At 72.7% G+C, this 56,805-nt stretch carries 47 protein-coding genes and 2 tRNA genes (2 of these 49 running past the window's edge); 32 read left to right on the plus strand and 17 right to left on the minus strand.

Features of this window, described 5'->3' with window-relative positions; all coding sequences use genetic code 11:
- Window positions 1–566 carry the start of an MFS transporter gene (locus PYR91_RS22285; protein ID WP_279782427.1) on the minus strand. Its footprint begins 637 nt before the window's first position, so only the first 566 of its 1,203 coding nucleotides appear in the window; the start codon lies at window positions 564–566; the stop codon falls past the left edge of the window.
- Between the two features lie 190 nt (window positions 567–756).
- Between PYR91_RS22285 and sucC the strand changes: the two genes are divergently transcribed.
- The 10 genes from sucC to PYR91_RS22335 all read left to right on the plus strand — a co-directional run bounded on the left by sucC (window position 757) and on the right by PYR91_RS22335 (window position 11,252).
- Entirely contained in the window at window positions 757–1,920 is a 1,164-nt protein-coding gene (gene sucC, locus PYR91_RS22290) for an ADP-forming succinate--CoA ligase subunit beta (RefSeq protein WP_279782428.1), read from the plus strand.
- Window positions 1,921–2,032: 112 nt separating this feature from the next.
- Complete coding sequence (sucD, locus tag PYR91_RS22295; RefSeq protein WP_279782430.1) at window positions 2,033–2,929, plus strand: succinate--CoA ligase subunit alpha; 897 nt, start codon at window positions 2,033–2,035, stop codon at window positions 2,927–2,929.
- Window positions 2,926–3,741, plus strand: a complete 816-nt coding sequence (locus PYR91_RS22300; protein ID WP_279782432.1) for a TIM barrel protein — start codon at window positions 2,926–2,928, stop codon at window positions 3,739–3,741. Before sucD ends, PYR91_RS22300 begins: the two co-directional genes overlap by 4 nt.
- 55 nt (window positions 3,742–3,796) lie before the next feature.
- Complete coding sequence (locus PYR91_RS22305; protein WP_279782433.1) at window positions 3,797–4,669, plus strand: 2-hydroxy-3-oxopropionate reductase; 873 nt, start codon at window positions 3,797–3,799, stop codon at window positions 4,667–4,669.
- Window positions 4,666–6,390, plus strand: a complete 1,725-nt coding sequence (gene gcl, locus PYR91_RS22310) for a glyoxylate carboligase (protein WP_279782434.1) — start codon at window positions 4,666–4,668, stop codon at window positions 6,388–6,390. The genes PYR91_RS22305 and gcl overlap by 4 nt, the downstream gene beginning before the upstream one ends.
- A gap of 10 nt (window positions 6,391–6,400) precedes the next feature.
- Window positions 6,401–7,942: an aldehyde dehydrogenase family protein gene (locus tag PYR91_RS22315; RefSeq protein ID WP_279782435.1), complete on the plus strand. Its 1,542-nt coding sequence runs from the start codon at window positions 6,401–6,403 to the stop codon at window positions 7,940–7,942.
- A 160-nt stretch (window positions 7,943–8,102) separates the two neighbouring features.
- Window positions 8,103–8,465 (plus strand): hypothetical protein, encoded by a 363-nt coding sequence (locus PYR91_RS22320; RefSeq protein WP_279782437.1) that lies wholly within the window; start codon window positions 8,103–8,105, stop codon window positions 8,463–8,465.
- 61 nt (window positions 8,466–8,526) lie between these two features.
- A complete protein-coding gene (locus PYR91_RS22325) occupies window positions 8,527–8,916 on the plus strand; it encodes a hypothetical protein (RefSeq protein ID WP_279782439.1) in 390 nt (129 codons plus the stop codon).
- Window positions 8,917–8,970: 54 nt separating this feature from the next.
- Entirely contained in the window at window positions 8,971–9,747 is a 777-nt protein-coding gene (locus PYR91_RS22330; RefSeq protein ID WP_279782441.1) for an SRPBCC family protein, read from the plus strand.
- 248 nt (window positions 9,748–9,995) lie between these two features.
- Complete coding sequence (locus tag PYR91_RS22335) at window positions 9,996–11,252, plus strand: MFS transporter (RefSeq protein ID WP_279782444.1); 1,257 nt, start codon at window positions 9,996–9,998, stop codon at window positions 11,250–11,252.
- An 88-nt stretch (window positions 11,253–11,340) separates the two neighbouring features.
- Here the strand turns inward: PYR91_RS22335 and PYR91_RS22340 are convergent, their stop codons facing one another.
- A complete protein-coding gene (locus PYR91_RS22340; protein WP_279782446.1) occupies window positions 11,341–12,501 on the minus strand; it encodes an FAD-dependent oxidoreductase in 1,161 nt (386 codons plus the stop codon).
- The gene (gene sigJ / locus PYR91_RS22345) at window positions 12,498–13,412 is read right to left on the minus strand and encodes an RNA polymerase sigma factor SigJ (RefSeq protein ID WP_279782447.1); all 915 of its coding nucleotides are present in this window, start codon (window positions 13,410–13,412) and stop codon (window positions 12,498–12,500) included. Before sigJ ends, PYR91_RS22340 begins: the two co-directional genes overlap by 4 nt.
- Window positions 13,413–13,541: 129 nt before the next feature.
- Here sigJ and PYR91_RS22350 point away from each other — a divergent pair.
- The 4 genes from PYR91_RS22350 (at window position 13,542) to PYR91_RS22365 (ending at window position 16,000) form a co-directional block, all read left to right on the plus strand.
- A tRNA-Ala gene (locus PYR91_RS22350) sits at window positions 13,542–13,614 on the plus strand.
- Window positions 13,615–13,659: 45 nt separating this feature from the next.
- Window positions 13,660–14,244: a UTRA domain-containing protein gene (locus tag PYR91_RS22355; protein ID WP_279782449.1), complete on the plus strand. Its 585-nt coding sequence runs from the start codon at window positions 13,660–13,662 to the stop codon at window positions 14,242–14,244.
- Between the two features lie 131 nt (window positions 14,245–14,375).
- Entirely contained in the window at window positions 14,376–15,194 is an 819-nt protein-coding gene (locus PYR91_RS22360) for a GNAT family N-acetyltransferase (RefSeq protein ID WP_279782450.1), read from the plus strand.
- A gap of 152 nt (window positions 15,195–15,346) precedes the next feature.
- The gene (locus PYR91_RS22365) at window positions 15,347–16,000 is read left to right on the plus strand and encodes a class I SAM-dependent methyltransferase (protein ID WP_279782452.1); all 654 of its coding nucleotides are present in this window, start codon (window positions 15,347–15,349) and stop codon (window positions 15,998–16,000) included.
- A 61-nt stretch (window positions 16,001–16,061) separates the two neighbouring features.
- On the opposite strand, the gene PYR91_RS22370 is transcribed toward PYR91_RS22365, so the two are convergent.
- Entirely contained in the window at window positions 16,062–16,670 is a 609-nt protein-coding gene (locus tag PYR91_RS22370; protein WP_279782454.1) for a hypothetical protein, read from the minus strand.
- A gap of 11 nt (window positions 16,671–16,681) precedes the next feature.
- Window positions 16,682–18,079, minus strand: coding sequence for a selenium-binding protein SBP56-related protein (locus PYR91_RS22375; protein WP_347943387.1), 1,398 nt, complete (start codon window positions 18,077–18,079; stop codon window positions 16,682–16,684).
- Between the two features lie 290 nt (window positions 18,080–18,369).
- Between PYR91_RS22375 and PYR91_RS22380 the strand changes: the two genes are divergently transcribed.
- On the plus strand, window positions 18,370–18,933 hold the full coding sequence (locus PYR91_RS22380; RefSeq protein WP_279782456.1) for a TIGR03086 family metal-binding protein: 564 nt from the start codon (window positions 18,370–18,372) through the stop codon (window positions 18,931–18,933).
- 83 nt (window positions 18,934–19,016) lie between these two features.
- Window positions 19,017–19,089, plus strand: a tRNA-Ala gene (locus PYR91_RS22385).
- A 41-nt stretch (window positions 19,090–19,130) separates the two neighbouring features.
- Here the strand turns inward: PYR91_RS22385 and PYR91_RS22390 are convergent.
- Window positions 19,131–21,011, minus strand: coding sequence for a propionyl-CoA synthetase (locus PYR91_RS22390; protein ID WP_279782858.1), 1,881 nt, complete (start codon window positions 21,009–21,011; stop codon window positions 19,131–19,133).
- Between the two features lie 107 nt (window positions 21,012–21,118).
- Complete coding sequence (locus PYR91_RS22395; RefSeq protein ID WP_279782458.1) at window positions 21,119–22,105, minus strand: helix-turn-helix domain-containing protein; 987 nt, start codon at window positions 22,103–22,105, stop codon at window positions 21,119–21,121.
- 89 nt (window positions 22,106–22,194) lie between these two features.
- Here PYR91_RS22395 and PYR91_RS22400 point away from each other — a divergent pair, with 89 nt between their 5' ends.
- The 5 genes from PYR91_RS22400 (at window position 22,195) to PYR91_RS22420 (ending at window position 27,138) form a co-directional block, all read left to right on the plus strand.
- Window positions 22,195–23,496 carry an MFS transporter gene (locus PYR91_RS22400; protein WP_279782460.1) on the plus strand — a complete coding sequence of 434 codons (1,302 nt, stop codon included), beginning with the start codon at window positions 22,195–22,197 and terminating at the stop codon, window positions 23,494–23,496.
- A gap of 13 nt (window positions 23,497–23,509) precedes the next feature.
- Entirely contained in the window at window positions 23,510–24,217 is a 708-nt protein-coding gene (locus PYR91_RS22405; RefSeq protein ID WP_279782461.1) for an aminoacyl-tRNA hydrolase, read from the plus strand.
- A 243-nt stretch (window positions 24,218–24,460) separates the two neighbouring features.
- Entirely contained in the window at window positions 24,461–25,465 is a 1,005-nt protein-coding gene (locus PYR91_RS22410; RefSeq protein ID WP_279782462.1) for a hypothetical protein, read from the plus strand.
- 45 nt (window positions 25,466–25,510) lie between these two features.
- Entirely contained in the window at window positions 25,511–26,098 is a 588-nt protein-coding gene (locus PYR91_RS22415; protein WP_279782464.1) for a Maf family protein, read from the plus strand.
- Window positions 26,099–26,334: 236 nt separating this feature from the next.
- On the plus strand, window positions 26,335–27,138 hold the full coding sequence (locus PYR91_RS22420) for an EI24 domain-containing protein (RefSeq protein ID WP_279782466.1): 804 nt from the start codon (window positions 26,335–26,337) through the stop codon (window positions 27,136–27,138).
- A 217-nt stretch (window positions 27,139–27,355) separates the two neighbouring features.
- Here PYR91_RS22420 and PYR91_RS22425 read toward each other — a convergent pair whose 3' ends face one another.
- Window positions 27,356–27,814, minus strand: coding sequence for a DUF5990 family protein (locus PYR91_RS22425; RefSeq protein WP_279782468.1), 459 nt, complete (start codon window positions 27,812–27,814; stop codon window positions 27,356–27,358).
- A 379-nt stretch (window positions 27,815–28,193) separates the two neighbouring features.
- Between PYR91_RS22425 and PYR91_RS22430 the strand changes: the two genes are divergently transcribed.
- The gene (locus PYR91_RS22430; protein WP_279782470.1) at window positions 28,194–29,303 is read left to right on the plus strand and encodes a DUF4192 domain-containing protein; all 1,110 of its coding nucleotides are present in this window, start codon (window positions 28,194–28,196) and stop codon (window positions 29,301–29,303) included.
- Between the two features lie 217 nt (window positions 29,304–29,520).
- On the opposite strand, the gene PYR91_RS22435 is transcribed toward PYR91_RS22430, so the two are convergent.
- The gene (locus tag PYR91_RS22435) at window positions 29,521–29,862 is read right to left on the minus strand and encodes a hypothetical protein (protein ID WP_279782471.1); all 342 of its coding nucleotides are present in this window, start codon (window positions 29,860–29,862) and stop codon (window positions 29,521–29,523) included.
- 145 nt (window positions 29,863–30,007) lie between these two features.
- Between PYR91_RS22435 and PYR91_RS22440 the strand changes: the two genes are divergently transcribed.
- Window positions 30,008–30,616 carry a DUF1707 and DUF4870 domain-containing protein gene (locus PYR91_RS22440; protein ID WP_279782473.1) on the plus strand — a complete coding sequence of 203 codons (609 nt, stop codon included), beginning with the start codon at window positions 30,008–30,010 and terminating at the stop codon, window positions 30,614–30,616.
- Window positions 30,617–30,767: 151 nt separating this feature from the next.
- On the opposite strand, the gene PYR91_RS22445 is transcribed toward PYR91_RS22440, so the two are convergent.
- The 4 genes from PYR91_RS22445 to PYR91_RS22460 form a co-directional block, all read right to left on the minus strand.
- The gene (locus PYR91_RS22445; RefSeq protein ID WP_279782474.1) at window positions 30,768–32,294 is read right to left on the minus strand and encodes an ATP-dependent DNA ligase; all 1,527 of its coding nucleotides are present in this window, start codon (window positions 32,292–32,294) and stop codon (window positions 30,768–30,770) included.
- Between the two features lie 249 nt (window positions 32,295–32,543).
- Window positions 32,544–32,918 carry an FKBP-type peptidyl-prolyl cis-trans isomerase gene (locus PYR91_RS22450; protein ID WP_279782476.1) on the minus strand — a complete coding sequence of 125 codons (375 nt, stop codon included), beginning with the start codon at window positions 32,916–32,918 and terminating at the stop codon, window positions 32,544–32,546.
- Window positions 32,919–33,719: 801 nt separating this feature from the next.
- Entirely contained in the window at window positions 33,720–35,270 is a 1,551-nt protein-coding gene (locus tag PYR91_RS22455) for a general stress protein (RefSeq protein ID WP_279782478.1), read from the minus strand.
- Window positions 35,271–35,470: 200 nt separating this feature from the next.
- Window positions 35,471–36,910, minus strand: a complete 1,440-nt coding sequence (locus PYR91_RS22460) for a GuaB1 family IMP dehydrogenase-related protein (protein ID WP_279782479.1) — start codon at window positions 36,908–36,910, stop codon at window positions 35,471–35,473.
- Between the two features lie 193 nt (window positions 36,911–37,103).
- Here PYR91_RS22460 and PYR91_RS22465 point away from each other — a divergent pair, with 193 nt between their 5' ends.
- A complete protein-coding gene (locus tag PYR91_RS22465; RefSeq protein WP_279782481.1) occupies window positions 37,104–37,610 on the plus strand; it encodes an effector binding domain-containing protein in 507 nt (168 codons plus the stop codon).
- Window positions 37,611–37,623: 13 nt separating this feature from the next.
- Here the strand turns inward: PYR91_RS22465 and PYR91_RS22470 are convergent, their stop codons facing one another.
- Entirely contained in the window at window positions 37,624–38,814 is a 1,191-nt protein-coding gene (locus tag PYR91_RS22470; protein WP_279782483.1) for a CaiB/BaiF CoA-transferase family protein, read from the minus strand.
- A 292-nt stretch (window positions 38,815–39,106) separates the two neighbouring features.
- Between PYR91_RS22470 and PYR91_RS22475 the strand changes: the two genes are divergently transcribed.
- Both PYR91_RS22475 and PYR91_RS22480 read left to right on the plus strand, forming a co-directional pair.
- The gene (locus tag PYR91_RS22475; protein WP_279782485.1) at window positions 39,107–40,456 is read left to right on the plus strand and encodes an FAD-binding oxidoreductase; all 1,350 of its coding nucleotides are present in this window, start codon (window positions 39,107–39,109) and stop codon (window positions 40,454–40,456) included.
- 13 nt (window positions 40,457–40,469) lie between these two features.
- Window positions 40,470–41,729 (plus strand): cyclopropane-fatty-acyl-phospholipid synthase, encoded by a 1,260-nt coding sequence (locus PYR91_RS22480; RefSeq protein ID WP_279782486.1) that lies wholly within the window; start codon window positions 40,470–40,472, stop codon window positions 41,727–41,729.
- A 27-nt stretch (window positions 41,730–41,756) separates the two neighbouring features.
- Here PYR91_RS22480 and PYR91_RS22485 read toward each other — a convergent pair whose 3' ends face one another.
- Window positions 41,757–43,064: a M14 family zinc carboxypeptidase gene (locus tag PYR91_RS22485; RefSeq protein WP_279782488.1), complete on the minus strand. Its 1,308-nt coding sequence runs from the start codon at window positions 43,062–43,064 to the stop codon at window positions 41,757–41,759.
- A 250-nt stretch (window positions 43,065–43,314) separates the two neighbouring features.
- On the opposite strand from PYR91_RS22485, the gene PYR91_RS22490 reads away from it, so the two are divergent.
- The 3 genes from PYR91_RS22490 to PYR91_RS22500 are packed head-to-tail and all read left to right on the plus strand — an operon-like array spanning window position 43,315 to window position 47,502.
- Complete coding sequence (locus PYR91_RS22490; RefSeq protein ID WP_279782491.1) at window positions 43,315–44,859, plus strand: GMC family oxidoreductase N-terminal domain-containing protein; 1,545 nt, start codon at window positions 43,315–43,317, stop codon at window positions 44,857–44,859.
- Window positions 44,860–44,906: 47 nt separating this feature from the next.
- Window positions 44,907–46,166 (plus strand): cytochrome P450, encoded by a 1,260-nt coding sequence (locus tag PYR91_RS22495; protein ID WP_279782492.1) that lies wholly within the window; start codon window positions 44,907–44,909, stop codon window positions 46,164–46,166.
- Window positions 46,167–46,221: 55 nt separating this feature from the next.
- Window positions 46,222–47,502: a cytochrome P450 gene (locus tag PYR91_RS22500; protein ID WP_279782493.1), complete on the plus strand. Its 1,281-nt coding sequence runs from the start codon at window positions 46,222–46,224 to the stop codon at window positions 47,500–47,502.
- A 64-nt stretch (window positions 47,503–47,566) separates the two neighbouring features.
- On the opposite strand, the gene PYR91_RS22505 is transcribed toward PYR91_RS22500, so the two are convergent.
- Entirely contained in the window at window positions 47,567–49,243 is a 1,677-nt protein-coding gene (locus tag PYR91_RS22505) for a hypothetical protein (protein WP_279782494.1), read from the minus strand.
- Between the two features lie 473 nt (window positions 49,244–49,716).
- Here PYR91_RS22505 and leuS point away from each other — a divergent pair, with 473 nt between their 5' ends.
- A complete protein-coding gene (gene leuS / locus PYR91_RS22510; RefSeq protein WP_279782495.1) occupies window positions 49,717–52,176 on the plus strand; it encodes a leucine--tRNA ligase in 2,460 nt (819 codons plus the stop codon).
- A 137-nt stretch (window positions 52,177–52,313) separates the two neighbouring features.
- On the opposite strand, the gene lexA is transcribed toward leuS, so the two are convergent.
- Window positions 52,314–53,027, minus strand: coding sequence for a transcriptional repressor LexA (lexA, locus tag PYR91_RS22515; RefSeq protein ID WP_279782497.1), 714 nt, complete (start codon window positions 53,025–53,027; stop codon window positions 52,314–52,316).
- Window positions 53,028–53,689: 662 nt separating this feature from the next.
- Here lexA and nrdR point away from each other — a divergent pair.
- Window positions 53,690–54,202: a transcriptional regulator NrdR gene (nrdR, locus tag PYR91_RS22520; RefSeq protein WP_279782498.1), complete on the plus strand. Its 513-nt coding sequence runs from the start codon at window positions 53,690–53,692 to the stop codon at window positions 54,200–54,202.
- Between the two features lie 111 nt (window positions 54,203–54,313).
- A protein-coding gene (locus PYR91_RS22525; protein ID WP_279782500.1) for a vitamin B12-dependent ribonucleotide reductase crosses the window boundary here: on the plus strand, window positions 54,314–56,805 show its 5' portion. 361 nt of this gene lie beyond the right edge of the window; only the first 2,492 of its 2,853 coding nucleotides appear in the window; its start codon is at window positions 54,314–54,316; its stop codon lies off the right edge, out of view.

The raw sequence follows: 56,805 nt of genomic DNA on the forward strand, positions 1-56,805 counted from the left end.
GGGTCGATCCGCGCGGGCCACCAGTGCGCGGGAGGCAGGCGGACGAACCCGGCGGCCGTGCCGACGACCGCCAGGGCCACCACCGCGGCGACCGCGAACGCCGGCTGGAGCAGGCCGGGGGACAGGCCCGCGACCACCGCGAGCGGCGCGGCGCCGTAGGCGAACGCGCCGGTCACGAAGCTCACCCGGGTGCCGGGGCGCTCGGGGTACCAGCGCGCCACCGCCTCGGCGCACACGCCGTACACCAGGCCGGCGCCCACCCCGCCGAGCACGGCGTAGCCGGCCAGCAGGACGGCCGGGTGGGCGCTGACGGCGAGGGTCAGCAGCGCGGCGCCGCTCAGCGCCGCGCCCGTCCACAGCGCCGCGCGGACGCTGAGCCGCCCGCGTCGGACGAGGCCGACGGCGGGGATGGAGGCGAGCCCTTGGCAGACGATCCACAGGGCCAGCGGGGCCAGTGTGGCGAGCGGGGTGCCGCCGTGCACGCCCATGAGCGCCGGTGCCGCCGCCGCGTAGCCGTACTGCAGCGGCGCGATGGCGACCATGGCGGCCCAGGGCAGCCAGAACATCCACGACCTGGGGCGACCGGTCAGATCGCGGGCGCTCTGGCCGACGAGGTAAGCGCGTCCTCGCCAGTCCCGGACAAGCGGTGAATTCTCCATACTGTATGAGATATACCGCCATACACCATGCTGTCGACCCCTAGACGGCCCACACTCCATACGGTATACCGTCTACAAGAACCGCAAAGGAGCGTCGATGGACCTGTACGAGTACCAGGCGAAGGAGCTCTTCGCGCGGCACGGGGTCCCCGTCCCGCGGGGGCGGGTCGCGTCCACCCCCGAGGAGGCGCGGTCGATAGCGGAGGAACTGCGCGCGCCCGTGGTCGTCAAGGCGCAGGTGAAGACCGGCGGGCGTGGCAAGGCGGGCGGCATCCGCCCGGCGCCCGGCCCGTCGTCCACGGAGGCCGAGGCGCGGCACGTGATCGGCATGGACATCAAACGACACATCGCCCGGACCGTCCTGGTCGAGCAGGCCACGGTCCCGTTCGAGGAGTACTACGCCGCCTACCTCGTCGACCGCGCCGACCGGACGTTCCTGGCCATGGTGTCGGCGCGCGGCGGCATGGACATCGAAGAGGTCGCGGCCACCGACCCCGGCGCGCTGGTGCGCATGCCGATCGACCCGGTCCGCGGGGTCGACCGGGAGATCGCCCTGGAGCTGGCCGCGCGCGCCGCCCTGCCCGAGGACGTCCGCGAGGCCGTCGCCGGCGTCCTGGTGCGCCTGTGGCAGGTCATGGTCGAGGAGGACGCCCTGCTCGTCGAGGTCAACCCGCTGGCGTGCACCGCGGACGGCCGGGTGCTGGCGCTCGACGGCAAGGTCACCCTCGACGCCGGCGCGGGCTTCCGGCACGACCACGAGGCGCTGGCCGACCCCGCCGAAGGTGAGGGGCTGGAGGCCGTGGCCAGGGCCAGGAAGCTCAACTACGTGAAGCTGGACGGCGAGGTCGGCGTCATCGGCAACGGCGCCGGCCTGGTGATGAGCACGCTCGACGTCGTGGCGTACGCCGGCCGCGGCTTCGGCGGGGTGCGCCCGGCCAACTTCCTCGACATCGGGGGAGGGGCCTCGGCCCAGGTGATGGCCGACGCGCTCGACACCGTGCTCGCCGACCCCGGCGTGCGCTCGGTGCTGGTCAACGTGTTCGGCGGCATCACCGCCTGCGACGCGGTGGCCGACGGCGTGGTCGCCGCCCTGCGGATGCTGGGGGAGCGGGGCCTGTCCCGCCCGGTGGTGGTCCGGCTGGACGGCAACAACGCCGAGGCCGGCCGCGCCATCCTCGCCGCCGCCCGGCACCCCCGGGTGCGCGTGGTCACGACCATGGACGACGCCGCCGAGCTCGCGGCCCGGCTGGCCGCGGCGTGAGCGCGCCGCGCGACGCCCTCCCGCTCGTGCCGCGCGGCCCGGACCGCGCGGCGCACGACGACGACCTGGCACACGACGGAGGCCGGGCCGGCCGCCGAGAGGAGCAGCGACGATGGCCGTCTTCCTGACCAAGGACAGCAAGGTGCTGGTCCAGGGCATGACCGGCGCCGAGGGCGCGCGGCACACCGCCCGGATGCTCGCCGCGGGCACCGACGTCGTGGCGGGGGTGACCCCCGGCAAGGGCGGCAGGACGGTCGACTTCGGTGAGCGCCGGCTCCCCGTCTTCGACTCGGTGGCCGCCGCCGTGACCCAGACCGGCGCGGACGTGTCGGTGGTGTTCGTGCCGCCGAGGTTCGCCCGGGCCGCGGTCGAGGAGGCCGTCGACGCCGCCGTCGGGCTGTGCGTGGTGATCACCGAGGGCGTGCCCGTCCACGACACGCTGCGGTTCTGGGCCCGCGCCCAGGCCGCCGGGACCACCCGCCTCATCGGCCCCAACTGCCCGGGCCTGATCAGCCCCGGACAGTCCAGCGCGGGGATCATCCCGGCCGACATCACCTCGGCGGGACCCATCGGCCTGGTGAGCAAGTCGGGCACTTTGACGTACCAGTTGATGTACGAGCTGCGTGACGTCGGGTTCTCCACGGCGGTGGGCATCGGCGGCGACCCGGTGATCGGCACGACGCACATCGACGCGCTGGAGGCGTTCCAGAACGACCCGGACACCGAGGCGATCGTGATGATCGGCGAGATCGGCGGGGACGCCGAGGAGCGCGCGGCGGCCTACATCGACAAGCACGTCACCAAGCCCGTGGTCGGGTACGTCGCCGGGTTCACCGCCCCGGAGGGCAGGACCATGGGGCACGCCGGCGCGATCGTGTCCGGCTCGACCGGCACCGCGCGCGCCAAGAAGGACGCGCTGGAGAAGGCCGGGGTGCGGGTGGGGCAGACCCCGAGCGAGACCGCCCGCCTCATGCGCGAACTGCTCGCCGGCCGCGCGGGCACGGTGTGACCGCCCAGGCGGCCGGCCGGCCGCGGTTCGACGTCAACCTGTCCATCCTGTTCACCGAGCTGCCGCTGCTGGAACGCCCCGCCGCCGCGGCCGGGGCCGGGTTCGACGCCGTCGAGCTGTGGTGGCCCTTCGACCGCCCCGACCCGCCCGAGCCCGAGCTGGACGCGCTGCGCCGGTCCATCCAGGACGCGGGCGTCCGCCTGGTCGCGCTGAACTTCGACGCCGGCGACATGGCCGCCGGCGACCGCGGCCTGCTGTCGCGCCCCGAGGGCGCGTCGCGGTTCCTCGCCAACGTCGACGTCGCGGCCGGCCTGGCCGGGTCGCTCGGCTGCCGGGTGCTGAACGCGCTCTACGGCAACCGCGGGGCCGGCCTGACCGGCGCGGCCCAGCGCGAGCTGGCCCTGTCCAACCTTGAGCGCGCCGCCGCCGCGGCCCGGACCGTCGGCGCCACGGTCGTCGTCGAGGCGCTCAACTCCCACGAGAACCCCGGTTACCCCATCACCTCCTCCGCCGCCGCGTTCGAGCTGATCGAACAGTCCGGGGCGGAGAACGTGGCCTTCCTGGCCGACCTGTACCACCTGCACCGCATGGGCGAGGACGTGCTCGCGCTGGCCGGCGCGCACGCCGAACGGTTCGGCCACGTGCAGATCGCCGACGACCCCGGCCGGGGACGGCCCGGAACCGGCTCCATGCCCTACCACCGGATCCTCGACCGCCTGTGGGCGGCCGGCTACCGAGGCCACGTCGGCCTGGAGTACCGGCCCGCCGGCCCGAGCGCCGAGAGCTTCACCTGGCTGAAGGAGTTTTCATGACCGACGCAGCGCGGGCGCAGGCGCGCCCCGGCCACGCGGGAGGGGAGTGAGCGCGATGACCGACGTGACGTTCATCGGGCTGGGGATCATGGGCGCCCCCATGGCGGCCAACCTGATCCGCGCGGGCTACCGCGTCACCGCCTACGACGTGGACACGGCGAGGGTCGAGCGGGTCGTCGAGCTCGGGGGCGCCGCGGCGGCCTCGGTGCCCGGCGCCGTCGCGGGGGCCGAGGTCGTGATCACCATGCTGCCCGACTCCCCGCAGGTGGAGGAGGTGGCCTTCGGGGACGACGGGCTGCTGAACCACGGCGCGGCCGGCATGTTCCACCTGGACATGAGCACGATCAAGCCCGAGACCGCGTGCCGGGTCGCGCAGGCGGCCACGATCAAGGGCATCAGGCCGCTGGACGCGCCGGTGAGCGGCGGCGAGCGCGGCGCGGCCGACGGCACGCTGTCGATCATGGTGGGCGGCCACCCCGACGACTTCGAGGCGATCCGCCCGCTGCTCGCCGTGCTCGGCACGACGGTCCGCCACGTCGGGCCGTCCGGGTCCGGGCAGATCGTCAAGGCCGCCAACCAGCTCGTGGTCGGCGGCATCTACGGCCTGGTCGCCGAGGCCATCGTCCTGCTGGAGGCCTCCGGGGTGGACCCCGAGGGCGGGCTGGACGTGCTGGCCGGCGGGCTGGCGGGGTCGCGCGTCCTCGAACTGCGCCGCCACTCGATGATCAAGCGGGAGTTCGTCCCGGGTTTCCGCGTCGACCTGCACCACAAGGACATGGGCATCGCGGTCGCCGCCGCCCGGCGCGCCGGCGTCTCCCTTCCCCTCACCGGCATGGTCGCCGAGCTGATGGCGGCGGCCAAGGCGCAGGGACACGGGTCCCTCGACCACTCCGCGCTGCTGAAGGTGATCGAAAGGATCAACGGATGAAGCGGATCCCCTGCATGGAGGCGGCCGTCGCCGTCATGGAGTCCGAGGGCGTCGACACCGTCTTCGGCATCCCGGGCGCGGCGATCCTGCCGCTGTACGCCGCCATGCGCACCAGCTCGATCCGGCACATCACCGTGCGGCACGAGGAGGGCGGCACCCACGCCGCCGACGGATGGGCCCGGGTCACCGGCAACGTCGGCGTCTCCATCGGCACCTCGGGCCCGGCCGGCACCAACATGATCACCGGGCTGTACACCGCCATGGCCGACTCCGTCCCCATCGTGTGCCTCACCGGGCAGGCCGCGCGGAACAAGCTGCACCAGGAGTCCTTCCAGGCGGTCGACATCGTGGAGATCGCCAAGCCGGTCACCAAGTGGGCCGTCCAGCTCAAGGAGCCCGCGCAGGCGCCCTGGGTGTTCCGCGAGGCGTTCCGCGTCGCCCGCTCCGGACGCCCCGGGCCGGTGCTCATCGACCTGCCCATCGACGTGCAGCGCGGCACCTGCCTGTACGACCCGGAGCTGGACGAGCCGTTCCCCGTGGACGTGCCCGAGCCGACGGCCGGGTCCGTGCGGGCGGCCGTCGACCTGCTGGCCGGCGCCCGGCGCCCGATCATCCTGGCCGGCGGCGGCGTCGTCATCGCGGACGCCGCGGCCGAGCTGCGGGCGCTGGCCGAGCACATGCGGATCCCCGTGCAGGTCACGCTCATGGGCAAGGGCGCCTTCCCCGAGGACCACCCCCTGTTCGCCGGCATGGCCGGCATCCAGACCCAGACGCGGTGGGGCAACGCCGCGTTCCTGGAGAGCGACCTGGTGCTCGCGGTCGGCGCGCGGTTCGGCGACCGGCACACCGGCGACCTGGAGACCTACCGGCGCGGGCGCAGGTTCGTCCACGTCGACATCGAGCCCACCCAGATCGGGCGGGTCTTCGAGCCCGAGCTCGGCGTGGTCGGGCACGCCCGGCCCGTGCTCGCCGCGATGACCGAGGAGGCGCGCCGCCGCACCGGGCGGCGTGAGCCGGGCGACTGGACCCGTCGCGTCGGGGAGCTGCGCGGCACGCTGCCCCGGCGCGACGACTTCGACGACGTGCCGATCAAGCCGCCCCGGGTGTTCAGGGAGATCAACGACTTCTTCCCCCGGGACACCACGTTCGTCACCGCCATCGGGCTCTACCAGATCTGGTCGGGCCAGTTCCAGAAGACCTTCCTGCCCCGGCGCTACCTGGTCTGCGGCCAGGCCGGCCCGCTCGGCTGGGAGGTGCCGGCGGCGATCGGCGTCAAGTGCGCCCACCCGGAACGGCAGGTCGTCGCCGTCGTCGGCGACTACTCCTTCCAGTTCCTGATGGAGGAGATCGCGGTGGCCGCCCAGTACCGCATCCCGTTCGTCATCGTCATGGTGAACAACGAGTACCTGGGGCTGATCCGGCAGGCCGAGATCCCCTACGACATGAACTACGCGGTCGACCTGCACTACGGCGAGGGCGGCATCGACCACGTCAAGCTCATGGAGGCCTTCGGCTGCCCCGCCAGGAAGGTGGAGCTGCCCGGCGACATCCGCGGCGCCCTGGAGTGGGCCACCGCCGAGTCCGAGCGCCAGAGGCTTCCCGTGCTGGTCGAGGTCATGGTCGAACGGGAGGCCAACGCCGCGATGGGGCCCTCCCTCGACGCGATCAAGGAGTTCGAGCCGGTGCCCGAGCCGGCTCTCGCCATCGACTGGTCCGACTGAGGAGGCACGAATGCCGCTCGCGCTCAAACCGGCCACGGCCTGGTCCGACGCCTACGACCGGTGCCTGGCCGCCGCGCCGGAGGCCTTCCACGACGACCGCGTGCTCAACCGGTGGGGAGGGTCCTGGCGCCGGGACGGCCGCCCGGCGCCCGACTTCTCCCCGGTGGACGGCACCGTCCTGGCCGGTCCGCCACGGCTCGACCGGTCCGCCGCCTTCCGGGCGGTGCGGGCGAGCGTCGACGAGCACCGGCAGTGGCGGCACGTGCCGCTGCCGGAGCGCGCGGCGCGCGTCACGGCGGCGCTGGACGTGATGGCCGCCCACCGCGACCTGCTGGCGCTGCTGCTGGTGTGGGAGATCGGCAAGCCGTGGAAGACGGCGTGCGCCGACGTCGACCGGTGCGTCGAGGGGGTCCGCTGGTACGTGACCGAGATCGACGGCATGCTGGAGGGCCGCGTCCCGCTGCGCGGCCCGGTGAGCAACATCGCGAGCTGGAACTACCCGATGAGCGTGCTCATGCACGCCATGCTGGTGCAGGCCCTGGCCGGCAACGCCGTCATCGCCAAGGCACCCACCGACGGCGGGCTGTCGTGCCTCACCCTGGCCTGCGCGCTGGCCGCCCACGAGGGCCTGCCGATCACGCTGGTGAGCGGCGGGGGCGGGGAGTTGTCGCCCGCCCTGGTGCGCGGGCCCGACATCGGCTGCGTGTCCTTCGTGGGCGGGCGCGGGGCCGGGTCGCAGGTGGTGACGGCGCTTCAGGGCCTCGACCGCAGGCACGTGCTGGAACAGGAAGGGCTCAACTGCTGGGGCGTGTGGGAGTACGGCGGCTGGGAGCTGCTGTCGTCGCAGCTGCGCAAGACCTTCGACTACGGCAAGCAGCGGTGCACCGCCTACCCCCGGTTCGTGGTGCAGCGCACGCTCTTCCACGAGTTCCTGGACGCCTACCTGTCCGCGGTGCGCTCGGTGCGCTTCGGCCACCCGCTGGCGGTGGAGGACCCCGGCGACCCGCTGCCCGAGCTGGACTTCGGGCCGCTGATCAACAAGTCGAAGGCCAAGGAGCTGGCCGACCAGGTGGACGAGGCCGTCACGCGGGGAGGCGTCCCGCTGTACCGCGGGTCCCTGGACGACGGGGCGTTCATCCCCGGCCAGGACACCTCCGCCTACCTGGCGCCCGTCGCGCTGCTCACCCCGCCCGGCTCCTCGCCGCTGTTCCACGCCGAGCCGTTCGGCCCGGTGGACACGGTCGTGCTGGTCGACACCGAGGCCGAGTTCCTGGCCGCCATGAACGCCAGCAACGGCGCCCTGGTGGCGACGATCTCCTGTGACGAGGAGGAGACCGCGCGGCGGCTGGCCTCGGAGGTGCGCGCCTTCAAGGTCGGCGTCAACAGGCCGCGCTCGCGCGGCGACCGCGAGGAGTTGTTCGGCGGTCTCGGGGCGTCGTGGCACGGCGCCTTCGTGGGCGGCGAGCTGCTCGTGCGGGCGGTCACCCTCGGGCCCGAGGGGGAGCGGCTCCCGGGCAACTTCCCCGGCTACACGCTGCTGCCGCCCCGGTAGCGGGCCCCGCCCCCCGGGCCCCGGCGCGGGGTCGCCCGGGGGGCGGGAGGCGCGAGAGCGCGGGAGGGGTCGCCCGGGGGCGGGAGCCGGGGAGAGCGGGGGAAAGGGCGAGGTGGCGGGCCGATAACCTACCTGCCATGTCCTTGATCTCTCCGGCGCGATGATCGGCGCCCTGGCCGCCGCCCTGATCGCCGGCTCGCTGCTCCTGGCCGTCGTGTGCGTCGTCACGGCCGTCCGCGACCGCCCGATGGGCATGGTGCTGCTCGTCGGGCTCGGGGTGCTGGAGGTGGCGCTGCTCGTCCAGGCGGGCGTCGGCGTCGCCAAGGTGGTCGCCGGGCAGAGCCCCGGCGAGACGGCGACGTTCGTCGGGTACCTCATCGGCACGGTCCTGATCCCGCCGGTCGCGGCCTTGTGGGCGCTCGCCGAGCGCACCCGCTGGGGCCCCGCCGTCGCCGCCGTGGCCTGCTTCGCCATCCCCGTCATGACCGGCAGGCTGCTGCAGATCTGGCAGGGCACGCCGTGAGCGTCCCGGCCGCCGCGACGCGCGCGCACGCCGCGGCGCCGGCGACCCGCCGGGGCGCGTCATGACCGGCGTGCCGGTCAACACCGGGCCCGGCCGCCTGCTCGTGGCCGTGTACGGCCTGTTCGCGCTGGCCGCCGGGGCCCGCGCGACGGTACAGCTCGCCACCCACTACGACGAGGCGCCGCTCGCCTACCTGCTCTCGGCGTTCGCGGCGGCCGTCTACATCGTGCTCACCGTGGCGCTCGCGCGCGGCGCCCGCCGCACCGCCCTGGCCGCCTGCGCCGTCGAGCTCGCCGGGGTCCTGGTGGTGGGCACGCTGAGCGTCGCCGACCCCGAGGCCTTCCCCCGGGCCACGGTCTGGTCTGGATTCGGGAGCGGTTACGGCTTCATCCCCCTGGTGCTTCCCGTGATCGGCCTGTTCTGGATTTTCCGCAGCCGGAAGTCCGAATAGGCCCGGCCGTCGTGGGCAGGCGTCCCCAGTACCGAGACAGAGGGAGGATGCCTGATGAGCACCATCGAACATTCGGTGGACGTGGCCGTCCCGATCCGGACGGCGTACAACCAGTGGACGCAGTTCGAGAGCTTCCCGGAGTTCATGGAAGGCGTGGAGTCGATCAAGCAGCTCGACGACACGCGCCTGGTGTGGAACGTCCAGGTCGCGGGCGTGCACAGGGAGTTCGAGGCCGAGATCACGGAGCAGAAGCCCGACGAGCGGGTCGCGTGGCGTTCGCTGGACGAGCCCCGCCAGGGCGGTGTGGTGACGTTCCATCACCTCACCGACGACACCACGCGCGTCATGCTCCAGATGGAGTTCACGCCGGAGGGCCTCGTCGAGACCGTCGGCGACAAGCTCCAGCTCGTCCGCATGCGCGTGCACGGCGACCTCGAGCGCTTCAAGAAGTTCATCGAGTCCCAGGGTCACGAGACCGGCGGCTGGCGCGGCGAGGTTCCCGCCCCGCACGACAGCGGCGACTACCCCGACTCCACCTCCGCGGCGCGCCGCGAGCCGGACGCCAGCGTGCTGCAGGGCACCGGCACCGGCGCGGGCACCCCGGTCGTCCCCGGCTCACCCGGCGCGCCCGCCGGTGCCGGAACGGCCTACGGCGAGCCCGCGGCGCCGGTCGGCACGGGCGCGGCCTACGGCGAGCCCGAGCCGCCGCGACCGGTGGCGGACTACCCGCGCGAGACCCCGCTTCCGGCTCCGGGCAGCGGCCCCGTCTCGCCTCTGGGCACTCCGCGCCTGGACGACGAGCCGCCGCTGAAGCCCGAGCGTCTGGCCTGACCGGCCACCCGCACGCCGCGCCCTGACCGGCGCGGCGCTCCGCGGCGGGTCTCCGCCGGAGAGCGACCGAGGGGACAGGGATCACCCTGTCCCCTTCGGCTTGCCCGGGGCCTTGCCGGCTCACCGTCCCCATGAGCGCGCTGTCAACCTGTGTGCGGCTCGTGTCGAAGGTCTGTTAGGGTTGCAGTCGTCCATTCATCCCATGACTGGACGATCCTGCATCACCAGCTAGACGGAAGACCTTCGTAATGAGCGTGCTCGCCCCTGACCGGCTCTCCACCACCGCGCCCACGCGGGTCGCCGGCAAAGGCGGATCGATCGCGTGGCTGGTGGTCCTCGGCATCGTGCTCGCCGCGCTCAACCTGCGCACGGCGGTCACCAGCGTAGGCCCCGTCCTCGACCAGGTACGGGCCGGCCTCGGCATGTCCGGCTCGATGGCCGGCCTGCTCACCACCCTGCCCGTGCTGTGCTTCGCGGTGTTCGGCGCGGCGACCCCGCCCCTCGCGAGGCGCGCCGGCGAGCACCGACTGCTGCTCGCCGCGCTCGTCCTGCTGGGCACGGGCCTGCTGGCGCGAGCGCTGGTCGACTCCACCGCCGTCTTCCTCGCCGCCAGCGTGGTGGCGCTGTCGGGAGGCGCGATCGGCAACGTGCTCATCCCGTCGCTGATCAAGCGCCACTTCCCCGGGCGCACCGGGAAGATGACCACCCTGTACGCGACGGCCCTGGCCGTCGGCACCATGCTCGCCGCCGCCGCGACGGTCCCGATCGAACGGGCCGCCGACGGCGACTGGCACGTCGCCCTTGGAGCATGGGCGGCACTCGCCGCTGTAGCCGTCATTCCGTGGCTCGCGCTCGCGCGCGATGAGCCGGAGCGGGACAGCACGCGGGACGCCGCCGGGCTGCGGGCGCTGGTGCGCACCCGCCTGGCGTGGGCGGTCGCCGGGTACTTCGGCACGCAGTCGTTGATCGCGTACGTCCTGTTCGGCTGGCTGCCGCAACTGCTGCAGGACCGGGGGTTCACCGGCGCCGAGGCCGGCGCGGGGGTCGCGCTGCTGACGGCGATCGGCGTCCCGGCGGCCCTGGTGGTCCCGGCGCTGGCGTCGCGCCAGGGGTGGCAGCGTCCGCTGGTCGCCGGGTTCACCCTGCTTTACGCGGCCGGGTTCGCCGGGCTGCTGGCCGCGCCCGCGTCCACGCTGTGGATCTGGGTGCCGCTGGTGGGGCTCGGCATGAGCTCGTTCCCGCTCGGCCTCACGATGCTCACCTCCCGCGCCCGCACGCCCGAGGCCACCGCCGCCCTGTCCGCCTTCGGACAGAGCACCGGCTACCTCATCGCCGGCGCCGGTCCGCTGGTGGTCGGCATGCTGTACACCGCGACCGGCGGGTGGACCGCGCCGTTCACGCTGGTCTTCGCGGTGCTGGCCGCCCACGCCGTCACCGGCTGGTACGCCGCGGGCGACCGCTTCCTGGAGGACCAGCTCGCCGGCCCCGCCGCCGGCCGGCCCTGACGCCCGCCAACGCTGACGCCGGTCGGCGCTGACGCCGGTCGGGCGTCACGCGGGCCCGCGAGCGGCGTCCGGCGCCGGCCGGGCCGGCTCAGGCCGCCCGCACGGTGCTGCGCCGCCCCAGGAAGGCGTGCGCTGCGGTCAGGGCGCTGGCGATCGAGACCTCGCCGAGCAGGCCGGGCGCGGCCACCATGTCCCCGGCCAGCCAGACCCCCTCGCCGCGGTCCACGGCGGGGCGGTCGCGCCAGGTGCGGCCGGGCAGGTCGAGCGCTCCGGTCCTGTGGTGGGCAATGGCGTCGCGGCGCCAGGTCACCCGCTCCCGCCACCCGGGCAGGCCCAGGTCGGCCAGCGCCTCCAGGCGGGCCAGCGTGTCGCGGCCGGGCTCCTCGCGCCGCGCCGGCATCTGCAACTGGAACAGGCGGTGGCCGGCGGGGGCCAGCGACGGGTCAGGCGCCGAGTACTGCTCGGCGAACCCGCCCTCGTCCAGGTCGGAGACGAGGAACGGGTCGCGGCCCTCGGCGCGCAGGCCGAGGTCGAGCAGCGCCGCCCGCCCGCTCTCCCAGCGCAGCCCGTCGTCCCCCAGCAGCCCGCGCGCCGCGTCCAGCGAGGTGGCGACGATCACCGGCCCCTCCGGGAGCCGGTCGACCCGGGCCCCGGTCTCCACCCGCACGCCCAGCTCGCGGGCGCGCGCCGCCATGCGGTCCACCAGCGCGCCCCAGCCGCCGATGACGTAGCGGACCGCGGGGTACCGCGGCGCGGTGACCCGCCGCAGCCGCTCCCAGACGAACGCCGCCGAGAGGCGTCCGGGGTCGGCCTCGTAGGTCACCACCCCCATCAGGCCGGACACCGCGCGCATGGCCTCCTCGCCGAACTCGCGGGTGGCCCAGGTGCCGAAGTCCTGCTCCACGGGGGCGGTGCGGCCCCGCCCCATGATGCCCCTGACCAGGGCCCGGGGCGGCCTGCCGGTCAGCGCGCCGCGGTGGCGGAACCGCGCGGTCGCGAGCTTGCGGAGCGGGATGCCGGCGGACGGCCGTGTCAGGCCCCTGCGGTCGAGCCACCGGTACCGCTCGCCGTCGGAGTAGAACACGTGGGTGCCGTCGTTGGCCACGTACGGCCCGGTAGTCGAGCGGGCCCGGCCGCCCAGCGTGTGGTGCGCCTCGTGCAGCGTGACGCGCGCGCCGCCCTCGGCGCACGCGATGGCGGCGGTCAGACCGGCGAGCCCGCCGCCGACGACGGTGATGGAGAGTGTCATGCGCTCTCGGACGTACCGGGCCCGCCGAGGTGTGACATCTTCTCGGGATTGGCGAGGAGGTACACCGTCCGCACGACGCCGTCGGCCACCACCAGCGAGATCATCGCGATCGCCCGGCCCTCCGCGGTGAGGACGACCGCGGGGCCGCCGTTGACGTCGGCGATCTCGACGGTGTACCCGGCCGACTCCGGCAGGCCGGCGGAGGCCAGGAACCGCCGGGCGCCCCGCTCGGACGCGATCGTGACCAGGAACCGCGCCACCCCGGCCGCGCCCCGCAGGACGCGCAGCGGCGCCCTGACCTTCCCGCCGCCGTCGCCGACCAGCTTCACGTCGTCGGCCAGCAGTCGCAGCAGCCCGTCCAGGTCGCCTTCGGAGCAGGCCTGGATGAACCGCTCGGTGACCTCGCGACGTTCGGCCCGGCCGACGTCGAAGCGCGGCCTGCGCTCGCGCACGTGCTCGCGCGCCCGGCGGGCGAGCTGCCGCGTGGCGGGCTCGGCCCGGCCGATCACCTCGCCGATCTCGGCGAAGGGCATGCCGAACGCCTCGCGCAGGACGAACACCGCCCGTTCCAGCGGCGACAGCGTCTCCAGCACCACCAGCAGGGCCAGGTCGACCGAGTCGGCCAGCTCCACGTGCTCGGACAGGTCGGCCTCGGTGCTGACCGGCTCGGGAAGCCACGGGCCGACGTAGGCCTCGCGGCGCGCCTTCACCGCCCTGAGCCGGTCGATGGCGAGCCGCCCGGTGACGCGCACCAGGAACGCCCTGGGGTCGGCGACCCCCGCGGCGTCCACCCGCGACCAGCGCAGCCACGCCTCCTGGACGACGTCCTCGGCGTCGGCGACGCTGCCCAGGATGCGGTACGCGACCCCGGCGAGCACCCGGCGGTGCTCCTCGAAGATTTCAACGGACATGTCTCCCCAGACGGATCGCCACCGGACCAGCGTGACATCGCCCCGGTGGCCGCCGCACCCGGCTCCCGCGACGGGGTTCGCGGTTTCCGCGCGGCGGCCGGGTTCCTATAGACTGTGCGGGCATCGCAAGGGGCTATAGCGCAGTTGGTAGCGCGCCTCCATGGCATGGAGGAGGTCTGGGGTTCGAATCCCCATAGCTCCACCCCTTCCCTTCCTTGATCGACCACGTGTGAACGCCGGGGAGTTCGTGGAGTCACAGGCCCCGCGGCGAGCCGGGCAGCGGCCGCCCGGCCCGATCGTCCGCCGCACACTGCCCACCGAGCCGTCCGTCCGCGCCTCCGCGTCGCTCTTCGTCGCCGAGGCCGAGCGGCAGGGCCTGCGCGCGGGGCGGCGCATGCTCTTCGTCGGGCCCGAGCCCGCCGCCGCCCACGTGGCCGAGGCGCTCGGCGTCCGGCCGGGGGAGCCGGTGCTGGCGCGGCGCAAGCTGCTGCTCGCCGACGACGTCCCGGTACGCGTGGCCACCAGCTTCTTCCGGCTCGACCTCTTCGAGGGCACCCCGCTCGGCGATCCCGGCTTCGTCCGCCCGAGCCTGCAGGCCGGCATCGAGGCCCTCGGCCACCGCTTCGGGCACGCCGAGGAGTACCTGATCGCCCGCCCGCCCACCGCCCCGGAGGCCGAGACCCTCCTGCTCGACGCGGGGGAGTGGGTGGTGCAGATCGTCCGCACCGGGTACGCGGCCGGCGGCACGCCGATCCACACGCTGGAGACCATCTGTGCCGCCTCCCGCCACGTGTTCCCCGTCACCCAGGTCACCGGCGCCGACGAGTTCTGACCGCCGCCGCCCGGCGCGGCGGCCGGCGGGCTTCCTGACAGGAGTCGTCAACAGGGCGGGACGTGCCCGGTTCCCGTTCCGCCCGGTGAATCGGGTGGCCGCGGGAAACGGCCGTTGGCACACTGACCGGCATGTGGACCTTCACCGGCGACTTCGAGAACCTCCCACGCGCGGCGCAGGCATGGCTGCGCCGCGACCCCGTGCGCAACACGGTGCCGATCACCGTCCTGCGCGGCATGGGCGAGGGGCTGTGGAACCGCGACATCCTGCTCGGCTGGCTCACCGAGGGCGCCGAGGTGACCGGGGTCGTGCTGCACACCCCGCCCTACCCCGTCCTGCTGTCCGACCTGCCGGTCGGCGCGGTGCCGTCGCTCGCCGAGGAGCTGCGCGGACGCGAGGTGCCGGGCGTGAGCGGGCCGCTGGCCCAGGCCGAGGCCTTCCTGACGGCCTCGGGGCGCGAGGAGAAGGGGCGGACGTCCCAGCGTCTCTACCGGCTGGACGGCCTCAGGATCCCCCGGCTGGAGGGCCGCGTGCGCTCCGGCGGCCCCGAGGACACCGAGCCGGCCCTCGAATGGATGACCGCCTTCCAGGCGGAGGCCGTGGCCCACTCCGCGGAGCGAGACCTGGAGCCGCAGGTGAAGCACCGCCTCCACCAGGGCGAGCTGGTGTTCTGGGAGCGGGACGGGCGCGCGGTCGCGATGGCGGGCTTCTCCCGGCCGGTCGGCGGGATGTCGCGCATCGGGCCGGTGTACACCCCGCCTGAGCTGCGCGGTCGCGGCCACGGCACGGCCGTCGCCTACGCGGCCACGCGCGCCGCACAAGAGGCCGGCGCTCACCTCCTGCTGCTGTTCACCGACCTGGCCAACCCGACGTCCAACTCCATCTACCAGGCCCTCGGCTACCGCCCCGTCGGCGACTACGCCGCCATCATGTTCACCCCGGACCGCTGAGGCGTCCTGCCCCGGCCGATCGAAGGGAGTAGCCGGCACCCCCTAAAGTTAGGCCCCGAGTATCAACTGACTTCCTGACTGCAGTTGACTTAGTAGGTAATATTCCCTTTATCTACTGGAGCACCATAACCGCTCAGCGTGGGGTGGATGGAATGTCAGCGGATTGCTCACGTCCGGCACACCGGGTCGCGCAAGCTGAGGCCTTCGACCGGATCGGCGAACGGTACGACGAGGCGTTCCCCTACAAAGGAGGGCAGATCGCCTCTGGCGAGTGGGTGTTGCGGCGGCTCCGCCCAGGCGCACGGGTCCTCGACGTCGGGTGCGGCACCGGCCTGCCCACGGCCAAGCAGTTCACCGACGCCGGGTGCGAGGTCACCGGCATCGACATCTCGCCCGTGATGCTATCGCTCGCGGGCAAGCACGTGCCGGACGCCGACCTCCGCGAGGTCGACATCGTCGAGCTGGACGGGAGCCTCGGCCGGTTCGACGCGATCGTGGCCTTCTTCTCGCTCTCGATGCTGCGCAGGGACGAGATCATGTCCTCGCTCCTGCGGTTCCACGAGCTGCTCGTCCCCGGCGGCTGGCTCGCCGTCGGCATGGTCGAGATGGACGTCGACGAGGCGCCCGTCCGCGTCCTGGACACCGCCATGAGGATCACCGGATACGCCCGCTACGCGCTGCGGGCCGTCGTCGAGGAGGCCGGTTTCAGCGTGCGCGAGCAGATGGACCTCGCGTACATTCCCGCCTCGGACGACGAGCCGATGGAAATGCAGCTCTTTCTCAACTGCCGCAGAAACACCTTCTGACGGTTGATCCCCGGTGACGGCGCGCGGGGCGCCGTGACCGCGGAACGGGCGCGCGCCCGGCTCACGTCAGGGCGGCGAAGGCTCCCGCGCCGATGAGGGCGATCGCCCAGGCGAAGTCCAGGTTGAACCACGCCTTGCGGAGCACCGCGACGCCCAGGCGCTCGTAGACGACAACCGCCAGCACCGTCGTGGCCGCCAGCATGGCGGCGGTGTGCACGGCCGTGAACAGCAACGTCTGCTGGGTGAGCGCGAGCACGGCATGGCCGCCGTGGCCGCCGGACAGCGCGACCGGCAGCAGCATGAGCCCGGCCCCGTGCGCCGTCGCCATGAGGAACGACCAGCCCGCGAGCTGCGGACCGGTGACGCGCATGCCCACCCAGCGGGGATGGCGCCGCCGCACGAGCCGCCACACGCCGAAGCCGCACACCAGCGCCGCCACGCCGTACGACACCGCCCTGGGCGGCGCGGCGACCCGCGCGGCCGACACGAGCGCGAGCGTGACCAGCACCGACGCCGCGTGGCCGAGCACGATCGGCGGCAGCGCCCTCAGCACCGCGCGGCGCGATCTGTCCTGCAGGCCGAGCGCGACGGCGAACAGCCACCCCATGGCCGGGTTCAGGCCGTGGAAGGCGCCGAACCCGGCCAGGATCAGCCACTGCGTCAGGTCCATGAGGCGGCCGGTCAGGGGTAGCAGAAGGAGTCGGAGGAGGAGTCGCCGCCCTGCAGCCTGACCTGGTGCGGGCGGCGGCCGTCCTCGGCGAGGTCCACCAGGAAGTCCGGGTCGAGCGTCAGGGATCCGTCGTCGGCGATGTCCACCTTGGCCAGCCAGCCGGAGACGCCTTCGGGGTAGAAGACGTCGTCCCAGGAGCGGTAGAGGGAGTTGGTGAAGTAGACCCGCCGGCCGTCCCTGCTGACCTCTACCATCTGCGGCCCGCCGTTCCTGGCGACGCCGGCCGTGCCGGGGTGCGGGTCTCGCCGGGCGATGCCCCCGACGCGCACCGAGCCGGTCTGGCGGGGGGCGAGCGGGTCGGACACGTCGTAGGCGAGCAGCTCGCCGGTGCCCCACGCCGAGATGAGCAGGATGCGGTCGTCCAGGGTGAGCGAGATGTCGCCGACCAGCGGCGGCACCGCGCCGAACTGCTTGAGCGGCGCGGGGAGCAGGCCGGGGTCGGCGGGCTCCGCCGGGATGGTGATGGTCTTGCGCGCCTTCCAGGTGCCCTCGTCGAGGTACCAGGTGAAGATGTTCGCGGACAGGTCCTCGACGCTGATCACGGTGTTGACGAACCCGTGCGTCTTGGTCGGGTCGTGGGCCGGGCGCAGCTCCAGGGCCATCTGGTGCTGGTCGCCGAGGTCGATCTCTCGCAGGTGGGTGCGCTTGCGCAGGTCCCACACGTGCAGCCGGTGGCCGTACTTCCGGCCGAGCAGCAGGTCGAGGTCGGGGCCGGCCTCGATCATGTTCGGCGTGCCCCACTCGCTGCTGATCATGGTGTCGTGGCCGAGGTGCCACCAGAAGTCGTAGTGCAGCCGCTGCGGCCCCCGGTCGGCCTCCCAGGGGCCGATCGGCTCGAACGTGTCGTGGTCGAGCATGAACACCCCGCCCGGCGCGTCGCCGTCCACGTTCCCGAGGGCGCTGACGTAGATGGCGTCGGTGCCGCAGTGCACGGTGTGCGGGCGGCTGTAGCCGGTGCGCTCGAAGATCGTCTCCGGCTCGATCGTCTTGACCAGCCGGGGGCGCGCGGGGTCGTCCTTGACGTCGAAGACGTAGACGCGCGAGGAGCGCAGCCCCGGCACCACGAGGTAGCGGCGCTCGACGTGCGGGTGCGGTGCGTACGGGCACAGCGCGGCGCTGCAGACGTTCCACCCGAAATGGTGCAGTTCGTCGCCGGCCACCGGCATGTCCTGGACGTCGACGATGGTGCCGTACGCCGGAGAGCCGGGATCGAGGTCGACCGTCGCCAGCCCGTCGGGCCTGCCGTCGCCCCGCGCGTCGAGCAGCGCGACGTACGCGAGCCGTTCGCGCGGAGCCCGCATGGCCTCCCGCGGCGACGGATAGAAGGTGGGATCCGGCTGGACGAGCATGATGTCCCCTTTCGGCGGTGCCGGCCTGTGGGCGATCTGACAACCCCTATATCTTGTAGGGAATTGGTGCTTTGTCCAGAGTGAGTCGGGCTCGCTTTCGATCGCGTCGCGAACACGTCTCGGCTCTCGCAACCGGCTGCCCCGGCGGGCGGGAACACGCGTAGCCTGACCCGGGCGATCCGTTCCCCCGGGGGGATCACGGACGCCGACCATCATGGGGCACGGGGTCTCGCCGGCGCGGGGGGCGACGCTCCGCAGGCGAAGGGTGCGAGATGGTAGATACGGAACAGATGCCAAGGCTGCTGGCCAAGGCGTCAGTGGGGACGTCCGCGGTGGTACGCGGCATCGAGCCGGCCTCGTTCGGCGAGCCGACGCCGTGCGCCAAGTACGACGTGCGAGCCCTGCTCAACCACCTGTTCGGCGTGATCGTCATGTTCCATTCGCTCGCGCGCAAGGAGGAGGTCCCCGAGGGCCTGCTGCAGGCCGACCACCTCCACGGCGACTGGGCCACCGGATTCGAGAAGGCCACCGAGCGGCTGGTCGAGTTGTGGAGCGATCCCGAGGCGTACGAGGGCGTCACGCCGACGCTCGGCGTGCCCGCCTCCATCGCCGCCCAGATGGCGCTGATCGACCTCGTCGTCCACGGCTGGGACCTCAGCCGCGCCACCGGCCTGCCGTACACGGTTGACGACGAGCTGGTGCGGGCGGTCACCGCGCTGATGGAGCGCATGGGCGACCAGGCCCGGCAGATGGGCGTCTTCGGCGCGGCCGTGCCCGTGCCCGAGACGGCCCCGGCCTTCGACCGGGCGCTCGGCCTGAGCGGCCGCGACCCGCGGTGGTCGCCTCCCGCGTGAGCCGGGCGGTTCCGACCGTCGGGCGAGGTCCGATACACTGGCGTGGCGCGACGCGGCCGAAGGTTCGGTGCGCCACGCGACCAGGGGCTATAGCGCAGTTGGTAGCGCGCCTCCATGGCATGGAGGAGGTCTGGGGTTCGAATCCCCATAGCTCCACCCCCCTCACCCGCCGCGCCGGCGGGCTCGCGTGGCCCCGCTCAGGCGCGGGGGCGCAGCACCGGGCGCAGCGCGTCCAGCACCGAGGCGTCCTCGATGGTCGAGGGCACCGGCTCCTCGTCACCGTCGGCGATGCCGCGCATGGTCTTGCGCAGGATCTTTCCCGATCGGGTCTTCGGCAACGCCGGCACGATGTCGACGTGCTTGAACGACGCGACCGCGCCGACCTCGTCGCGCACGAGACGCACCAGCTCCTGTCGCAGGGTCTCGGGGTCGGCCCGCACGCCGCTCTTGAGCACCACGAGCCCGCGCGGCACCTGGCCCTTCAGCTCGTCGGCCACGCCGATCACGGCGCACTCGGCGACGGCGGCGTGCCCGGCCAGCACGGCCTCCATCGAGCCGGTGGACAGGCGGTGCCCCGCCACGTTGATGACGTCGTCGGTGCGGCCCATGACATACAGGTAGCCGTCCTCGTCGACGTGCCCGCCGTCGCCGCTCAGGTAGTGGCCGGGGTAGGCCGACAGGTAGGAGGCCAGGAAGCGCTCGTCGTCACGCCACAGCGTCGGCAGCGTGCCGGGCGGCAGCGGCAGGCGCACGCAGATCGCGCCCTCCTGGCCGGGCGGGCACAGCTCCCCGTCGGGGTCGAGCACCCGCACGTCGTAGCCGGGCACCGGCACCGTGGGGGAGCCGGGCTTGATCGGCATGGGCTCCAGGCCGCGCAGGTTGGCCGCGACGGGCCAGCCGGTCTCGGTCTGCCACCAGTGGTCCACCACGGGCACGCCCAGCTTCTCGGTGGCCCAGTGGTAGGTGTCCGGGTCGAGCCGCTCCCCGGCCAGAAACAGCGTCCGCAGGCACGAGACGTCGTACTTGGCGAGCAGCCCGGCGTCGGGGTCCTCCTTCCTGATGGCGCGGAAGGCCGTCGGCGCGGTGAACAGCGCCGTCACCCGGTGGTCGGCGATCACCCGCCAGAAGGCGCCGGCGTCCGGGGTGCCCACCGGCTTGCCCTCGTACAGCACCGTCGTGGCGCCCAGCAGCAGCGGCCCGTACACGATGTAGGAGTGGCCGACCACCCAGCCGACGTCGGACGCCGCCCAGAACACCTCGCCGGGTGACACGTCGTAGACGTTGCGCATGCTCCACAGCAGCGCGACCGCGTGCCCGCCGTTGTCGCGCACGACGCCCTTCGGCCGTCCCGTGGTGCCGCTGGTGTACAGGATGTAGAGCGGGTCGGTGGCCGCCACGGGCACGCATCCCACGGGCGCGGCGGCCGCGGTCGCCTCGGCCCAGTCGACGTCGCGGCCCCGCACCATCGTGGCCACGGCCTGGGGCCGCTGCAGGATCACGCAGTGGGCCGGGGCGTGCTCGGCCATCTCAAGGGCGCTGTCGAGCATCGGCTTGTACTCCACGACGCGGCTGCCCTCGATGCCGCAGGACGCCGACACCACGACCTTGGGCCGGGCGTCGTCGACGCGGACGGCCAGCTCGCGCGGGGCGAACCCGCCGAACACCACCGAGTGGACGGCGCCGATGCGGGCGCAGGCCAGCATCGCGATGACGGCCTCGGGCACCATCGGCATGTAGATCACCACCCGGTCGCCGGCGCCGGCCCCCAGCCCCTCCAGCACCCCGGCGAACCGCGCCACCTCGGCCAGCAGCTCGGCGTAGGTGTAGGTGCGCGCCGTGCCGGTGACCGGGCTGTCGTAGACGAGCGCCGCCTGCGCGCCGCGCCCGGCCGCCACATGCCGGTCGAGCGCGTTGTAACAGGTGTTCAGCTCACCGCCGGTGAACCACCGGTAGAACGGCGCCGCGTCCGCGTCCAGCACCTTGCCCGGCGTCCGATCCCAGTTGACGGCCTCGGCGGCGTCCCGCCAGAAACCGTCGGGGTCGGTGATGCTTCTCGCGAAGACCTCCGCGTACGACATGGCCACCGGCTCACCCCCGGGTCGGATCTACGACGCCATCATGACTCAGCCTCACGACGGGCGACAGCCCTCAACCAGACATGACACCGGGAATCGGGGCGCGCCCGTCAGCCGCCGGGGGAGGGGACGGCCGGAGGCGACGGCCGGAACGTGTGCCGGTACGTGAGCGGCGCCACCCCGACGGCGGCGTGCAGGTGCTGACGCAGCGACACCGCGCTGCCGAACCCGCAGCGCACGGCCACCTGGTCGACGGGCAGGTCGGTGGTCTCCAGCAGGTGCCGGGCGAGCTCGACCCGCTGCCTGGTGAGCCACCGCGCGGGGCTCAGGCCGGTCTCCTCGCGGAAGCGCCGCGTGAAGGTGCGCACGCTCATGCGCGCGTGCCCGGCCTGCTCGGAGAGGTCGAGCCGGTCGCCGAGCCGTTCGAGCATCCAGGCCCGCGTCGGCGCGGTGCCGTTGCCGCCGGGCGAGGGCAGCGGCCGCTCGATGAACTGCGCCTGGCCGCCGTCCCGCCAGGGCGGCATCACGCAGCGCCGGGCGACCTGGTTGGCGACCGCGCTGCCGTGGTCGCGCCGCACGACGTGCAGGCACAGGTCGATGCCGGCGGCCACTCCCGCGGAGGTGAGCAGGTCGCCGTCGTCGATGAACAGCACGTCGGGGTTGAGCCGCACCCGGGGGAACAGCGACCGGAACCGGGCGGCGTTGCGCCAGTGGGTCGTCGCGGGGCGCCCGTCGAGCAGGCCCGCCGCGGCCAGCACGAACGCGCCCGTGCAGATGGACATCACGCGCGACCGCCCGGCCGCCTCGCGCAGCGCGTCACGCAGCTCGCCGTCCACCGTGCCCTCGGTGAGCGCCGTGCCGCCGTGTACCCCCGGGACGATCACGGTGTCCGCCGTGGCCAGGACCGACAGGTCGTGGTCGGGCACCACGCTGTACCCCGCCCCGCCGCGTACGGGCCGACCGCCGGGGGAGCAGGTGACCACCTCGTACAGCCGCCGCCTCCGGTCGTCCTCGGCGACCCAGAACACCTGGCCCGGGATGCCGAGGTCGAGCGAGGCGAAGTCGTCGAGCGCGACGACGGCGATGCGATGCGCCATGGCCGGATTCTTGCACATATTGGCTACCAGGCCACTCGCGGGCCGTGGCCTGGGCTTCCATGATGGTCGTCATGGCGAATGCGACGAATATGAGGTCGAGGCGGCGTCCGCACCGGGCGTGGGTCGTGGCGGGCGTGGCCTTCGTCGCGATCGTGGGGGCGGCGGGCTTCCGGGCGACGCCCGGTGTGCTCATCACCCCGCTTGAGGACGAGTTCGGCTGGACGCGCGGGACGATCTCGCTCGCCGTCTCGGTGAACCTGGTGCTGTACGGCCTGACGGCCCCCTTCGCCGCGGCGCTGATGGACCGGCTCGGCATGCGGCGGGTGGTCGCCTCGGCGCTGCTGCTCGTGGCACTCGGCAGCGGCCTCACGGTCTTCATGACGTCGAGCTGGCAGCTCATCCTGTGCTGGGGCGTCCTGGTCGGCCTCGGTACCGGCTCGATGGCGCTGGTCTTCGTCGCCACGGTCACCGACCGCTGGTTCGTCCGGCACAGGGGCGTGGTCGTCGGCGTGCTGACGGCGGGCGGGGCCGCGGGGCAGCTCGTGTTCCTGCCCCTGCTGGCCTGGGTGGCCGAGGGCCCGGGATGGCGCACGGCCGCGATCCTGGTGGCCGGATCCGCGCTGGCGGTCGTCCCTCTCGTCTGGCTCTTCCTGCGCGACCGGCCCGAGGACGTCGGCCTCACGCCCCTCGGCGCCGAGCCCGGCGCCGTCCGCCCGGCGCCGCCCACCGGCGCCTCGGGGATGCGGGCCCTGACCGTGCTGAGGTCGGCGGCGCGCACGCGGTCGTTCTGGTACCTCGCAGGCGGCTTCGCGATCTGCGGTGCGAGCACCAACGGCCTGGTGGGCACCCACTTCATCCCCGCCGCGCACGATCACGGGATGCCGCAGACCATGGCGGCCGGGCTGCTGGCGCTGATCGGCGTCTTCGACGTGGTGGGGACGATCTTCTCGGGCTGGCTCAGCGACCGGGTCGACCCGCGGATCCTGCTCGGCGGGTACTACGCGCTGCGCGGCGCCTCGCTGCTCGTCCTGCCCTCGCTGTTCTCGGCCACGGCCGAACCCAGCATGCTGATCTTCATCATCTTCTACGGCCTCGACTGGGTGGCCACCGTGCCCCCCACCGTGGCGCTCTGCCGGACGGTGTACGGCCGGGACGGCGCGGTGGTGTTCGGCTGGGTGTTCGCCTCCCACCAGGTCGGCGCCGCCATCGCGGCGGTGGTGGCCGGCGTCACCCGCGACCACCTCGGCCACTACGACGCCGCCTGGTACGGAGCCGGCCTGCTCTGCGCCCTCGCCGCCCTGTTGTCCCTCCGAATCGCCCGCGGCCTTCCGGGCCCGCCCGCCGCGTCCGACCGGCCCCGAGCCGCCGTGCCCACGTCCGGCGGGGCCTGACATCCTTGGAGCCGTGAGCGAGCCAGACCGCCAGGTTCTCCCCCTCGTCGTCCGAATCGAGCGGGCCACCCCTCCGCGGCGCACCGACGCTCTGGAGGCGGCGGCGGCCGCGGTGCTCGCCATGCTCGACGACGAGCGGGCCGTGAGCGGCGAGTGGGCGCAGGCCGTCCGGGCGTGGGAGACCGTCGGCATCCGCAAGGTCGTGCGCCGCGCCCGCGGGGGCGAGTGGAGACGCGTGCTCGACCTCCCCGGCATCACGGTGACCGTGCGGTCGGCGGAGGTGCGCGTCCATCCACCCATCCCGGTCGACGCCTGGCCGAAGGAGCTCTCACGGCTGCAGGTCTCGGGCACCGACCTGGACGACGACGAACCACCCGGGCCGCCCCCGCCCGGCGGCGCGGTGCTGTGGCTCAACCCGGCGCTCACCATGTCGGCGGGCAAGGCCATGGCGCAGGCCGGTCACGCGGCGCAGCTCGCCTGGTGGGGCACGAGCCAGCCCGCGCGCGCCGCGTGGGCCGAGGAGGGGCTGCCCGTGGCCGTGCGGACGGCCGACGAGCGCACCTGGGCGCGGCTGGTGGACAGCGGGCTGCCCGTGGTGCGCGACGCCGGCTTCACCGAGATCGAGCCCGGCTCGCGCACGGTCGTCGCCGACGCGCCGTGGCTGCGCGCGGGCGGCCACCGCCCGGCGGGCCACGGCCCGCTCCGCAACCCCTCGCGGTAGCGTCCCGCGGCCGGTGATCACGGGCGGCTCGCGGGTGATCGCCCGCCTCTCCGCAGCGTGTCCCGTGCGGCTGACGGCGAGTGAAAGCAGAGGTCAGCGTGGGTGAACGCGCCGATCGGGAAGGTACTCGTTCCCGAAGTGTGATCGAGATCGCGGGCGGGCGCGGGGGATATGCCGTACGCTCCCAACGTGCCAAATGGGGTAGGTGGGAACTACGGGGCCAATGCCGTCCCAACGTACGTAATGGCTGAAGCGGAGACCGCGCCGCTGCCCAAGATCACCATAACGGATCCCCCGCCGCCGCCGCCCCCGGGCCGGCGCACCCTGATCTCGCGGCTCGGCGACCTGCCCATGCGGGTGATCTACCGCAGCGTGCTCGGTGTGACCGGCGCCGTGGCCGTCGCGGCCGCCGGGGTGGTGTTCTTCGTGAACGGCGGGGGCGAGGGCACGCCCACGGCCGCCGGTCCGCAGGCTCGGCCGGTGGCGTCGGAGCCGCCCGCGCCCGCCTCGGACGCCGGCCCGCTCCCGGCCCCCGCCGCCGTCCCGGTGACCTCCGCGTCCGCGTCGCCGTCCTTCTCCGCGTCCCCGTCCTCCTCCACGTCGCCGTCCTCCTCCACGTCGCCGTCCTCCTCCACGTCGCCGTCCTCCTCCGCGTCGCCCGAGGCGTCGACTCCGGCGCCCGGCTGGAGCGCGCTCGCCGCGGCCGAGGCCGACGCGCGTGTGCCCGAAGCGCCCCGCACCCGCAAGCTGGCCGACTTCCCCGGCCGTGCCGCCGCCACCAGGGGAGTGGTCAAGGACAAGCGGTCCGGCATCACGCTGCCGCGCTTCACCAAGGAGTGGAAGCTCGCCAAGTCCTCGCCGTTCGCCACCCGGCGGCTGCTGCCCGCCGTCAAGGGGGCCGGCCACCGCGGCCTGCTGGCGACCTGCCCGGTGCCGATCGCCGTCCAGGACGATCTCAAGGACACCGCCTTCCTGGCCGCGCGGTGGACGCTCAACCACCACCCCGACGGCGCCACGATCACCTGGACGGCCTCCCAGCCCATCAAGGCCGGCAAGCGCGACGGCTGGCTGCTCGGCTACCGCGTGCGCTACGAGGTGGACGGAAAGAAGCGGACCTCGACGGCCGCCGTCGCGCTGGTCGACGTGCGCGACTCCAAGCCCGCCCTGGTGTTCGTCACCATTCCGGAGGCCCAGAAGAAGCGGTTCGCGGACATCAACAAGGTGATGTCCGGCATCCGCGCTCTCTAGGCCGTCCGTCCCCGCTACGGGACGGCTGCCATAGGGTCGGAAGACATGACCGAAATCGTGCTCGCCTCAGCCTCGCCCGCCCGTCTCGCGCTTCTGCGGGGCGCCGGGCTTGACCCCAAGGTGATCGTCAGCGGCGTCGACGAGGACGCCGTGACGGCCGCGTCCCCCGCCGAGCTGTGCCTGGCCCTGGCGCGCGCCAAGGCCGCCGTCGTCGCGGGCGAGCTGTCCGAGGGCCTGGTCGTCGGCTGCGACTCGATGCTGGAGCTCGACGGCCGCGCGTACGGCAAGCCGCGCTCCGCGCAGGAGGCCGTGGTGCGCTGGCGCTCGATGCGCGGACGCTCGGGCAACCTGCTCACCGGCCACTGCGTGATCGACGCGGCGACGGGCCGGGAGGCCGCAGCGGTGGGCTCCACCGTGGTGCGCTTCGGCACCCCCGCCGCCGACGAGATCGCCGCCTACGTCGCCAGCGGCGAGCCGCTCCGCGTGGCCGGCGCCTTCACCCTGGACGGCCTCGGCGGCTGGTTCGTCGACGGCATCGAAGGCGACCACGGCAACGTACTGGGCCTCTCCCTGCCCCTCCTGCGCCGCCTCCTCGCCGAGGTGGGGGTCCCGGTCACCTCCCTGTGGAGGTGACCGCCCGATCGCACACCCGGGTTCGTCCCCCCCTCCGGTCCGCCTTGCGGCGTGGCGGCGGTTCTGGTGGCGTCCCGGTGCGAGCGGTCGGTTCGACGGTGATCGTGATCGGGTGTTCGTCGTGCCCTCCTGTGCCGGCTTCTGACGTGGTGGGGGTTTCGGTGACATCCCGGTGGAAGTGACCGCGTTCGCATGATCGTGCGCCGACGGCGGTGAGAGGCGTTAGCCTGCCGGGCATGAACAGCATGGGCGCGCCCGTCCGCCGCGGCGTCGGCGGCTTCGCCGACGGCGCCGGGTACTTTCTCAAGGGGTTCGCGTGGGTCGCCCGGCACCCACGCCAGTGGCTGTTCGGGCTCGTCCCGGCCCTGATCGCCCTGGTGCTCTACGTCGCCGCCTTACTGCTGCTGGGCATGTACGCGGGCGACTTCGCCGCCTGGGCCACGCCGTTCGCCGACGGCTGGAGCACGGCCCTCCGCGACACCCTGCGCATCCTGCTCGGCATAGTCGTGTTCGCGCTGGGGCTGGTGCTGTCGGTCATCACGTTCACGGCCGTAACGCTGCTCATCGGCGGCCCGTTCTACGAGAAGCTGTCCGAGCGGGTCGAGGACAGCCTCGGCGGCGCGGTGAAGGCGCAGGAGACCCCGTTCTGGCGGTCCACCGTCCGATCGGTGCGCGACAGCCTGATCACCCTGCTCTACGTGCTGGCGTTCACGATCCCGCTGTTCGCCCTGGGTTTCGTGCCGGTCGTCGGGCAGACGGTGGTGCCAGTGCTGGGCGCGGCGGTGTCGGGCTTCTTCCTCACCGTGGAGCTGAGCACGCTCGCCATGGAACGCCGTGGCCTGGCCCGCAGGCAGCGTTTCGCCATCCTGCGCGGCGACAAGTCTCCCGCGCTCGGCTTCGGCGTGCTCGCCTTCCTGGCCTTCCTCATCCCCTTCGGCGCCGTGGTGGCCATGCCCGCCGCCGTAGCCGGCGCCACCCTGATGGTCCGCCAACGCCTCACCCCCGAAACCCCGGTAACCCCGATCCCGCCGCCCATGTGACGACGGGGCGCGTAGGCCCGTGCGCTGCCCGTCCGCGGCAGCGGGTCCCCGTGCCGACCCGAGCCCGCCGTCCCCCTCGACGGCCCGGACACGCGGCCCTCAGCGGTGTATCGACGGCCCGCGGTGGCGGCCCTTTCAGCCTGAGCCGGCCGTCTACGTGATGGCCCGGACACGGCGCCCGCAACGGTGCATCGATGTCTCGCGGTGGGCGGCACTGTCAGCCTGGGCCCGCCGTCCACGTGATGGCCGGGGGACGCACGGACGCGCACAGCGGGCGTCCCTCGCGGTCGGTGAGGCCGACCCGGCCCAGCAGCGTCCCGACCTCGACCGCCTCGTCCACGACGGCCGGCTCCAGGGCGTCGAGCATCAGCTTCGCCCGCCGGAACGACGCGAACACCCCGTCGCCGACGAGCGAGCCCCACGACAGATAGACGAACCGCTCACCCGGACGCCCTTGGATGTACGGCCCCTTGAAGTCCACGCCCGCCCGCGCCTGTACGGCGGCGCACTCCAGCGTCCAGGCGGCCGAGGACGCGTCCCCCGGATGCGGTTCCAGGATGGCCTTCCGCCGATCCCGATGCTGCACCCCCACGTGGATGTCGCGGTAACCGGGAAACCCGCGCCCGGCCTCGCACACCCGCCCCGGAAGATCGAAGCCCTCAATTCTGATCAGCATCCCCTCATCCTCCAGGTCTCGCCCCCGACGCGCAGGAGAGCCGCGCTTCTCCACACCGCCTCCGCCCCGCGCCGACGAGCCTGGACCACTGGGCTGCTGGCCACCTGGGCCCCCGGGCTACCTGGGTTACCTGGACCACTGGGCTACCTGGCCACCTGGGCCCCCGCGCCACCTGAACTGCCTGGACTGCCTGGGCTGGGCGTGCTGGCGTCTCGGTTCGTCCCCCCGGATGGCGGGGGACGAACGACACCTTCTCAGGAGTGCTCGCGTCGCCGTGGCAGGCCGGTCACCCGGGCGTCGGCTGGAACGCTCCGGCAGGTTATCCACAGAACGCGGCTCGGCGGATTCTCGCGCGGCCCGGTCGCCGATGCTTGGCGCCATGACGGCATCACCGATCCTGCTCACCTCGCCCGACGACATCCTCGGGGCCGTGCCCTACCTCCTGGGCTTCCACCCGTCCGACAGCCTTGTGATCGTCGGTTTCCGCGGCGCGGGCGCGCGCGGACGCCTGCGGGTCACCACGCGGTGGGATCTCCCCGTCCCGCCCGATGCCTTCGGCAGGCTCGTGCCGCTGCTGCGGCGCGAGAAGGTCACGCACACCATCGTGGCCGCGTTCGGCCCGGGAGCGCTCGTCACGCCGGCCGTGCGGGAGGCCATGGGCCTGCTGGCCGCCGCGGGCATCGAGATCACCGAGGCGTTGCGCGCCGAAGACGGCCGCTACTGGTCCTACGTCTGCGAGCGCGCCGAGTGCTGCCCGCCCACCGGCAGGCCGTACGATCCCGTCGCGGGCCAGGTCGCCGCCCAGGCCACCTTCGGCGGGCTGGTGGCCCTGCCCGGCCGCGAGAGCCTTGAGAGGTCGATCGCCGCCACGGGCGGCCCGGCGCGCGTCAAGATGCGCGAGGCCACCCGGCTGGCCGCCGACGACGTGCGTGCCCGGTTACTGGCCGCCCCTGTCCTCGACGACTTCCCCCGCGAGTTCGTCTCCGACGGCCTGGCCCGCGTCCACCGCGCCCTCGAAGCCCGCCGCGCCCGCCTGCCCGACCACGAGGCCGCGAGCCTGGGCCTGGCCCTGACGGTGCTCCGCGTCCGCGACGAAGCGTGGACCCTCATGGACGACGCCACCCAGGACGACCACATCTCCCTCTGGGGCGACCTGACCCGGAGGCTGGAACCTCCCTTCGTCCCACCCGCCGCGTCCCTGTTGGCCGCGGCGGCATGGAGACGCGGCGACTGCGCCTTGGCGGGCATAGCCGTCGAACGCGCCCTCTCCGCCGACCCCTCCTACTCCATGGCCCTGCTGCTGGCCCAGGGGCTCAGCCGTCTCCTGGGCCCCGAGATCCTGAGAACCCGCCTCCCCACCCCCGCCCAACTCGACGAGAGCATGGGCCCGCCCCGTATGGAATGGCTCCATCCCCTGCTCTTCCTCCTGGACACCTCCGCCTCCGCCCTGCGCCCCCGAGAACCCGCGCGAACGGACGCGCCCCAATGAACGGCACCCCACAAGCCGCCAACGCGCCCAGGCGCTCCCCACCGCCAAGGCCGGGAGGCGGGCTGGTTCGCGGCCGAGGGCGCGGGTGTGTGGGTTCTGGTGCCGCGTGCTTGCGGCCTCGTCTTGGGCGCGGGGGTGGGAGGTGCGTGGTTCTGGGCGGGTTGCGGGTGGAGGGCGTTGCTGGGGTTCGCGGGTCGTGTCCGGGGGCGGTGCGGCCTTACTCGCCGGGGGTGTTGCGGCGGCGTTCGTTGTAGGCGCGCATGCGGCCGGGGTAACCGGTGAGCTGGACGTCGTACACCGGCATGGCGAGGTTTCTCGCCACCTTGATGATGACGGCGGGGGAGCCGACTCTTCGGCGGGTCCACTCGCCGTCGTGGGCCACGGCGACCGCCGTGGTGTCCGTGGCGAAGGTCTCCGGCTCGACGTAGAACTCGACGCCCTTTCGCGACTTCGCGAAGGCGATGAGCGCTTCGATGTCTCCGTCGGTGGCCTCACGGTCGAACTTGGCGATCTTCCGACCGCGCAGTCGACGAATACCGTAGCGATCGCGCCATCCCATAACCCTTGTATACCTGGACCGGACGGCGAATGCGTGCCTCAGGGCGGCATCGGGGACGCCTGGGGGATGTACCTGATGCACGCGGCGCCACGGGCCGACGAGAATGAGAGGAGACAGCCTGACCCGACGAAAGGTACGGTCACCAATGGCAGGGGTAGCGCAACCAGCCACGACGACGTCCAACGGGGCGTGGGGAACACCCGCGCACCCCCAGCTGCGCGTGACCGACGGCGACCGCGAGCAGGTCGTGGAGCTTGTCACCGCCGCCTACGCGGAGGGCCGGCTCGACAAGGTCGAGTTCGACGAGCGTCTCCACCTCGCCATGACGGCCCGCACCCACGCCGACCTCGCGCCGATCGCCCGCGACGTGCAGGCTCCGTACGCCCCGGGCCCCGCGCCGCGGCCGGCGTACTGGAGCCCCCCGCGGCGCGCCATGCCCCTGACCGGCGGCGACCGCATGGGTGCCATCGCGGCCCACCTTCTCCCGTTCTGCGGCCTGTCCTTCGTCGCCCCCCTCGTCGTGCTGCTGACCGCCGGGAAGAACTCCGTTTACGTCCGTGAGCACGCGGTCGAGGCGCTCAACTTCCAGCTCACCCTGCTCGGCGCCACCATCCTGCTGCCGATCACCGTCATCGGCGTGATCCTGGTGCCGTTCCTCTGGATCGCCGCCGTCGTCCTGGGAGTGGTCGCCACCGTCAACTCCCTCAGCGACACCCCGTACCGCTACCCCTGGACCGTCCGCCTGGTGAAGTGACAGCCGGCCGGCCACCCAGCCGAGTGCCCAGCGCGCCAACCGCCCGGCCACGAGGCCCGACGCTCCCGCACCTCCGGCTCACCGCCGGTGGCGCGGCCGTCGCCGGGTGGTGGTTGTGGCGGTGCGCGGCCCGGCGATGCGGTTACGTGAGTCAGAGGAGGAGGGACCGGACGGTGTCCACGGTGTCGGCGTCCTCGGGGAGCTTGTCGGGGCGGTAACGGAGGACGCGGGCGAATCTGAGCGCCATCCCGCCGGGGTAGCGGGGGGACCGCTGCACGCCGTCGAACGCGACCTCGACCACCATCTCCGGACGCACGTTCACCACCCACTCGTCGGTGGCGCCCTGTGCCAGCGACAGGAACCTCTCGGTCTGCCAGGCCAGCAGCTCGTCGGTCAGGCCCTTGAACGTCTTGCCCAGCATCACGAACTCACCGGACTCCGGGTCCCTGGCCCCGAGGTGCAGGTTCGACAGCTTGCCCTGGCGCCGCCCGTGCCCCCACTCGGCGGCCAGCACCACCAGGTCGAGCGTGTGGCGGGGCTTCACCTTGATCCAGCCCGCGCCGCGCCGGCCCGCCGCGTACGGCGCCGCGGGGGACTTCGCCACCACGCCCTCGTGCCCCCGCCGCAGGACGTCGGCGAAGAACGTCATGCCCTCCTCGGCGTCCGCCGTCACCAGGCGCGGGGTCAGCAGCTCGGCGGGCGTCGTCCGCTCCAGGGCCGCGTGCCGCTCGCTGTCGGGAAGGTCGAGCATGTCCTCGCCGTCGATGCGCAGGACGTCGAAGAAGAACACGCTCAACGGCGTCGCCTGACGCAGGCCGGCGACGTCGGTCTTGGTGCTCACGCGGGCCGCCGTCACCTGGAAGGGCTCCGGACGGCCGTCGGGTCGCAGGGCGATGACCTCGCCGTCGAGCACCGCCTCCTGCACCGGAAGCGTGAGCGCGGCCTCGACCACCTCCGGCACCTGGGGGGTGATGTCCTCCAGGGTTCTGGTGAACACCCGTACCAGCGGCCCGGCGCGGTGCGCCTGCACGCGGAAGCCGTCGATCTTCCACTCCAGGGCCGCCGGGCCGCCCAGCTTGTCGAGGGCCGCGCTGATGCTGGGCGCGCTCTGGGCCAGCATCGGGGAGACCGGGCGCCCGACCTCCAGCTTGAACGCCCGCAGCGCCTCGACCCCGCCGGTCAGCGCCGCCGCTCCGACCGCGGGCAGCCAGCCCCGCAACGTCAGCGCGCGCCGTACCTCGGCCGCCGGCGAGCCGGAGGCCTTGGCGACCGCCTCGATCATGACGCCGTTCAGGGCGCCCTGCCTCAGCTCCCCGCTCATCAGGCGGAGCAGGAACGACTGCTCCTGGCCGGTGACCGAACGGAACAGCTCGGCGACCAGCTCTCTGCGTGCCGCCTGCGACCCCGGCCCCGTCTGCGCCTTGATGCGGCTGAGCAGGTCGTCGATCTCGCTGAGGCTCGCCGTGGCGACCTGACGCGGCTGGGGAAGATCTTGAAGGCTCCGCCAGCCGACCCCGATCTGCCGCTGCGGAAGCTCCCCCGAAAGGTAGGCGACGGCGATCTCCGCCTCACCCGGCTCGACCCTGCTCAGCAGCTCGGCGAGGTGGCGAATCTTGGCGAGGCGCGCCGAGTCCGCCGCCACGGCAGCCGAGGTGCGCGCGAGGTCGATGAGCAACACAGGTCTCATCGTGCCAGCCCAGCCCCGTCCGCGCTCTCCCCGGCCCTGGGATCCAGGAACATGATCCGAAGCGGCCGCCCTGGAGCTCGGGCAAGCTCATGTCGAGGGGTTCCGACGACGAGTTCGAGCGCCTACCGCGCGCGGGTGCCGGCCTGGGCGGGGGCCGGCTTCGCCGGGGGTGGCGGGGGCTTGGGTGGGCTGTGGGGCGCGATGCCCACCCAAGCCGGGAGTTGCCGGCTGGAGGGCGGGTCAGCTCACGCCGAGGAGGTCGACGACGAAGATCAGCGTCTCGCCGGGCTTGATGGCGTTGCCGGCGCCGCGGTTGCCGTAACCCAGGTGCGGCGGGATGGTGAGCCGGCGGCGGCCGCCGACCTTCATGCCCGCGACGCCCTGGTCCCAGCCGGCGATGACGCGGCCGGCGCCGAGCGGGAACTGGAACGCGTCGCCGCGGTTCCAGGAGGCGTCGAACTCCTCACCGGTGGAGAACGCCACACCGACGTAGTGCACGTTGACCATGTGCCCGGGCTTGGCCTCCTCACCGTCCCCCACGGTGATGTCTTCGATCTCGAGATCCGCAGGCGGTTCGCCCTCCGGGAAGTCGATCTCGGGCTTCTCGAGTGCCACGTGTTCTCCTTGGTTGAGGTGCGTACCCCGGGGTGGGACCCCCGGCGGCACGCCTGGACCGAGCGCCGGTCGCGTCGCGGCCGACCGGACGACTCTACGGGGTCCGGCCGCCTGGAGAGCGACGAGGGCCGAGCCTGTGGAAAACCTAGACCATCAACCACGAGCGCCAGGAACCCACCCAGCCCGGCGTCCAGACGGGTACGTCGCGCGCGGAGTCCGGTTGAATGCACCCCGGCGGAAGCCACGGGGAGCCGCAGTAACGCTCGAAGGTTCCGGCACGCGGTCTACGACCCAGACACCGACACCGCGTCGTCCCCGCCGGCCGCGACCGCCGCCGCGGACGCCGTACTGCTCTTCGACGGCGTCTTCCTCCTGCGCCCGGAACTCATCGACGGGTGGGACCTGCGCGTCTTCGTGTCCGTCCCACGGACGGTGGATCGCGCCCGGAACCGAGGCGCGGCGCTGGCCGGGCCCGCCGCCGACACCACCCGGATCGAACGGTCCTGGCGCGACCGCTATATCCCCTCGCAAAAGCTCTACTTCGCCACAGCCCGCCCAACCGACCACGCCGACATCATCGTGTACAACGATCAACTCCAACGGCCGACCTGGGAAGTCCGGTCACACCCACCGGCACACGGGGTTCGACGATCGCCCGTGAGGCGGCGGGTCAAGGACTGACGGTGAGGGGCGGGCGTCAGACGCTCGCCCCTCACCGGGGGGAGATGGGTCGGTGGCCGGCTCCTCCGCCGTGTCCCGGCGAGGGGGCACCGGAGGTGCATGAGGCCGGGCCGCTGCCCGCTACTCGTCCGCGGGGCCCTGCTTCGCGCTCTTCTTCGCCGACGGCGGGTCATCGGCGATCAGGGGATCGGCGTCAGAACCGGCGGGCTCCGGCTCGGGGGCCGAGGACCCCGTGGACCCGGTCGTGGCCCCGCCGGCGGCCGGGCCGGATTCGGCGTCCGCCGGGCCGGAGGCGTCCGGGGTCGCCGGGGTGGCGGCGCCGGGCTTGCCGGGGGTCGCGACGGCGGGTACGTCGTCGGGGCCGGACGCGGCCGGGGTGGACGGGGCCTCCGCGACCGGGTCGGCGACCGGGCCGGCGTCCGACGCGGTCGGCGCGGAAGGCGCCGCCGCGACCGGGTCGAGGGCGGAGTCGGGCCCGGACGACGGTGTCGCGTCCGGGGAGTCCGGGGTGGTGGAGGAGCCGGACGGTGTCGCGTCCGGGGAGTCCGCGGCGGTGGTGGACGGCGTGGAGTCTGTGGGGTCCGAGGGTGCCGCGGGGGATGCCTCGGGGGCGGTGGTGGGTTTCGGGTCGGTGACGGTTTCGCCGGGGGAGGTGGTCGCGGCCCGCACGGTGGACATGGGGATGGCCACGGTGGCCTCCTCCATCGCCTCGGCGCGGGTGGTCGCGGCGCGGATGGAGCCGTCGCCACCGGGAGGGGTGGGCTGGGTGGCGCCGAGGCCGGTGCCGAGCGGGGTCGTCTCGGCGAACATCGCCGCGGACGCGGGCGGTGCGGGCGGGACGGGGCCGGGCGTGGTGGCGTCGGGGGCGGCGGAGAATGCGGGGCGGTCGGCCGAGTCGGGGGTGACGGCCGAGGAGGCGCCGGCTCCGGCGGGAGTGCCGATGTCGGCGGCGGGAGTTCCGGTGGTGTCGGAGTCGGTGGAGGTCGGCCCGGTGGTACGCGGTCCGGCGGCGCCGGACTCCGTGGTGCCGGACTCCGTGGTGCTCGACCGGGGGGCCGGGGAGCCGTCGGCCGTGGAGCCGGCGCCGGCGGTGCCCGGGCCGGTGGCGCCGGGGCTGGAGCCGGAGGGGGTGTGGGTGCGGAAGGGGCCGCCGGAGGTGGGGCGTTGGACGACCACGGTGTCGGCCGGGCGCAGACCGCCCTCCAGCACGGCGATGGCCTCATCGAGGTTGGCGCCGGGGACCAGGACGTCGTAGCGGCCCGCCACCAGGGCGCTGCGGGAGCTGAAGTCGCGGGCTCCGCCCTTGAAGGCGTGGTTGGCGAACCCGAAGGCGGCGCCCACGATGGCGCCCCACAGCCCGGCCCACACCACCAGGGCGAAGAACGAGCCCGAGGTGGAGGTGAACAGCCCGAGGAAGAGGCCCACGATCAGTCCGAAGACCAGGCCGTTGACGGCGCCGGCCCCGGCCGCGCGCGGGTTGGTCACCCGGCCGGTGACCCGCTCCTCCAGGCGCAGGTCACTGCCGACGATCGCGACGTTCTGGACGGGGTATCCCGCGTCGGAAAGCATGTCCACGGCGCGCTGGGCGGCCGCGTAGTTGTCGTAGCTGACCAGGAGCCGCCGGTCTTCGGCGGATAGGGGCGGGGTCAACCCGGGTGACGAATCGATCATGACGGGAGTTCGCCTCCGCGGCTAGGGGGTCATCTGCGGCTGCGACTACCCGGCGGAGCCGAGATATCACCAGCTTGACGGCGCCTTTTCGAGAAGGCGCCCGCCGGCCCGGGGCGTTCCCGGGCGGGACGGCGCGTCCCGGCGAGCGCCGGCCCGGCGGCGCCCCGCCGGCCCGGCGGGGCGCACTCCCCGGCTCCGTGTCACCAGCTCTGGTGGAGGGGCTTGCCTTCGGAGTAGCCGGAGGAGCTCTGGATGCCGACGACGGCGCGGTCGTGGAACTCCTCCAGGGTGGTGGCGCCCGCGTAGGTCATGGAGGAGCGCAGGCCGGCGACGATGGCGTCGATCTGGTCCTCGACGCTGGGGCGCACGGGGTCGAGGTACATGCGCGAGGTCGAGATGCCCTCCTCGAAGAGCGCCTTGCGCGCCCGGTCGAAGGGGGTGTCGTCGGCGGTGCGCAGGCGTACGGCCCGTGCGGAGGCCATGCCGAAGTTCTCCTTGTATCGGCGGCCGTTGGGGTCGGTGCGCGCGTCGCCGGGGGACTCGTAGGTGCCCGCGAACCACGAGCCGATCATCACGTTGGAGGCGCCCGCCGCGAGCGCGAGGGCGACGTCGCGCGGGTGGCGCACGCCGCCGTCGGCCCACACGTGCCTGCCGAGGCCGCGCGCCTCGGCGGCGCATTCGAGGACGGCCGAGAACTGCGGCCGGCCGACGCCGGTCATCATGCGGGTGGTGCACATGGCGCCGGGCCCGACGCCGACCTTGACGATGTCGGCGCCGGCGTCGGCGAGATCACGCACGCCCGCCGCCGTCACCACGTTGCCGGCGGCCACGGGCACGCCGGGGTCGAGGGCCCGCACGGCCGCGAGCGCGGCGAACATCTTCTCCTGGTGGCCGTGCGCGGTGTCGACGACCAGGCAGTCGACGCCGGCGTCGAGCAGTTCCTTGGCCTTGGCGGCGACGTCGCCGTTGATGCCGACGGCGGCGGCGACGCGTAGCCTGCCCTCGGCGTCCAACGCCGGCTCGTACAGCGTGGCGCGCAGCGCGCCCGTGCGCGTGAGCACGCCCACGAGCCGCCCGCCGGCGTCGACCACGGGCGCGAGGCGGTGGCGCCCCTCGTTCAGGGTCTCGAACGCCTTGCGCGGGTCGGTGCCGGCCGGGATGGTCAGCGGGGACCCCGACATGACCTGCGAGAGCTGCGTGAACATGTCGACGCCGTGCAGGTCGGCCTCGGTGACCACGCCGATGGGCCGGTGCTCACCGTCCACCACGATCACCGCGCCGTGCGCGCGCTTCGGCAGCAGGTTGAGGGCCTCGCCGACCGTCTCATGAGGGTTGAGGGAGATCGGGGTGTCGTGTACCAGATCGCGCTGCTTGACCCAGTCGACGACGTCGGCGACCACGTCGATGGGGATGTCCTGCGGGATGACGGTGATGCCGCCGCGCCTGGCGATGGTCTCGGCCATCCGGCGGCCCGCCACCGCGGTCATGTTGGCCACCACGATGGGGATCGTGGTGCCGGTTCCGTCGCCCGTCGAGAGGTCGACGGCCAGGCGCGAGCCGACCGCCGATCGCGAGGGGACCATGAAGACGTCGCTGTAGGTCAGGTCGAAGATCGGCGCCTGGTCGTTGAGGAATCGCACGTTAGTGCAGCCTATGCGATCCGTGGTAAACAGGGGATTTCCCAGGTCAGTCAGCCTCATATGTCCCAGCGCGAGCTATTTGATTACCTGATCCGATTCCCGGTACGCGATGATCGAGACGACGATCAGCCCGTGCGGATACATTGACGGCGCTATCGAACAAGTGGACGGGAGGCCTGAAGGTGGAGGCGCAATGATCATCGCTCAACGCCCAGATCTGCTCGTCGTAGGTCACGCCGTGCGCACGTCCAACGCGGCCGAGGCCGATCCCGCGCGGGCGCTTCTGCCCGCCCTGTGGCAGCGCGCCGGCGCCCCCGGCGCCTTCGCCCACGTGCCCGGACGGGCCGACGAGAACCTCTACGCCGTCCTGGTCGACTACGAGAGCGACGACAAGGGGGCGTTCACGCAGGTCGTCGGCGTCGCCGTCCGCACCGCCGCGGGCCTTCCCGAGGGCATGGTGGCCGTCCGGGTGCCGGGGGTGCGGTCGCTGAAGGTCGAGGCGCACGGCCCGATGCCGCAGGCGCTGGTGGAGGCGTGGCAGCAGGTGTGGAGGCACACCGGCTCCGGGGGCGTCCCGGCGCGGGCGTTCACCACCGACCTCGAGGTCCACCACCGGGCCGGGGTCGATCTCTACCTGGCCATCCTCCCGGGCCAGCCCCCCGCCTCCGCCGACCACCAGCGCGAGCGCGCCCAGGCCTGACCCGCGGCGGGGCTCAGGCGAGCACGCCGCCCTCGCGCAGCGCCTTCGCGCGGTCGGCGGGAAGTCCCCAGGACGACAGGTCGTGCAGCCGGGTCGCCGGAGCCAGGCGGGCGCCCGCCGGGTCGGCGGGCGCGGAGTCGTCGAGCAGGCGGGGGGCCGGGGCGGGCTGGACGAGGCCGTCGACCTCGACGAAGGTGCCGCGGGCCACGTTGTGCGGGTGCCGGGCCGCCTCCGCGATCTCCAGGACGGGCGCGACGCACGCGTCGGAGCCGTCGAAGATCTCCTCCCACTCCGCGCGCGTCCGGGTCCTGAACACCGCCGCGAGGCGGGCGCGGATCTCCGGCCAGTTCGCCCGGTCGTCGCGGCTGGGCAGGCCGGTGAGGCCGGTCCTGTCCAGCAGCTCGGCCCAGAACGCCGGCTCCAGCGAGCCGACCGCGAGGTGACGCCCGTCGGCGGTCTCGTAGGTGTCGTACATCGGCGCGCCGGTGTCCAGCAGGTTGGTGCCGCGCGGCCCCCACGCCCCGCTCCGCACGGCGTCGTAGAACATCGCGAACAGCGTGGCGGCGCCGTCGACCATCGCGGCGTCGACCACCTTGCCCCGGCCGGTGCGCTCGCGTTCGAACAGGGCGAGCAGCACGCCGTACGCCAGCATCAGCCCGCCGCCGGCGAAGTCGCCGAGGATGTTGATCGGGGGGGTCGGCTTCTCGCCCTCGCGGCCGAGCAGCGACAGCACGCCCGCGATCGCGATGTAGTCGATGTCGTGCCCCGCCGTCGTCGCGAGCGGCCCGTCCTGGCCCCAGCCGGTCATCCGGCCGTAGACCAGCCGCTCGTTGACCGCGCGCAGGTCGGCGGGCCCGATGCCGAGCCGCTCGGCGACGCCGGGCCGGAACACCTCGATGACGGCGTCGGCGCCGGCGGCGAGCTCCTTGAACGCCGCGACGCCGTCCGCGGACTTCAGGTCGAGCCCGATGGTGCGTTTGCCGCGGTCGAGCACCTGCGCGCGGGGGCGGTCGCCCTCCCGGGCGACGGCGGCGACGCGGTCGACGCGCAGCACCTCGGCCCCGTGGTCGGCCAGCATCATGCCCGCGAACGGTCCAGGGGCCAGGCCCGCCAGCTCGATCACGCGGACCCCGGCGAGCGGGCCGTCTCCGGCGCCGCGCGCCGTGCCGTTTCCCTCCGGCTCTGGACCGCCGCTGCGACTCATCGGTGTCTCCTCGGATGCGGCGCCGCCGGCCGGCGGCGCGGGGCCCGGACAGGCGGCGGTGCGACAAGCAAACGCTTGGCACCCTAGCCGTCCAGGCGCACCCGCGCGACCTGCGGAGACGATGTCAAGTCGTGCGCCGTATGAGCATTCAAGGGGGGCCCCAAGTTTGCGCGGGTTTAACGTGTCTACTCTGGTCGGTGTTCATCGCACGAGATAGCGTTTCAAACGACGATCTCCACGTACTACCAGGGGTGGTGGCATGCCAGATAGCACGGGGAGTACGACCGCCCACATGACAGCTCACCGCAGGGCCGTCGAGCAGATCAGGGAGTCCTACGGCTCCCTGCCCGAGGGCGCGACCCCGCGGCTGGCGAAGGCGACCACCAACCTGTTCCGCTTCCGCGACCCGGGGGCCTCGGCCAAGCTGTCCGCCCGAGAGCTCGACAAGGTCATCCAGGTCGACCCGGAGTCTCGCACCGCCGAGGTGCAGGGCATGACGACCTATGAGCGCCTGGTGGACGCCACGCTGCCGTCCGGCCTGATGCCCTACGTGGTGCCGCAGCTCAAGACGATCACCCTGGGCGGCGCGGTGACCGGGCTCGGCATCGAGTCCTCCAGCTTCCGCCACGGCCTGCCGCACGAGTCGGTAGAGGAGATGGAAATCCTCACCGGTGACGGCCGCGTCGTCGTCGCCCGTGAGGACAACGAGCACAGCGACCTCTTCAGGGCCTTCCCGAACTCCTACGGCACCCTCGGGTACGCGCTGCGGCTGCGCATCAAGCTGCTGCCCGTCAAGCCCTTCGTGCGGCTCACGCACATCCCGTTCTCCGACGCCGGCAAGTGCATGCTGGCCATGCAGGAGATCTGCGACAGCGGCGAGTACGACGGCGAGGGCGTCGACTTCGTCGACGGCACCTTCTTCTCGCCCGACGAGATGTACATCACCGTGGGCCGCTTCGCCGACCGTGCGCCGTACGCGTCCGACTACACCGGGATGCGCATCTACTACCAGTCGATCCGCACCCGCACCCGCGACTGGCTCACCGTCCGCGACTACCTGTGGCGCTGGGACACCGACTGGTTCTGGTGCTCGCGGGCGTTCGGCGTCCAGCAGCCGCTGATCCGCACCCTGGTGCCGCGCCGCTGGCTGCGCTCGGACGTCTACCGCCGCATGGTCGGGCTCGACCAGAAGTACGGCGTGACCGCGCGCGTCGACCGCTGGCGCGGCAACCCGGTGCAGGAGTCGGTCATCCAGGACGTCGAGGTGCCGATCGAGAAGGGCGCCGACTTCCTCGACTTCTTCCACGACAAGGTGGGCATGACCCCGGTGTGGATGTGCCCGCTGCGGGCCACCCGGGACTGGCCCGTCTACCCGCTGGACGCGGGGAAGCTGTATGTGAACTTCGGGTTCTGGGGCATGGTGGCGCTGCCGCGCGGACAGTTCGACGGGTACCACAACCGGCTGATCGAGAACTCCGTGCACGAGCTGGGCGGCCACAAGTCCCTGTACTCGACATCGTTCTACCCCCGTCAGGAGTTCTGGCGTCTCTACAACGGCGACGCCTACTGGCCGGTCAAACGGGCCTACGACCCTGAAAGCCGGCTGCTCGACCTCTATGACAAGTGCGTACGGGGGCGTTGAGGAGGTTGGTTCGATGACACTCGCCCAGATCTTCGAGAAGATCGTCGGGCCTGAGGCGAACATCGAGTTCGCCGCGTACGACGGAAGTAAGGCCGGCCCGTCGAGCGCAGTCGTCCGCATCGAGGTCAAGACCCCGATCGCGGTCGCGTATCTGGCCAAGTCGCCCGGCGAGATGGGACTCGCCCGGGCATACGTGGCCGGCCACATCGACGTTCAGGGGGACATGTACAGGCTGCTGTCGGAGATGGCGGAGATCACCCTCAACGACATGCCGGCGAAGGAGAAGCTCGCCGTCGTGAAGGCCCTGGGGGTCAAGCCGCTGCTCATGCGGGTGCCGCTGCCACCGCAGGAGGTGCGGCGCAGCACCCTGGCGAGGCTCGGCAGCCGCCACGCCAAGAAGCGCGACGCCGAGGCGATCCACCACCACTACGACGTGTCCAACCGGTTCTACGAGTGGGTGCTGGGGCCGTCCATGGCCTACACCTGCGCGGTGTTCCCGGAGGACGAGTCCTCGCTGGAGGAGGCGCAGTTCGCCAAGTTCGACCTGGTCGCCAAGAAGCTCGGCCTCAAGCCGGGCATGCGCCTGCTCGACGTCGGCTGCGGCTGGGGCGGCATGGTCATGCACGCGGCCAAGCACTACGGGGTCAAGGTCCTCGGCGTCACGCTGTCGCGCCAGCAGGCCGAGTGGGCGCAGAAGTCCGTCGCCGAGGCGGGCCTGTCGGAGCTCGCCGAGGTCAGGTTCATGGACTACCGCGACGTCGTCGAGACCGGCTTCGACGCGGTCAGCTCCATCGGCCTCACCGAGCACATCGGCAAGGACCAGCTCTCGAGCTACTTCGGCTTCCTGTACGGCAAGCTGAAGCCGGGCGGGCGGCTGCTCAACCACTGCATCACCCGGCCGACCGGCACCGAGAGGACGATCAACAAGGACGGCTTCATCAACAAGTACGTCTTCCCGGACGGCGAGCTGGAGTCGGTCGGCCACCTCATCCGTCAGATGGAGGACACCGGCTTCGAGATCAGGCACTCGGAGAACCTCAGGGAGCACTACGCCAAGACCCTGGAGAAGTGGTGCGCCAACCTCGACGGCCACTGGGACGAAGCCGTCCAGGAGGTCGGTCAGGGCACCGCGCGCGTGTGGCGGCTGTACATGGCCGGCTGCATCGTGGGCTTCGAGCGCAACAAGGTGCAGCTCCACCAGGTCCTCGCCGTGAAGCTCGGCGACAGGGGCGAGGCCGGGGTCCCGCTGCGGCCCTCCGTCGGCTGGCCCTGACCTTCGTGACACCCGGCACGCGCGCGGTCAGCCGCGCGCGTGCCCGGCCGCGGCCAGCCCCGCCGCGAGCTGGACGGCGACCAGCGACCTGATCGCGATGGGTCGCCCGCCCGACTCCGCCTCGGCCTCGTCGCACCAGCTCTCGAACACCTCGCGCACCCGGGCCCGCTGCGCGCGCACGGCGCGGGTGAGGTTGCCCGCGGCGGCCTCGGCGTCCAGCGCGCGACAGAAGGTGCCCGCCAGGCGCAGCCGGCGCATGTGCACCGTCTGCCGGTTGCCGAACGTCTCGGCCACCGTCGCCGGGCGGTCGGTCCCCGGCAGTCCCTCCCACGCGTCCGCGAAGTCCTGGTAGGTCTTCAGCATGTCCTCGGTGGAGCGGTGGAACGGCGAGGGCACCCGAAGGTCGCGGCGCACCGCGGCCATGGCCGCGCCCATGACGTCGACCAGCTCCCGCTGGGCCGCGATGCCCGTCTTGAGCACCTCCGCGTACGGGGTGGCGGTCGCCGTCGTGTCGCCCACCCGCTCGTCGGCCCAGTAGGGAAGCTCGGTGATCAGGTGCAGCGCGCCGAACCTGGCCGCGTAGTCGGCGCTGCCGCCGCCCGCGCCGAACGCCCGGGCCTGCCGGGCGCCTCCCGGGGTCAGGTACACCGCCGTGGCGACGGTCTGGGCGTCCGGCATCTCCGGCTCGCCGTGGTGCAGCGGGATCCCCTCCCGGGCGGGCAGCGCGGCCAGCCGCGCGGCCAGGGCGGGGTCCGAGCGGTTGATGTAGAAGAACGCCCCGCTGTACTCGCCGTTGTGCAGCGAGTAGACGAACGCGGGCCGCACCTCGTCCATCAGGCGCGCCAGCGCCTCGGTCTCCGGCAGGCCGCCCTGGAAGGTGTAGCCGTCGCCGGCGATCGGGAACGTCCACTCGACCTGTTCCCTCCAGGCAGGCCGGTAGAAGTGCCGGGCGTAGCGGCGCCGGTCGCCGGGGTGGGCGAACCACCCCTCGTTGAGGCGGGCGCCGTCGGGGTCCACGCACGGGATGACGTGCCAGCGCAGGCCCAGCTCCTCCCGCAGCGCCGCGTCCTCGCACAGCCGCCGCACGAGCTGCCCGGCGGTGAGCGAGCCGATCGGCTCGTTGGGGTGGGGCCCGCCGATGACCAGCGCGTCCCGCGGCCCGCCGTCCACCGTCAGCACCCGCAGGGGCTCGCCCAGGCGTGAGGTGCCGATCCGGCGCAGCCGCACCAGGTGCGGATAACGGGCCCGCAGTTCGTCCAGCTCGGCGTGCGTCTCGTCCACCCGGGGGAACCGGTCGAAGGGCGGGACGCGCCGCATCTGCTCACCGACGTCCACGGCGCCCGCCTCGGCGGAGTCCGTGCCGGGGCGGCGCGGGGGGCACGCCGTCCGGGACGGCCGGCGGATTCGGCATCGCTGCTGCCTCCTTCTCCCGATCCCCCGGCCGGGTCCGCTTCCGCCCGAGCGGTCCAGGTGGGGGCGCCCTCAGGGCCCGGTACGCCGCAGATCGGTAACGACCGTGGACTCCGGGACGGTTGAGGGCGTAAACAACGGTGACGTGGCCCGAGTATCCCCCCGGAGGCGCCGAATGGAATACGACTACGTCATCGTCGGCGCGGGATCGGCGGGATGCGTGCTCGCCAACCGGCTCTCGGCGGACCCCTCGGTGCGGGTGGCACTCCTGGAGGCGGGCGGGCCCGACCGCAAGTTCGAGATCCGCGTGCCGGCCGCCTTCTCCAAGTTGTTCAAGACCCCCTACGACTGGAACTTCAGCACCGCGGCGCAGCATGAGCTGGGCGGGCGCGAGCTGTACTGGCCCCGGGGCAGGACGCTCGGCGGCAGCTCGTCGATCAACGCCCAGATGTGGGTGCGCGGCCACCGCGCCGACTACGACGGCTGGGACGTGCCCGGCTGGTCCTACGAGGAGGTGCTGCCGTACTTCAAGCGCGCCGAGCGGCGCGCCGGCTCCAACGTCGGCGGCGTCTACGGCACCGACGGGCCGGTTCACGTCACCGAGCTGCGCAGCCCCAACGTGACGACGACCGCGTTCCTGCGGGCGTGCGAGCAGATCGGCATCACCGCGCTGGACGAGCTCAACGGCCCCTCCAACGAGGGCTGCTCCCCGACGCCGGTCAACCAGCACCGCGGCCGCAGGTGGAGCGCGGCGGACGCCTACCTCCGCCCCGCGATGGGACGGCCGAACCTGACCGTGCTCACCGGCGCCCAGGCCGGCAGGGTGCTGCTGGACGACGACGGCCGCGCCACGGGGGTCGAGTACGGCGGCACGCGGGTGACGGCCTCCCGTGAGGTGATCCTCTCGGCCGGGACGGTGGGCTCGCCGCACCTGCTGATGCTCTCGGGGATCGGCGACCCCGACGTGCTGCGGGCCGCGGGCGTCGAGCCCCGCCGCGAACTGCCCGGCGTGGGACGCAACCTCATGGACCACCTGGGCGCGCCCGTCGTGCTGGAGTGCCCCCAGCCGGTCACGCTCGCCGGGGCCGAGTCGGCGGGCAACCTCATGCGTTACCTGCTCGGCCACACCGGGATGCTGACCTCCAACGTCGGCGAGGCGGTGGCCTTCGTGCGGACCACCCCCGAGGAGCCCGCCCCCGACATCGAGCTGATCTTCGGCCCCGGGCCCTTCATCAACCACGGGCTGACGCCGCCGCCCTGCCACGCCGTCACGATCGGCGTGATCCTGCTGCGGCCGGAGAGCCGGGGCGTGATCACGCTGGACGGCGAGGGCGGCGTGGTCATCGACCCGCGCTACCTCACCGAGGCTGCGGACGTGCGGCGGCTGGTGGCGGGGCTGAAGAGGGCCCAGGAGGTGTTCGCCGCCCCGGCGCTGCGGCCGTACACCGGCAAGCCGGTCGAGCCGTACACGGGCGCCGAGAGCGACGCGGGGCTGGCCGCGTACGTGCGGGACGCCGCCGAGACGCTCTACCACCCGGCGGGCACCTGCCGGATGGGCCTGGGCGAGGACGCCGTCGTGGACCCCTCGCTGCGCGTCCTCGGCGTGCCGGGGCTGCGGGTCGTGGACGCCTCGGTGATGCCGGCGCTCAACCGCGGGCACACCCACGCCCCGGTCGTCATGATCGCGGAGAGGGCGGCCGACCTCATCTCCGGCCCTTGACGCGGGCGGCGGCCCCGCCGAACGATGGAAGCCGGAGGTGGCCGATCGTGACGACGAGCGCCGCTGACATCGACCTGTCCGACATCCCGTTCTGGCTGCAGCCGCCGAACCGGCGCGAGGAGGCCTTCCGGCGGCTGCGACGGCTCGACCGGCCGGTCCACATGCGCGAGAACCACATCCCGTTCGTGGGCGGCGGGCCGGGCTACTACGCGCTCGTCCGGCACGCCGACGTCAGCGAGGCCAGCCGCAACGCCGGCGTGTTCAGCAGCGAGCCGACGGCCAACAGCGTCCCCGACATGCCGAGATGGCTCGCCGTCTACTTCGGCTCGATGATCAACATGGACGACCCCCGGCACGCCAGGCTCAGGAGGATCGTCTCGCGCGCCTTCACCCCCAAGGTGCTCGCCAAGATGGAGGAGGACCTCGCCAGGGCGGCGCGCGAGATCGTCGACCGGGCGGTCGCCGAGGGCCCCGGCGACTTCGTCACCCAGATCGCCGCCCGGCTGCCCGTGCGGGTGATCTGCGACATGATGGGCATCCCGCCGAGCCACCACGACCTGGTGCTCAGGCGCACCAACATCATCCTGGGCAACGCCGACCCCGAGTACTCCGGCCTGCGGCCCGACATGAGCCGCTGGAACGTCGCCAAGGGCCTGCTGAGGCTGCTGAACGCCGGCCGCCACCTCAGCGTCCTGGCCCGCGGGCTCGGGCGCGAACGCCGCCGCGAGCCCACCGGCGACCTCACCAGCATCCTGGTCAACGGCGAGGAGCACCTCACCCCGCAGGAGCTCGGGTCGTTCTTCATCCTGCTGGTGGTCGCCGGCAGCGAGACCACGCGCAACGCCGTCGCCCACGGGCTCAAGCTCTTCACCGACAACCCCGGGCAGCGCGAGCTGCTGCTGGACGACTTCGAGGCCCGCATCCCCGGGGCCGTCGAGGAGATCGTCCGGTACTCCACGCCGGTGATCCAGTTCCGGCGTACCCTCACCCGCGACCACGAGATGAACGGTCAGCAGTACAGGAAGGGCGACAAGGTCCTGCTGTTCTACAACTCCGCGAACCGGGACGAGGCGGTGTTCACCGACCCCGACACGTTCGACATCACCCGCGACCCCAACCCGCACGTGGGCTTCGGCGGCCCGGGGCCGCACTACTGCCTAGGCGCCCATCTGGCCAGGCGCGAGATCACCGTCATGTTCCGCGAGCTGTTCACCCGCCTGCCTCAGATCCGCTCGACCGGCGAGCCCGACCGCCTGCTGTCCAACTTCGTCAACGGCATCAAGCACATGGGCTACCGCCTGGAGTGATCGCCGGCCACGGCCTCGGTTGACGAAACCGAGCGTTGTTCTAAATCATGGACGCATGGCCGTGCAGACCCGCCCGGAACGTGAGCCGATCACGTCGTGCGAACAGATAGATTTGTCCGACTGGGATTTCTGGGCCCGTCCCATGCGCGAGCGCGAGCATGCCTTCGAGCTGCTGCGCGACCAGGACGCTCCCCGGTTCTTCGCCGAGCCCGAGGTCTCCATGGCCCCGCCCGGCAAGGGCTACCACGCCATCGTGCGGTACGCCGACATCGTCGAGATCAGCCGCAACCCGGAGGTCTTCTGCTCCGGGGCGGGCGGCGCCACCAACATCGCCGACATGCCGCCGGAGTTCGCCGAGTACTTCGGCTCCATGATCAACATGGACGACCCACGGCACGCGCGGCTGCGCAGGATCGTCTCCCGCGCGTTCACCCCGAAGATGATCCAGAAGTTCGAGCAGGACGTGCAGGTCGCGGCCGTGCGCATCGTGGACGACCTGCTGGAGACCGGGCCCGGGTGCGACTTCGTCACCGAGGTCGCGGCCCGGCTGCCACTGAAGATCATCTGCGACATGATGGGCATCCCGGAGAAGGACTACCGCTACATCTTCGACCGGTCGAACATCATCCTCGGCGGCGGCGACCCCGAGTACGTCCCCGAGGGCGACGCCGACAGCGTCGTGGCGGCCGTGCTCAACGCCGGCATGGAGCTCCAGCAGCTCGTCCAGGACCTCGCCGCGCACCGGGCGGCGAACCCCACGGGCGACCTGATCTCCGCGCTGGTCAGCGCCAACATCGACGGCGAGCGGCTCACCGCCCAGGAGCTCGGCTCGTTCTTCATCCTGCTCGTCGTGGCCGGCAACGAGACCACCCGCAACGCCATCTCCCAGGGCCTGCTGCTGCTCACCGCCAACCCCGGGGAGAAGGCCCGGTGGCTCACCGACCTCGACGGCCACGCGCCCAAGGCGGTCGAGGAGATCGTCCGGCTGGCCTCACCGGTCAACTACATGCGCCGCAAGGTCACCCGCGACTTCGAGCTGAACGGCACCCTGTACAAGGAGGGCGACAAGACCGTCCTGTACTACTGGTCGGCCAACCGCGACCGCGACGTGTTCGCCGACCCGTACCGCTTCGACATCACGCGCGACCCCAACCCCCACCTGGGCTTCGGCGGGCCGGGGCCGCACTTCTGCCTCGGCGCCCACCTGGCCAGGCGCGAGATCACCGTGATCTTCCGCGAGCTGCTGCGGCGGGTCCCGCAGATCGAGGCGGGCCGGCCGAGAAGGCTCTTCTCCAGCTTCATCAACGGCGTCAAGCACCTGCCCTGCGACTTCTGACGGCGCGAGACCGCATACGGGGCGCCCCCCTCGATGGGAGGCGCCCGGTATCGACGTAGCGGAGTCAGGACCCGGTGGACCGGATCGAGGTGAAGACCGTGTTGACGTCCGGCAGCAGCCGCTTGCTGCGCTCGGGCACCGACATGTAGACGATCGCCGGGACGTCGCCGCCGGTGCTGACGGCCGCCACCACCATCGTCGTCTTGGCGTCGCCCGCCGTGACCTGGTAGGCGGCCAGCCGCGCCGGACGGCCGCCGACCGACACCCGCTGCTCGGCGATCTTGGCGACCTTGTTGCCCTCGGGGAAGAACTTGTTGCGGGCGGCGAACGCCACCGCGCTGATCACCGGGGCGAGCTTCTCGGGCTCGGAGGCGGAGTACTTCTCGGCGAGCCCCTCCGAGAGCGGCCCCGTCATCACCTGGGCGAACTGCGGGTTGCCCGCCGAGTCCTGCCCCGCGGGGACGTACTGGCGGGTGGCGAAGCCGTACTCCGCCTTCACGAGCTGGGAGCGCAGGTCGAGCCGCCACGGCCCGCCGAGGCGCGCGACGCTGACGGAGGCGGCCTCGTCGGTGAGGGTGCCCGTGCGGGGGGAGGCCTGGCCGGGGTACTTCGGCAGCCGGCCGACCGACTGCGGCTTGGTGGTCGCGGGCGGCTTGCGGGAGGCGGCCGGCGCGGTGGGGCCGGCGTTCGCGCTCGTCTCGCCCTCGCCCGGCGACGGCCTCAGCGGGCCGGCGAGGAACGCCCACAGCAGGGCGGCGATCAGCGCGACCACCATCGAGGCCACCAGGGCGAGCAGCCATGCCCGCCTGCCGCCGGCGGCTTCGGCGTCGGCCTCCTCGCCGATGGCCTCGTAGTTGTCGCCGAAGACGGTGTTCCACAACTGCTGCTGGCGCTCGGGCGGCGGGGTCTTGGGCCCGCTGATCTGCCCGGCCGTGACGAACGGCTTGTAGGGGTCGTGCGGCTGCCGCTGCCGGGGGTCGCGCGCGGACGCCGGGCCGGCATCCGCCGGGGTCTGCTGCCCGGGCGCGGAGGTGTGCTGCGGGCCCGTGGGAGCGTGCGGCGGCGCGGCGGCCGAGGCGGTGTGCTGCTGGGAGCCGGGGCCGGAGGGGGCGTACGCCTGCGGGCCGCCGTCGGCGTCGTACCGCTGGGGCCCGCTGTCGGCCGGGGTGTACCGGCGCGGGCCGGCGGGCTCGGCGCTCTGCCTCTGGGGGCCGGCGCCGGAGGGCGTGTACCGCTGAGGGCCGCTGTCGGCCGGGCCGTAGCGCTGCGGCGCGCTGTCGGCGGGGGTGTACCGCTGGGGGCCGCTGTCGGCGGGGGTGTACCGCTGGGGCGCGCTGTCGGCCGGGGTGTAGCGCTGCGGGCCGGTCGCCGAGGGCATGTACTGCTGCGGGCCGGTGGTGCGGGCCGCGCTCTGGTGGGAGTCCGGACCCGGATCGGCGTAGCGCTGGACCTCGGGCTCGGGGTGGCGCTGGTGGCCGGCCGGCGGGGCCGCGTGCTGCCCGGGGCGGGCGGGGTCGGCGGCGAAGGGGGCCGAGGGCGGCTGCTGCGGGTAGGCGGCGGCGTCGCCGCGGCGCTGCTCCGCGCGTGCGCGCGAGCCGTTCGCGGACGGCTCGAAGACCGAGGCGGACGAGGAGGGAGCCGGGGGCGTCTCAGGCCACGCTGGGGGGTTCTCCGGCCAGGCGGGAGGGTTCTCCGGCCATGCCGGGGTGCGCGTGGACTGGCTGGTGGGCTCAGGTGCCATCGCTGGCGAACCTCCCGACATCATGCCCGGATTGGGGGTGCTCGGCATGATCTCATGTGGAGCGGGGGGGTCCGCAGGAGATTCGAAGAATGCCCCGTGGAGCCGCAGGCCGTTCGGATCGGTCGGCGGGTCCTGCATCGGCAGGTCGTCCCGCGCGAATTCCGGGCCCTGTCCGGGCTGAAACGAGTTCGCCACAGCGAAAAGAGTAATCTAAAGGGACATACGAGGTCACAACGGATCTATCACCATAGGGCGTCCACCGGCGATTTCCCCCGCTCCACCAGTGGGGGCCCGGGAACGATATGAACTCCGATTGCACGCTGCGCTACGCTTGAGCTGTGCGTGGCGGGACCCTGCTTCTTGGCCGGCCGCGTCGACCGAGCTGACGCCGGCCGACGCGGCTGCCCCTCGTGGACACGAGGGGTTTTTTGTTGGTCGAGCCACCGCTTTGAGCGAACCGAGGGACATGGGCCGTGAGTGACGAGCAGTACGATCCGCAGACGCTGCAGCCGAAGTGGCAGCGGCGGTGGGAGGAACTGGAGCCCTACCAGGCGGGCGGGGACGGTGACGAGCGTCCGCGCAGGTACATGTGCGACATGTTCCCCTACCCGTCCGGCGACCTCCACATGGGTCACGGCGAGGTCTTCGCGATCGCGGACGTCGTCGCGCGGTACTGGTTCCAGCGCGGCTACGACGTGCTGCACCCCATCGGGTGGGACTCCTTCGGGCTGCCGGCCGAGAACGCCGCGATCAGGCGCGACGCCCACCCCGCCGAGTGGACGTACGCCAACATCGAGACCCAGGCCACCTCGTTCAAGAGGTACGGCATCTCGTTCGACTGGTCGCGCCGACTGCACACCAGCGACCCCGAGTACTACCGCTGGAACCAGTGGCTGTTCAACCGCTTCTTCGAGCGCGGCCTGGCCTACCGCAAGGGCGGCCTGGTCAACTGGTGCCCGAAGGACCAGACCGTGCTGGCCAACGAGCAGGTGGTCGCCGGCAAGTGCGAGCGGTGCGGCACCGAGGTCGTCCGGCGCGAGCTGACCCAGTGGTACTTCAAGATCACTGACTACGCCGACCGCCTGCTGGACGACATGGCCGGCCTGGAGGGCGGCTGGCCCGAGCGCGTGCTGGCCATGCAGCGCAACTGGATCGGCCGCTCCGAGGGCGCCGACGTCCGGTTCACGATCGAGGGCCGCGACGAGCCCGTCACCGTCTACACCACCCGCCCCGACACCCTGTACGGCGCGACGTTCTTCGTGGTGGCCGCCGACGCCGCGCTGGCCGAGGAGATCTGCGCCCCCGAGAAACTGCCCGAGCTGGAGGCCTACCGCGCGGAGGTCGCCAAGCTGACCGACATCGAGCGGCTGTCCACCGACAAGGACAAGACCGGCGTCTTCCTGGGCCGGTACGCCGTCAACCCGGTCAACGGCGAGCGCATCCCGGTGTGGGCGGCCGACTACGTGCTGTCCGACTACGGCCACGGCGCCATCATGGCGGTGCCCGCGCACGACCAGCGCGACCTCGACTTCGCGCGCAGGTTCGGGCTGCCCGTGCAGGTCGTCGTGCACACCGGCCTGCCCGACCCGGGGGAGACCGGCGTCGCCACGCCCGGCGAGGGCACGCTGGTCAACTCCGGCCCGCTGGACGGCCTGTCCAAGGCCGAGGCGATCGCGCGGATCACCGAGGTGCTGCAGGAGCGCGGCACCGGCGCGGCCGCCGTCAACTACCGCCTGCGCGACTGGCTGCTGTCCCGCCAGCGGTTCTGGGGCACCCCGATCCCGATCATCCACTGCCCCGACTGCGGCGAGGTGCCCGTCCCGGACGACCAGCTGCCGGTCAGGCTGCCCGACCTGCGCGGCGAGGCGCTGGCCCCCAAGGGGGTCTCGCCCCTGGCGAGCGCGACCGACTGGGTCAACGTCGCCTGCCCCAAGTGCGACGGCCCGGCGCGCCGCGACACCGACACGATGGACACCTTCGTCGACTCCTCGTGGTACTTCCTGCGCTACTGCTCGCCGGGGTACGAGGACGGGCCGTTCGACGTCGAGCAGGTCAGGCGCTGGGGCCCGATCGACCAGTACGTCGGCGGCGTCGAGCACGCCGTGCTGCACCTGCTGTACTCGCGGTTCTTCACCAAGGTGCTGCACGACATGGGCATGCTCGACTTCACCGAGCCCTTCCTGCGCCTGCTGAACCAGGGGCAGGTGATCAACCGCGGCAAGGCGATGTCCAAGTCGCTGGGCAACGGCGTCGACCTGGGTGAGCAGATCGACGCGTTCGGCGTCGACGCCGTGCGGCTGACGATGGTGTTCGCCGGCCCGCCGGAGGACGACATCGACTGGGCCGACCTGTCGCCCGCCGCCTCGCAGCGGTTCCTGGCGCGGGCGTTCCGGGTGATGGCGGAGGCCGGTGCGGCCTCGGCCCCGGGCGTGGACTTCACCACCGGCGACGTCGCCCTGCGCAAGGTCACCCACCACACCATCGACGAGGTCACCCGGCTGGTCGACTCCTACCGGTTCAACGTGGCCGTCGCCCGCATGATGGAGCTGACCTCCGCGGCGCGCAAGGCCATCGACTCCGGGCCCGGCGCCGCCGACCCCGCCGTTCGGGAAGCCGCCGAGACACTGGCGATCATGCTGTCGCTGGTGACGCCGTACGTCGCCGAGGAGGGCTGGGAGCTGCTGGGGCACGGCCCCACGGTCAGCCACGGCGGCTGGCCGGTCGCCGACCCGGCGCTGCTGGTGCAGGAGACCGTCGTCTGCGTCGTGCAGGTCGCGGGCAAGGTGCGCGACCGCCTGGAGGTCTCCCCGTCGATCTCCGACGCCGAGCTGGAGGAGCTGGCGCTGGCGTCCGAGAAGGTGCGCGCCTTCCTGGGCGGCACGCCCAGGAAGGTCATCGTGCGGGCCCCCAAGCTGGTGAACATCGTCCCGTAGGGGCCGCTGAAGCGAAAAGAGCCGCCCACCTGACGGTGGGCGGCTCTCTCGATCTCGCTGGGACGGACGGCGCGTCTGGCGGGCGCGCGCGGGGCCGCTTCGCCCGGTGCGGGTGACGGGCGGGGCTCCGGCGCGGGTCAGAGCTTGCGCAGGACCGCCACGACCTTGCCGAGCACGGTGGCCTCGTCGCCCGGGATGGGGTCGTAGCTGGTGTTGTGCGGCACCAGCCAGACGTGGCCGTCCTTGCGCTTGAAGGTCTTCACGGTGGCCTCGCCGTCGATCATGGCGGCGACGATGTCGCCGTTGTCGGCCACCGGCTGCTGGCGCACCACGACCCAGTCGCCGTCGGCGATGGCGGCGTCGATCATCGAGTCGCCGCTGACCTGGAGCAGGAACAGCGTGCCCTCGCCCACGAGCTGCTTGGGAAGCGCGAAGACGTCCTCCACGCGCTCCTCGGCGAGGATCGGGCCGCCGGCCGCGATGCGGCCGACCAGCGGCACGAACGCCGCCGTGGGCCGGCTGATCAAAGGCTCCTCGCCGCCGGGGCCGACGGGGTCGACCCAGAGGGCGGGCTCGCCGGGCAGGCGGACCTCAAGCGCCCGGGGCCGGTGCGGGTCGCGGCGCAGGTAGCCCTTGCGCTGCAGGGCGGTCAACTGGTGCGACACGCTCGACGTGCTGGTGAGCTTCACCGCCTCGCCGATCTCGCGCATCGAGGGCGGGTAGCCGCGCTGCTGCACGGAGTCGCGGATCACCTCAAGGATCTTGCGCTGCCTCGGGGTGAGGCCGAGGGAGTCGCGCCTGCGCACGGCAAGGTCGCTGACGACCGTGCCGATCTCATCCTGTTCGCTCATAAGGTCCTCCTCGCAGGGCGCCTCCGAGACGCCCGGTCACGCCGTGCCCCGCCCGCCTGGCTGCCCGTCCGTGTCGCCGATGTCGCACACAGCGACAATAACTCCATTCAAGATCTTCTTCAAACTGGTGTTCGATTATGCCTGGAATCATCGATGCCGTGGTCGACGACATCGTACGGGAGTTCGATCGATATCGTGTTCGACTCCCGATCTTAGGCCGCCTCGGCGGCAAAGTCGATCACGCGCGGGGATCTCCGGCGGGTTCGGCGGCGGCGCCCGCGAACGACTCCCGGAGCCGTCCCGGCCCGCCCGGCTCCGCCCGGCTCGCGACACGCCGTGCCGGGGGCCGTTCGCCCTGATCGGCGGCCACTTCCGGCGGACAGGCCCCGCCGACTTGCGTTCATGGTGCGGCACTCCTACGGTTGGACCACAACATCTAGTAGTTACATCGATGTGGTTCACCACAAGTTGTGTTTCCTCTGACGCACTGCGGATTTCGCGGTGTGTGCGTGAGCCTGTTTCCGTGACAGTGGTTAAACGGGGCACCGCAGTGGTGAAAGCGACGACATATGACGGTTTTTCCTGAGGTGGCTTCTCGGGAGCCTCGTGATTCGGGGCGGCCGGCGTAACCGATGAGGACGGCGAGGAAATGGAGGCGGCACATGCATTGTCCATTCTGTCGTCATCCGGACACGCGGGTCATCGACAGCCGCTCGACGGAGGACGGCGCGGCGATCCGCCGCAGGCGCACCTGTCCGGAGTGCGGGCGCCGGTTCACCACGCAGGAGACCGTGCTGCTGATGGTGAGCAAGCGCAGCGGGGTGACCGAGGCGTTCTCCCGCGAGAAGGTGATCGCCGGCGTGCGCCGCGCCTGCCAGGGCCGTCCGGTCGGCGAGGACTCACTGGCCCAGCTCGGCCAGCGGGTCGAGGAGAGCATCCGGGCCACCGGCGCCGCGGAGATCCCGGCCCACCAGGTGGGCCTGGCGATCCTGGGGCCCCTGCGCCAGCTCGACGAGGTGGCCTATCTGCGGTTCGCCTCGGTCTACCGGAGCTTTGAGACACTCGACGACTTCGAGGCCGAGATCGAGCAGCTCCGGGCGGCGCGGGCCGCCCGGGCGGGCGACGAGGCCGCCGAGGCCGAGGCGGGCGAGCAGGAGCGGATCGAGCGGATCTGATGTGAGGTCCGCCGACGTTAGACGAAGTGGGGCCCCGGCGCCGGGGGAGCGGTTCGGCGTGACCAAGTGTGCGGAGACGCGGGCTCAGCGGGGCCCTGGAAGGGGGAGACCATGACGGAGACGGTGAGCGGTTCGGTGGGACGCGGGGGGAAGCGTGCCGGCCGAGGGCTCAAGATCCGGCGTATCAACACCACGCCCGGGGTGCACCCGTACGACCAGGTGAACTGGGAGCACCGTGACGTCGTGATGACGAACTGGCGCGACGGCTCGGTGAACTTCGAGCAGCGCGGGGTGGAGTTCCCCGACTTCTGGTCGGTCAACGCCGCCAACATCGTGACCACCAAGTACTTCCGCGGCGCGGTCGGCACCCCGCAGCGCGAGGTCAGCCTGCGGCAGCTCGTCGACCGCGTGGTCGGCGTCTACACCCGCACGGGGCGTGAGAACGGCTACTTCGCCTCCGAGGAGGACGCCGAGATCTTCGACCACGAGCTGAAGCACGCGTTGATCCACCAGATCTTCAGCTTCAACTCCCCGGTCTGGTTCAACGTGGGCACCGCCTCGCCGCAGCAGGTGAGCGCCTGCTTCATCCTCGCCGTCGACGACGAGATGGAGTCGATCCTCGAGTGGTACAAGGAGGAGGGCGTCATCTTCAAGGGCGGCTCCGGCTCCGGGGTCAACCTCTCGCGCATCCGCTCCAGCAAGGAGCTGCTGTCCAGCGGCGGCACGGCCAGCGGCCCGGTGTCGTTCATGCGCGGCGCCGACGCCTCCGCGGGCACCATCAAGTCGGGCGGGGCCACCCGCCGCGCCGCCAAGATGGTCGTGCTCGACGTCGACCACCCCGACATCGAGGAGTTCATCGAGACCAAGGCGCGCGAAGAGGACAAGATCCGCGCCCTGCGCGACGCCGGCTTCGACATGGACCTCGGCGGCAAGGACATCGTCTCCGTCCAGTACCAGAACGCCAACAACTCCGTCCGGGTCTCCGACGAGTTCATGCGCACCGTGGAGGCCGACGGCCGGTTCGGGCTCAGGTCGCGGCTTTCCGGCGAGGTCATCGAGGAGGTCGGCGCCCGGTCGCTGTTCCGCAAGATGGCCAAGGCCGCCTGGGAGTGCGCCGACCCCGGCGTTCAGTACGACGACACGATCAACGACTGGCACACCTGCCCGGAGACCGGCAGGATCACCGCCTCCAACCCGTGCTCGGAGTACGTCCACCTGGACAACTCCTCGTGCAACCTGGCGAGCGTCAACCTGCTGAAGTTCCTGCGCGACGACGACGCCTTCGACGTCGAGGGCTTCGTCAAGACCACCGAGCTGATCATCACGGCGATGGACATCTCCATCACCTTCGCCGACTTCCCGACCAAGAAGATCGCCGAGACCACCCGCGCCTACCGCCAGCTCGGCATCGGCTACGCCAACCTCGGCGCGCTGCTCATGGCCACCGGCCACGCCTACGACTCCGACGGCGGCCGGTCGGTCGCAGCGGCCATCACCAGCCTGATGACCGGCGTCTCCTACCGCCGCAGCGCCGAGCTGGCCGCGATCGTCGGGCCCTACGACGGCTACAAGCGCAACGCCGAGCCGCACAAGCGGGTCATGCGCAAGCACGCCGCCGCCAACGACGAGCTGCGCGGCCGCGACGCCCTCGACCGTCCGGTGCTCGCCGAGGCCACCCGGCAGTGGCAGGAGTGCCTGCGCCTGGGCGAGAAGAACGGCTACCGCAACGCGCAGGCCTCGCTGCTCGCGCCGACCGGCACCATCGGCCTGATGATGGACTGCGACACCACCGGCATCGAGCCCGACCTGGCGCTGGTGAAGTTCAAGAAGCTCGTCGGCGGCGGGTCGATGCAGATCGTCAACCAGACCATCCCGCGGGCCCTGCGCCGGCTCGGCTACCAGCCCGAGCAGGTCGAGGCCATCGTCGAGTACATCGCCGTGAACGGGCACGTCATGGACGCCCCCGGGCTCAAGCTCGAGCACTACGACGTGTTCGACTGCGCCATGGGCGAGCGGGCGATCGCCCCCATGGGCCACGTCCGCATGATGGCGGCCACCCAGCCGTTCCTGTCGGGCGCCATCTCCAAGACGGTCAACCTGCCCGAGGGCGCCACCATCGAGGACATCGAGCAGGTCTACCTCGAAGGCTGGAAGCTCGGCCTGAAGGCCCTGGCCGTCTACCGCGACAACTGCAAGGTCGGCCAGCCGCTGTCGGTGTCCAAGAGGGCCGAGGAGAAGGCCGCCGAGCCGGTCGTCCAGGTGGTCGAGGTGGCCAGGCCCACCCGCCGCCGCCTGCCCAACCAGCGCCCGAGCACCACGACGCGCTTCACCGTGGGCGGGGCCAAGGGGTACATGACGGCCTCCTCCTACCCCGACGACGGGCTCGGCGAGGTCTTCCTGAAGATGTCCAAGCAGGGGTCCACCCTGGCCGGCGTCATGGACGCCTTCTCCGTCGCCATCTCCGTCGGGCTCCAGCACGGCGTCCCGCTGGAGACGTTCGTCAGCAAGTTCGTCAACATGCGGTTCGAGCCCGCCGGCATGACCGACGACCCCGACGTCCGCATGGCGGCCTCGGTGGTCGACTACATCTTCCGCAGGCTCGC

Source organism: Sphaerisporangium sp. TRM90804 (assembly GCF_029846175.1).
Taxonomy (GTDB): Bacteria; Actinomycetota; Actinomycetes; order Streptosporangiales; family Streptosporangiaceae; genus Sphaerisporangium.

What these genes read in the sequence shown, in the direction of transcription:
- PYR91_RS22370 (WP_279782454.1), bottom strand. Translation starts at nt 16,670, where the DNA reads ATGGACCTGACGCAGTGGCTGATCCTGGCCGGGTTCGGCGCCTTCCAC.
- PYR91_RS22395 (WP_279782458.1), bottom strand. Translation starts at nt 22,105, where the DNA reads ATGGCGCATCGCATCGCCGTCGTCGCGCTCGACGACTTCGCCTCGCTC.
- lexA (WP_279782497.1), bottom strand. Translation starts at nt 53,027, where the DNA reads ATGAGCGAACAGGATGAGATCGGCACGGTCGTCAGCGACCTTGCCGTG.
- PYR91_RS22500 (WP_279782493.1), top strand. Translation starts at nt 46,222, where the DNA reads ATGGCCGTGCAGACCCGCCCGGAACGTGAGCCGATCACGTCGTGCGAA.
- PYR91_RS22470 (WP_279782483.1), bottom strand. Translation starts at nt 38,814, where the DNA reads ATGAGTCGCAGCGGCGGTCCAGAGCCGGAGGGAAACGGCACGGCGCGC.
- PYR91_RS22335 (WP_279782444.1), top strand. Translation starts at nt 9,996, where the DNA reads ATGAGCGTGCTCGCCCCTGACCGGCTCTCCACCACCGCGCCCACGCGG.
- PYR91_RS22390 (WP_279782858.1), bottom strand. Translation starts at nt 21,011, where the DNA reads ATGTCGTACGCGGAGGTCTTCGCGAGAAGCATCACCGACCCCGACGGT.
- PYR91_RS22360 (WP_279782450.1), top strand. Translation starts at nt 14,376, where the DNA reads ATGTGGACCTTCACCGGCGACTTCGAGAACCTCCCACGCGCGGCGCAG.
- PYR91_RS22490 (WP_279782491.1), top strand. Translation starts at nt 43,315, where the DNA reads ATGGAATACGACTACGTCATCGTCGGCGCGGGATCGGCGGGATGCGTG.
- PYR91_RS22425 (WP_279782468.1), bottom strand. Translation starts at nt 27,814, where the DNA reads ATGCTGATCAGAATTGAGGGCTTCGATCTTCCGGGGCGGGTGTGCGAG.
- PYR91_RS22375 (WP_347943387.1), bottom strand. Translation starts at nt 18,079, where the DNA reads ATGCTCGTCCAGCCGGATCCCACCTTCTATCCGTCGCCGCGGGAGGCC.
- PYR91_RS22480 (WP_279782486.1), top strand. Translation starts at nt 40,470, where the DNA reads ATGACACTCGCCCAGATCTTCGAGAAGATCGTCGGGCCTGAGGCGAAC.
- PYR91_RS22365 (WP_279782452.1), top strand. Translation starts at nt 15,347, where the DNA reads ATGTCAGCGGATTGCTCACGTCCGGCACACCGGGTCGCGCAAGCTGAG.
- sucC (WP_279782428.1), top strand. Translation starts at nt 757, where the DNA reads ATGGACCTGTACGAGTACCAGGCGAAGGAGCTCTTCGCGCGGCACGGG.
- PYR91_RS22415 (WP_279782464.1), top strand. Translation starts at nt 25,511, where the DNA reads ATGACCGAAATCGTGCTCGCCTCAGCCTCGCCCGCCCGTCTCGCGCTT.
- PYR91_RS22440 (WP_279782473.1), top strand. Translation starts at nt 30,008, where the DNA reads ATGGCAGGGGTAGCGCAACCAGCCACGACGACGTCCAACGGGGCGTGG.
- PYR91_RS22505 (WP_279782494.1), bottom strand. Translation starts at nt 49,243, where the DNA reads ATGGCACCTGAGCCCACCAGCCAGTCCACGCGCACCCCGGCATGGCCG.
- PYR91_RS22420 (WP_279782466.1), top strand. Translation starts at nt 26,335, where the DNA reads ATGAACAGCATGGGCGCGCCCGTCCGCCGCGGCGTCGGCGGCTTCGCC.
- PYR91_RS22330 (WP_279782441.1), top strand. Translation starts at nt 8,971, where the DNA reads ATGAGCACCATCGAACATTCGGTGGACGTGGCCGTCCCGATCCGGACG.
- PYR91_RS22305 (WP_279782433.1), top strand. Translation starts at nt 3,797, where the DNA reads ATGACCGACGTGACGTTCATCGGGCTGGGGATCATGGGCGCCCCCATG.
- PYR91_RS22340 (WP_279782446.1), bottom strand. Translation starts at nt 12,501, where the DNA reads ATGACACTCTCCATCACCGTCGTCGGCGGCGGGCTCGCCGGTCTGACC.
- sucD (WP_279782430.1), top strand. Translation starts at nt 2,033, where the DNA reads ATGGCCGTCTTCCTGACCAAGGACAGCAAGGTGCTGGTCCAGGGCATG.
- sigJ (WP_279782447.1), bottom strand. Translation starts at nt 13,412, where the DNA reads ATGTCCGTTGAAATCTTCGAGGAGCACCGCCGGGTGCTCGCCGGGGTC.
- PYR91_RS22435 (WP_279782471.1), bottom strand. Translation starts at nt 29,862, where the DNA reads ATGGGATGGCGCGATCGCTACGGTATTCGTCGACTGCGCGGTCGGAAG.
- PYR91_RS22430 (WP_279782470.1), top strand. Translation starts at nt 28,194, where the DNA reads ATGACGGCATCACCGATCCTGCTCACCTCGCCCGACGACATCCTCGGG.
- PYR91_RS22315 (WP_279782435.1), top strand. Translation starts at nt 6,401, where the DNA reads ATGCCGCTCGCGCTCAAACCGGCCACGGCCTGGTCCGACGCCTACGAC.
- PYR91_RS22320 (WP_279782437.1), top strand. Translation starts at nt 8,103, where the DNA reads ATGATCGGCGCCCTGGCCGCCGCCCTGATCGCCGGCTCGCTGCTCCTG.
- PYR91_RS22380 (WP_279782456.1), top strand. Translation starts at nt 18,370, where the DNA reads ATGCCAAGGCTGCTGGCCAAGGCGTCAGTGGGGACGTCCGCGGTGGTA.
- PYR91_RS22455 (WP_279782478.1), bottom strand. Translation starts at nt 35,270, where the DNA reads ATGATCGATTCGTCACCCGGGTTGACCCCGCCCCTATCCGCCGAAGAC.
- PYR91_RS22410 (WP_279782462.1), top strand. Translation starts at nt 24,461, where the DNA reads ATGGCTGAAGCGGAGACCGCGCCGCTGCCCAAGATCACCATAACGGAT.
- PYR91_RS22465 (WP_279782481.1), top strand. Translation starts at nt 37,104, where the DNA reads ATGATCATCGCTCAACGCCCAGATCTGCTCGTCGTAGGTCACGCCGTG.
- nrdR (WP_279782498.1), top strand. Translation starts at nt 53,690, where the DNA reads ATGCATTGTCCATTCTGTCGTCATCCGGACACGCGGGTCATCGACAGC.
- PYR91_RS22400 (WP_279782460.1), top strand. Translation starts at nt 22,195, where the DNA reads ATGAGGTCGAGGCGGCGTCCGCACCGGGCGTGGGTCGTGGCGGGCGTG.
- gcl (WP_279782434.1), top strand. Translation starts at nt 4,666, where the DNA reads ATGAAGCGGATCCCCTGCATGGAGGCGGCCGTCGCCGTCATGGAGTCC.
- PYR91_RS22475 (WP_279782485.1), top strand. Translation starts at nt 39,107, where the DNA reads ATGACAGCTCACCGCAGGGCCGTCGAGCAGATCAGGGAGTCCTACGGC.
- PYR91_RS22325 (WP_279782439.1), top strand. Translation starts at nt 8,527, where the DNA reads ATGACCGGCGTGCCGGTCAACACCGGGCCCGGCCGCCTGCTCGTGGCC.